A 56,804-nucleotide genomic window follows, 5' to 3' on the forward strand; every position below is an offset into this window, starting at 1 on the left:
CGGCGGGACCGGGACAAGGTGCTGCACGGGCGGGAGAGCGGCATCATCAAGCGGCTGCCGCACGGAGAGTTCGTCGAGGTGCACGAGCCGCTCTCGCAGGAGCAGCTGCACACGCTCACCCAGCATCACCAGTACGAGCCGCTCGAGCTCGGCCCGGAGGTCGACGAGAACGGTGTACGGCGCAAGATCAAGCGTTCCGAGAAGCTGCGGGCGCTGCTCTCGAAGGGCTTCTACGGGTCGGACAACCAGATCCCCAAGCCGACCGCCGAGGAGTACCAGGAGATCACCAGCGGCCACGGCCATCACTGATGCCCCTGCCCGGCTGATCAGCACTCCGAGGGCCCCGTCCGGACACCGGACGGGGCCCTCGGGCATGCGCGGCACTGGATAGGCTTGCAGCGGGCCCGGAGGACGAGGGACGACGACGAGGCCCGTCCCTGCCCAGCCCATCCCTGCCCACCCACGGACCAGGAGCGGACCATGGACGTTGTGACCCCCGGCGCGGACGACACCGGCGCGGCGGCCCGCACCTGGCCGGATGTCCTCGGCTCGCTCCTGGCGGGCAACGACCTGAGCGCCGACGACACGGCTTGGGCCATGGAGCGCATCATGCGGGGCGAGGCGACGGACGCGCAGGTCGCGGGCTTCGCGGTCGCGCTGCGTGCCAAGGGCGAGACGGTGGAGGAGGTCACGGGTCTCGTACGGACCATGTACGCCCACGCCAATGTCATCGAGGTGCCGGGGCCGAGCGTGGACATCGTCGGCACCGGAGGTGACCGGGCGAAGACCGTGAACATCTCCACGATGTCGGCGATCGTCGTCGCCGGGACGGGCGCGAAGGTCGTCAAGCACGGCAACCGCGCCGCCTCGTCGGCGAGCGGGGCCTCCGACGTACTGGAGAAGCTGGGCGTCAACCTGGACCTCTCGCCGCAGCGGGTGGTCGAGGTCGCCGAGGAGGCCGGCATCACCTTCTGCTTCGCGGTGAAGTTCCACCCCGCGCTGCGGCATGCGGCACCCGCGCGGCGCGAGCTGGGCATCGCCACCACCTTCAACTTCCTCGGGCCGCTGACCAACCCGGCGAGGGTGCGGGCCCAGGCCACCGGGGTCGCCGACGCGCGCATGGCGCCCATCATGGCGGGCGTGCTGGCCGAGCGCGGCTCCTCGGCGCTGATCTTCCGCGGGGACGACGGCCTGGACGAGCTGACGACCACCGCCACCTCGCAGGTGTGGGTGGTGCGGGACGGGACCGTACGGCAGGAGGCCTTCGACCCCCGGGACGTCGGGCTCGAGCTCGTGCCGGTCGAGGCCCTGCGCGGCGCCGACGCCTCGTACAACGCGGATGTCGCACGGCGGCTTCTGGCGGGCGAGACCGGGCCCGTACGGGATGCGGTGCTGCTCAACTCGGCGGCGGCTCTGGTGGCCCTCAGGCCCGCGGACGCGCCGCTGGCGGAGCAGATCGCCGCCGGCATGAAGCGAGCCGCCGAGTCGATCGACTCCGGTGCGGCCCGCCGCACGCTGGAGCGCTGGGTCGGCGCCAGCAACGGATAGACCGCTCTTCTCGGTGACGACCGGCGGGTGCGGGGACCGGCTTGGACCGTCCCCGCACCCGCCGGTCGTGTGCAGCCGTGCGTCCTGTCCCGCTATGCGGACACGGAGTTGCCCGTAAGTGATCAGCTGGCATACTGCTGCCAGGTCACGAGCGACAGCGATACGGCCCCGGCCCGCTGTCCGGCAACCCTCCGTCCGTGGCGGGGTGCCCCGGGTGATGACCAGGCCGTAGGCAGCGAGGTCTGCGGCAAGCGCGGATCCCTCGCCAGGGATCCTGGTCCTCGAGGGAGTTCTTCCGTGAATCAGCGAATGCGCTAGGGCCCACGGCCCGTTTCTCACAGCCTCCGTGCGGTGACGTCCGTACGTCGAGGCACATTCCGTGCGCTCCGCACTCGGTGTGAGGCGTGATGCGTGCGTTCTTCTCAGCCATTTCGCCGTCCCTTCGGGAGATTCCGTCATGTCCGTGCGCCCTGCTGCCGCTACCACCGCCACCCGTTCCGCCGCCGATGCCGCCCATGTCGCCGATGCCGACTGTGGCGCGCCCGGCGCGGGCGCTCCGCTGCCCGTGCTCGGGCGGGACGTCCTCGTCCCGCTGGTCACAGGCGGCGAAGTGACGTACGCCGCCCTCGACTACGCGGCGAGCGCGCCCGCCCTGCAGCGCGTCTGGGACGACGTGGCCGCATACGCGCCGTACTACGGCAGCGTCCACCGCGGTGCCGGATATCTCTCGCAGCTGTCCACCGACCTCTTCGAGAACAGCCGGGCCGCGGTCGCCGAGTTCCTCGGCTGCCGCGAGGGGGACCAGGTCGTCTTCACCCGCTCGACGACCGACTCCCTCAACCTGCTGGCCTCCGTACTCCCGAAGAACACCCGGGTGTTCGTCTTCGAGACCGAGCACCACGCCTCGCTCCTGCCCTGGCAGCAGGCCCCGGGCACCGAGGTCGGCTTCCTCGACGCGCCGCGCACACCCCGCGAGGCCGTGGAAACCCTCGAGCGGGCCCTCGCCGAGCGCGAGCCGTACGGCCCGGCGCTGGTGTGCGTCACGGGCGCGTCCAATGTCACCGGCGAGCTGTGGCCCGTACGGGAGCTGGCCGCCGCCGCTCATGCCCACGGTGCGCGCATCGTGCTCGACGCGGCGCAGCTGGCTCCCCATCACCCCGTGGACATCGCGGAGTTGGACGTGGACTGGGTGGCCTTCTCCGGGCACAAGCTGTACGCGCCCTTCGGCTCCGGTGTCCTCGCCGGGCGCGCCGACTGGCTGCAGGGCGCCGAGCCGTACCTTGCGGGCGGGGGCGCCAGCCGCAAGGTCACGCGGCGCACGGACGGCGGCGTCGACGTGGAGTGGCACACCACGGCGGCGCGGCACGAGGCCGGTTCGCCCAATGTCATCGGCGTCTATGCCATCGCCGCGGCCTGCAAGGCGCTCACGGAGGAGGGCTTCGAGGCGCTCGTCGCCCGCGAGCAGCGGCTCGTCGCCCGGGTGCGCGAGGGCCTGGCGGAAGTCCCCGAGGTGAAGGTCCTGTCGCTGTTCGGCGACGAAGCGCCCCGGGTCGGCGTCATCTCCTTCGTGGTCGAGGGCTGGAACAGTTCGCACTTCGCCGCCGCGCTCTCGGCCGAGTACGGCATCGGTGTGCGGGACGGGCTCTTCTGCGCCCACCCGCTCGTCAAGACCCTGCTGGGCGGCCGGTCCGACGAGCCGGGCGAGTGCGGCGCGCCGGAGGCCGCCCCGGGTGAGCCATCGCGGGGCGCCATCCGCGTCAGCTTCGGGGCGGGGACCCCGGACGAGCACATCGAGCGCTTCCTCCGCGCCGTGAAGGAGCTCGTCCGCGACGGCGCCCGGTGGAACTACCGCACTGAGGACGGCCGTTGCGTCCCGGACCGCAACGCGTAGCGCCTCCGGCGGTCTTCGCAGGAAAACGGTTGCGGCTGTTTCGGCACCGCCGGTCCGCGTCCCGGGTGTTCCTTGCCGCGGCGGCGGGAAGGAATGGCGCCGCCTGCGGCGCGACCGTTCGCATGCCGCGCCGCGCGCTCGGCGCATCCGCAGGCGGCGGCGCTGGGCCCGACTACGGCGAGAAGGAACAATCCGCCGCCGCGGCGGGTGACCACCCGGGCGCGGACCGGCGGTGCCGAAACAGCCGCAACCGTCGTTTCGAAGGCCGGCCGGGAGGGCGCTACGCGTCGAGGCCGATCGCGAAGGCCGCCTCCAGGTCGTGCTGGGAGTACGTACGGAAGGCCACATGCGTGTCGGTGGCCTCCACGCCCGGGATCTTGCTGATCTTCCCGGGGATGACGTCCGCGAGGTCGTCGTGCTGGGTCACCCGGACCATGGCCACCAGGTCGTACGTCCCCGTGACCGAGTAGACCTCGCTCACGCTCTCCAGGGCGGCGATCGTCTCGGCGATCTCGGGGATCCGGTCCACGCTGGTCTTGATGAGCACGATCGCGGTGATCACGGCTGGCTGTCTCCCTCGGTCGCCCTGGCTGCGCTGCTCACTCTAGCCCCAGGCCCCCCGGCCCCACGCCTCCAAGCCCCACGCCTCCACCGCCCACTCCGGCCGCCCCCGTCCCCGCCCCGATAGCGCGCCCACGCGTAGAAGAAGCCGAGACAGAAGCCGACCAGGTGCGCCAGATAGGCCACCCCGGGCCGGGTCGCGGGGGTGCGCGCGGCGAGCCACTGGAGCACGAACCAGAAGATCAGCACCATCCATGCGGGGAAGCGCAGCGGGAGGAAGAAGAGGAACGGGAAGAGACTGGTCACTCTGGCCGTCGGCAGCACGTAGAGGAAGGCGCCCAGCACCCCCGAGATCGCGCCGGAGGCTCCCACCAGGGTCTGAACGGAGCCCGGGTGGGCCGCCGCGAACGCGACCAGCGCCAGATACCCGGTCGCGAGGTAGAAGAGCGCGAACTCGACCCTCCCCATCCGCTCCTCCGCCATCCCGCCGAAGACGAACAGGAAGAGCAGGTTGCCCAGCAGGTGCAGCCAGCTGCCGTGGACGAAGAGCGCGGTCAGCGGGGTGAGGAAGGCCCGGGGCGAGCCCGCGAGCAGATCGTCCGGGATGACGCCCCACCGCTCGAAGTGGGCGGCCTGCGCCGCCAGCAGCTCGGTGCCTGTGCCGTACGCCGGACTGAGGCCGGAGGCCGGCCCCGCGGCGAAGATCAGGAAGCACAGGCCGATCAGGGTGTAGGTCACCAGCGGCCTGTACGAGGACACCCGGGACCCTCGACCTGCTCCCGTCCCCGTCCCCGTCTCCGTCCCTGCCCCCGGCCCTGCTCCCGCCGCCGTCCTTGGCCGCGTCCCCGGCCTTGCCCTCGCGATCACCTTACGGATCATGAACAGAGCATGGCGTAACCGGACCAACCTGCCCAGAGTGCCCCGCCGTGCCACCGTTGGCCGCCCGGCCCCGGCGCCGCCTCCCTGCCAGGTCGTAGGGTTACGGAAAACACCCGGAAACCAAGAACCCACAAGGACGGCACCATGGGCGTTCCCCAGACGACGGCCGAGACCCGATGGCGCTGCACCCTGTGCGGCAACCTGACGCGTTTCGACGTGACTCGTACGACCAAGGCTGTCGAGTACGTCCACCTCGACCTCGCCGGAGAGTCGAAGGTCGAGGAGCGCGACGTCGTCAGTGAGACCATCGAATCGGTGCGCTGCCGCTGGTGCAACGCGGTGGACCAGATCGAGCTGGTGGACCGCCCGGGCGCGAGCGCCTGAGAACGTCAGGGGTGACAGGTGGTGGAGCGTAGCGAAGGCCGCGCCGGAGAGGCCGCTGAGGCCGCCGGTGCCGCCGAGGTGCTCGACCACCCCCTGCCCGAGGGTGTGCGGCGGAGGGTGATCGCGCTCGTCGCGGATGCCTTCGGCGGCCTCACCATGGCGGAACTCCCGACCCAGTTGCGGCAGTACGCCCGCTTCACCCCCACCCGGCGGGCCAAGTTCGCGGGCAACGCGATGGCGGCGGCGCTGGAGAGTCACACCCTCTTCCGGCAGCGGATCGGCGAGCGGGTCCGCGAGGCGCAGCCGGAGCTCGCCGAGGCCCTGGACGCGGGTTCGCCGCCCGCCGCCGCTGATCCGCTGGACGTGGCGGCCGCGGCGTACGTGCTGCGCCCGGTCGGCTGGGTCAAGCTGGTCGCCGCCGCGGGCGAGGAGGCGCAGCGCGCGCAGGCCGAGCGGGCCGAGGAGGACGCGGCGCGCGAGTTGCAGCGGCTGCGCGCCGAGCTGGCCGAGGCGCGCTCGGCGGCCCGCGGCGAGACCGAGCGGATGCGTACGGAGCTGGAGGCGGCCCGCAAGGAGGCCGACCGGCTGCACCGCAAGCTGCGCAGCGCGGAGAACGACGTACGGCGCGGCGAGGCGGCACTGCGGAAGGCCGCGGCCCAGCTGGACGCCGTACGGGACGCCGCCGCGGCGGAGAAGGGCGCAGCCGAGACCGAGGCGCGGCGGCTGCGGGCGCGTCTCGCCGAGACGGAGGCGGCGCTCGAGGCGAGCCGCCGGGCCGCGCGGGAGGGCCGCAGCGTCGAGGACATGCGGGTGCGGCTGCTGCTGGACACGGTGCTGGACGCGGCGCAGGGGCTGCGGCGCGAGCTGGCGCTGCCGCCCGCCTCGATGCGCCCCGCCGACACCGTGGAGGCGGTCGAGCCGGGCCGGATGACGCCGAAGGACATCGCCAGCCGCGCACTGTCGGAGACCGACCCGGCGCTGCTCGACCAACTGCTCGCGCTGCCCCAGGCCCATCTGGTGGTGGACGGCTACAACGTCACCAAGACCGGCTATCCGACGATGCCGCTGGAGAAGCAGCGGCTGCGGCTGCTGGGCGGGCTCGCGGTGCTCGCGGCCCAGACCGGCGCCGAGATGACGTGTGTCTTCGACGGGGCGGAACTGGCGGCGCCAGTACTGCTCGCGCCACCGCGCGGAGTTCGGGTGCTGTTCAGCAAACCGGGGCAAACCGCCGATGAGTTGATCCGCAGGCTCGTACGGGCGGAGCCGCCCGGCCGTCCGGTCGTGGTGGTCTCCACCGACCGGGAGGTGGCGGACGGGGTGGCGCGTGCGGGCGCCCGCCCGGTCGCGTCCGCTCTGCTGCTGAAGCGGCTTTCGCGCACCTGAGTAACTCCTGAGCCCATTGCCCGAATTGACCCCAGCGGTGCGTCAGGTGCTCGCTACTGCCAGTGTGATCTGTGTAAAGAATGCACTGCGTGACGGACTTTTTTCCGATGAGGATTTGAACCGATCACAGGAAGGTCACTAAGGTCTGGGCTCGACCCTCCGCGCGGTTGATCGTCCATCCGGGATGTCAGCGGAGGAACCGCCGAGTCCGGGGCCGCTCAACCCCCCAACACCACCCGGCAGGCGGCTGAGGAAGAAGGAGCTCGCCCCCGTGGCGTCCCACCGTCGACCCAAGCAGCCAAGCCGCACCCGCGTGTCCGTGCTCACCGCGACCGCCGCCGCAGCTGTCGCGCTCACCTCCCAGGCCGCGCAGGCCGACCCGAAGCCGACCAAGAGCGAGGTCAAGGCCAAGGTCGACAAGCTCTACGAGGAGGCGGAGCACGCCACCGAGAAGTTCAACGGGGCCAAGGAGAAGCAGGACAAGCTCGAGGAGCAGGTCGGCGAGCTTCAGGACAAGGTGGCCCGCGGCCAGGACGAGCTCAACGAGCTGCGCAACGGCCTGGGTTCGATGGCCACGGCGCAGTACCGCACCGGCGGCATCGACCCGTCCGTGCAACTGCTCCTGTCCTCCGACCCGGACAGCTACCTCGACAAGGCGTCCACCCTCGACCAGCTGAGCGCCAAGCAGGCCGAGGCGCTTCGCAAGATCGCGGACAAGCAGCGCTCGCTCCAGCAGCAGCGCCAGGAGGCCGCCGAGAAGCTCGACGAGCTCGCCGAGACCCGTAAGGCACTCGGTGACAAGAAGAAGGAGATCCAGGGCAAGCTCTCCAAGGCCCAGTCTCTCCTCAACTCCCTGACGGCCAAGGAGCGCGCGGCTCTCGCAGCCGCGGAGGCCGAGCGCGCCAACCGCGCGAGCCAGCGCGCGGACCTCGGGAGCGACGCCTCCGCCTCGCAGCGCGCCGCCGCCGCCTTCAGTGCCGCCAAGTCCAAGATCGGCTCTCCGTACGTCTGGGGCGCCACGGGCCCGAACTCCTTCGACTGCTCCGGCCTCACCTCGTGGGCCTACTCGCAGGCCGGTGTCTCCATACCCCGGACCTCGCAGTCCCAGGCCAACATCGGCACCCGGCTCGGGCAGGGCGAGCTCTCCCCCGGCGACCTCGTGTTCTTCTACGGCGACCTGCACCACGTCGGCCTCTACGCGGGCAACGGCCAGATCCTGCACGCCCCCAAGCCCGGTGCCACCGTGCGCTACGAGTCGATCAACAACATGCCGTTCCAGTTCGGCGTCCGCGTCTGACGACCGGACACCGGGCCCCGTAAACCCCGGCATACCGCCCATCCGGGGGAATTGCGGAACCTCCCGCGCCTTCACGCCCCGCCAGTGACCTGCGTCTCCGGCGGGGCGTCACTTTTCGTACGCCCCAACCGGCTTTGGACGCTCCGCGATCATGCGGCTACTCTCTGCCCGCAGTCGTCGGTCCCAGTAGAAGCCCACCGGGCGGCGGGGACCACCAGCGGAAGGGAGTGCGGCCTCCAGTGGCGTCCCATCGCCGTCCCCCACGGTCCGGCTTCGACCGGACGACCCGGGTCTCCGTCCTGTCCGCCGCCGCGGCCACGGCCGCGGCCGCGCTCTCCGCGGCATCCGCCGACGCGGACCCGCGCGACACCCCGACCGACGTGAAGTCGAAGGCGGACCGGCTGTACGAGGAGGCGGAGCGGGCCACCGAGCGGTTCAACGCGGCGAACGAGCACCACGACCTGCTGCGCGGGCAGGTCGAGCGGCTCCGTGACCGGGTGGCCCGCGGCCAGGAGCGGGTCAACCGCATGCGCGACGGACTCGCCACCCTCGCCGGAGCCCAGTACCGCTCCGGCGGCCTCGACCCCGCCCTCGCCCTGCTCCTCTCCTCCGACCCGGAGGGCTATCTCGACAAGGCGTCCACGCTCGACCGGATCGGCAACCGCCAGGCCGGGCGGCTGCGCGCCCTCCAGGAGGCTCAGCGCTCCCTGCGGCAGCAGCAGGAGGAGGCCAGGCGGACCCTCGCCGAGCTCGCGCGCAGCCGCGCCGACCTCGCCCGCCGCAAGAAGACCGTGGAGCGCAGGCTCGCCGGCGCGCAAGACATGCTCAACTCCCTGACCCCCGAGCAGCGGGCGGCGTACACGAGGGCCTCGCGGTCCGGCGGGCGCGCCGACGCGGCCCTGGCCGGGCTCTGGGACGACCTGGCGCCCTCCTCCTCGCGGTCCGCGGCGGCGGTGGCGGCCGCCCGGCGCGCGGTCGGCTCCCCGTACGTCTGGGGCATGGCCGGGCCCGGCGGCTTCGACTGCTCGGGCCTGACCTACTGGTCGTACGCCCAGGCAGGGGTGGCCATCCCGCGCACCTCGCAGGGGCAGCGCCACGCCGGGAGGCAGGTGCCGCTGAGCCAGGCCCGGCCCGGGGACCTGGTCACCTACCGCTCCGACGCCAGCCATGTCGGGATGTACGTGGGCAACGGCCAGGTCGTGCACGCGCCTTACCCGGGCGCGCGGGTGCGCTACGACCCGGTGGGCATGATCCCCGGCGCCACGGTGACCCGCGTCTGACCGCTCCCGGCCCCGGTCCGTATCGAGTCCGGTCCGTATCGAGTCCGGTCCGTATGGCGCCCGGTCCGTATGGCGCCCGGTCCGTATCGCGTCCGGTCCGTATCGCGTCCGGTCCGTATCGCGTCCGATCCGTATCCGGTCCTGTCTGTATGCGGTCCGGCCCGTATCCGGTCCTGCCCCGCGGGGCTCGTACGATCGACGGCGTGGCTGGGCGTGCGGGCGGGGTGAGCGGAGTGAGCGGGGCGAGGCGGCGGGCCGTGCTGTGTCTGGCGCTGGTCCTCGCTCTGCTCTGCGGTACGGCAGCTCTCGCCGGCTGCGGCCGTACCGGCGGGCCCTCCACCGGCTCCGGCACCACCGGCCTGGCCATCCAGCGGATGCTGGACCGGCGGGCGGACGCGCTCCTGGACCGCGACGCGGAGGGCTTCCTCGCCGCCGCCGACCCCCGTGCGACCGGCTACCGCGAGCAGCAGCGCAGGGTCTTCCGGAACCTCGCCGACGTGCCGCTCGGCGGCTGGCACTACCGGCTGGTCCGCACCGGCGGATTCGAGCCCGCGGCGGGCGAGGGGCGCCGGATCGCCGCCGAAGTCCGGCTGCGCTACCGCCTCGAGGGCTACGACACCGCGCCCGTGGAGTCGGTCCAGCGGCTGACCGTCAGTCAGCGGGACGGCCGCTGGTACGTCGCCGCCGAGGATCCGCGCTCCCCTGACGGCACTGTCGCGGCCCGCCAGCTGTGGGACCAGGGCGAGGTCGCGGTCGTCCGCGGCAGCCGCAGCCTGGTGCTCGGAACCGGCCAGGACGCGCGGCGGCTGCGGGAGATCGCACGGACCGCGGACCGGGCCGTGCCGTCCGTGGACGACGCCTGGCGGGGCCGCTGGGCCGGCCGTGTGGTGGTGTTCGTACCAGGGTCGCTGGAGGGGATGGGCGAGCTGCTGGGCGCGCCCGCGGCCGGGTACCGGGGGATCGCGGCGGTCACCACGGGGGAGGCGGGCGGAGCCGGGCGCGCGCCCGCGGACCGCGTGATCGTCAATCCCGAGGCGTACGGCGTGCTCGGTGAGACGGGGCGGCGGGTGGTGCTGACGCACGAGACGGCGCACGTGGCGACGAGGGCCGCCACCTCGTCGGCCACCCCGCTGTGGCTGTCCGAGGGCTTCGCCGACTGGGCCGGATACCGCGGAACGGGCCGTACGGCTCGGGAGATCGCGTCCGAGCTGAGCCGCGAGGCGGCGGCGGGACGGCTGCCACGGGCACTGCCGCGTGACGCGGACTTCGGCTTCGGCGGCGGGAACCGGCTGGCGGTGGCGTACGAAGGGGGCTGGCTGGCCTGCCGTATGGTTGCCGATCGGTGGGGCGAGGCCCGGCTCAGGCAGCTCTACCGGGCCGCCGGCGCGCAGGAGGCGCGCGACGGCGCGGTGGATCGAGCTCTGCGCGAGGTGCTGGGCGTCGGCCTGGGCGAGTTCACGGCTCGGTGGCGTGCGTACGCCGCCGAGCAGCTGGGTTCTGTGAGCTGAACCCGGCCACCGGTTTGTGGGCACGCGTTCCGCGGGGCGGAACGGGTGGGCACAAACCGGCCACCGGCCTGAAGCCGCGTACGAAACGGGAACTTTGCGGGCCGTGCGCCCCCGAAGTGTTCGTTCTCCCCAGCTACTGCTGGGAGGTGCCCCCAGCCCTGCGGGGACGCCCCGGCAGGGTGAGGCGCCGTCGCCGGGTGCGGGTCGGGTGTGCCCACCCGTTCCGCCCCTGCGGAACGACTGCCCACACCTTTGAGGGGCGTCAATGGGGCAGCCGCTCCGAGGGCCCGCCCTGGGCCGGGCGTGGGACTTCCGCCTCCGCGGCGTCCGCGCGGCGCGGGGCCGTCACCGTGTCGTGCCAGAGGCGGCGGCAGGACACCAGGGTCGCGGCGGCCAGCAGCCCGTTGCGGAGCGCCAGCAGCGCGACGCCGAACGGGGTGCTCGCCACCACGTCCGCGAACCGGATGGGGAACTCCAGCAGCGTGGCGGCCGTCGCCGCGAGGACGAGTACGGCCGGAAGCACCTGCCGACTGCCCCGCAGCGTCAGGCACACCGCTGCGAGACACAGCAGCCAGACCATGTACTGCGGGCTGAGGACCCGGCTCGTCGTCGTGAAGAGCAGCACGGCAGCGAACGCCGCGTCGCAAGGCGTGCCCGGTCCGAACTCCGCGGCCCGCACCCGCCACAGCAGCAGCCAGCCGACGGCGAGGGCGCTCAGGGCGAGCGCGATCCGGCTCACCTCGGTCACGTACGGGCCGATGAACTCCATCGAGCCGTAGTTGAGGACCACCTGGCCCTCCCAGCCGAAGTGCCGCGCCCCGTGGAAGACCAGCGCGCCGAGGGACTCGACCTCCGTCCCGCGGTCGCGCTGCGCCGTGAGGAAGGCATGAGCGCCCGGCATCCCCGCGGCGAAGAGCGTGGCGGCGGTGGCGGCCGTGACCGCGCCGGCGGTCCAGCACGCGCGCGTGGAGCGGCCGCGCGGCGTGCCCACCAGAAGGAGGGCCGGCCAGACCTTCAGGAGCGCGCCGAAGGCCGCGAGCACCCCTGCCGCGCGCGGGCGGCGCCGCAGCACCAGCAGCGCGGCCACGGCCACCACGGCCACCATCACGTCGTAACGGGCGTACGCGGTGGGGCCCAGCAGGGGCACTCCGGCCACCCAGACCCAGGCGCCGGTGAGTTGCCGCCCCGGAGCCCGGCCCGCCCGCAGCAGCAGCACGAGGACCGCCGCGTCGGCCAGCCACGCCAGGACGTAGAAGGCCGAGGGGTAATCGAGAAAGGGCAGCAGACCGGGGGAGAGGACCGGCAGGGCAGCCGCGGGCGGGTACTGCCAGGCCACGTCGTCCACCGGAAAGGCGCCGGCGCTGAGCACCTCGTACCAGCCCTGGTAGATCACCGAGATGTCGCTGGTGACGTCGGGACCCGGCAGCACCAGCACCTTGAACACGCACAGCAGCAGCACCGCCCGGGTCACCGCCCAGACAGCGACCGCCAGGACGAGGGACCGCCGCGCGCCCGGAGCCACCGTCGTCCGCTCCATGGTGGCCTGGTCCATGGTGCCCTCGTCCCGTTCTGTCGCGATCTGCCGTGCTCGTGCTGCATCATGGCGTACGACCCGGCCCGCGGGCGGGCGACCCGCGGTGACCCGCTACTGTCGGCAGGCGATGGACAAGACCCTGATCGTGACGAACGACTTTCCGCCCCGGCCGGGCGGCATCCAGGCGTTCCTGCACAACATCGCGCTGCACCTCGACCCGGCGCAGATCGTCGTCTACGCCTCCACCTGGAAGCGGGACGAGGAGGGCCTCGAGGCCACCGCGCGCTTCGATGCCGAGCAGCCCTTCACGGTGGTGCGCGACCGCACGACCATGCTGCTGCCCACCCCGCGGGTGACCAGGCGCGCGACGGAGCTGCTGCGCGAGCACGGCTGCTCCGCGGTCTGGTTCGGGGCCGCGGCACCGCTCGGGCTGATGGCCCCGGCGCTGCGCAGGGCGGGGGCGCGGCGGCTGGTCGCGACCACGCACGGGCACGAGGCCGGGTGGGCGCAGCTGCCCGGCTCGCGGCAGCTGCTGCGGCGGATCGGCGAGGGCACGGACACCATCACGTATCTGGGCGAGTACACCCGCTCGCGGATCGCCGCGGCCCTCACGCCGCAGGCCGCCGGGCGGATGGTCCAACTCCCGCCCGGCGTCGACGAGAAGGCCTTCCACCCCGGGTCGGGCGGCGACGAGGTACGGGCCGGGCTCGGGCTCGCCGACCGCCCGGTCGTCGTCTGTGTCTCGCGGCTCGTGCCGCGCAAGGGACAGGACACCCTGATCCAGGCGATGCCACGCATTCTCGCGGCGGTTCCGGACGCCGTCCTGCTCATCGTCGGCGGCGGGCCGTACCGCCGGGACCTGGAGAAGCTGGCCGCCGCGACGGGCGTGGCCGGATCCGTACGCTTCACCGGCGCGGTCCCGTGGGAGGAGTTGCCCGCGCACTTCGGTGCGGGGGACGTCTTCGCGATGCCGTGCCGTACCCGCCGCGGCGGTCTCGACGTCGAGGGCCTGGGCATCGTTTACCTGGAGGCGTCGGCGACCGGGCTGCCGGTCGTGGCCGGTGACTCGGGAGGCGCGCCGGACGCGGTGCTCGACGGCGAGACGGGGTGGGTGGTGCCGGGCCGCTCGGCCGACGACGCGGCCGAGCGGATCGTCGCGCTCCTCCAGGACCCCGGACTGCGCCGCCGCATGGGCGAGCGCGGCCGCGCGTGGGTCGAGGAGCGCTGGCGCTGGGACCTGCTCGCGGACCGGCTCGCCGCGCTCCTGTAGTCCGTACCGCTCCTTCAGCCCGTACCGCCCCGCCTCTTCGGCGCGGAGATGTCCCATCCCTCCGCCCTTGAAAGGGCGGAGGGATGGGACATCTCCGGTCAGGACGCGTAGATCGCCTCGATCTCGTCCGCGTAGTCCTTCGCCACCACGTTCCGCTTGAGCTTCAGCGACGGCGTGATGTGGCCGGACTCCTCCGTGAACTGGGCGGGCAGGACACGGAACTTGCGCACCGACTCCGCCTTCGACACCGCCGCGTTGCCGTCGTCCACCGCCTGCTGCACCGCGGCCAGCAGATCCGGGTCGGTCCGCAGCTCGGCGGCCGTCGCACCGGCAGGCTTCCCGTGCTCCTCCGCCCAGCGCGGCAGGAACTCCTCGTCCAGCGTGACCAGCGCGCCCACGAACGGCCGCCCGTCGCCGACCACGATGCACTCGGCGATCAGCGCGTGCGCCCGGATCCGGTCCTCGATCACCGCCGGGGCGACGTTCTTGCCGCCCGCGGTCACGATGATCTCCTTCTTACGGCCGGTGATCGCGAGGTAGCCGTCCTCGTCGAGCGTGCCGATGTCGCCGGTGTGGAACCAGCCGTCGGACAGCGACTCGGCGGTCGCGGCCTCGTTGTTCCAGTAGCCCGTGAAGAGGTGCTCGCCGTGCAGCAGCACCTCGCCGTCATCGGCGATCCGTACCACCGAGCCCGGCAGCGGCTGGCCCACCGTGCCGATCTTCTGCCGGTCCCACGGGTTGAAGGCGGACGCGGCACAGGACTCGGTCAGGCCGTATCCCTCGAGCACCGTGAAGCCGATGCCCCGGTAGAAGTGGCCGAGGCGCTCGCCGAGCGGGGCACCGCCCGAGATGGCGTGCGCGGCCCGGCCGCCGAGCACCGCCCGCAGCTTGCTGTAGACCAGCCGGTCGAAGACCTTGTGCTTGAACTTCAGGCCGAGCGTTGGTCCGGCCGGGGTGTCCAGAGCGCGGCTGTACTCGATGGCGGTGTCCGCCGCCTTGTCGAAGATCTTGCCCTTGCCGTCGGCCTGCGCTTTGGCGCGGGCCGAGTTGTAGACCTTCTCGAAGACGCGCGGTACGCCGAGCACCATCGTCGGCCGGAAGGCGGCGAGTTCGTCGGTGAGGTTCTTGATGTCGGCGACGTGCCCGATCTTGATCGGCGCCAGGGCGCACGCCACCTCGACCAGCCGCCCGAAGACGTGCGCGACCGGGAGGAAGAGCAGTACGGACGAGTCGCCCGTGCGGAACAGCGGGCGCAGCCGCTCGACCACGTTGCCGCACTCGGCGAAGAAGTTGCGGTGGGTCAGCACGCAGCCCTTGGGGCGGCCTGTGGTGCCCGAGGTGTAGACGATCGTCGCGGGGGAGTCGGCGTTCGCCAGCGCGCTGCGCTCGTCGACCTCGGCGTCGGAGATGCCCGCGCCCTCGGTGCGCAGCCGCTCGACGCCACCGCTCTCGATCTGCCAGACGTTCTTCAGATCGGGCAGCCGGTCGCGCACCGACTCGATCGCCGCTTCGTGGCCCGCGGTCTCGGCCAGACAGCCGACTGCGCCCGAGTCGCCGAGAATCCAGGCGATCTGCTCCGGCGAACTGGTCTCGTACACCGGCACGGTGACCGCCCCGGCGCTCCACACGGCGAAGTCCAGCAGCGTCCACTCGTAGCGGGTGCGCGACATCAGGCCCACCCGGTCGCCGGGCTGCACACCGGCCGCGATCAGGCCTCTGGCGGCCTCGCGGACCTCGGCCAGGAAGGCGGTGGCAGTCACGTCCTCCCAGCGGTCGCCTCGCTTGCGGGCGACGACCGGGATGTCGGGATGCTGCGCGGCATTGCGGCGGATCAGGTCCGTCAGGTTGCCGTCCGCGGGGACCTCATACAGGGCCGGAAGGCTGAACTCGCGCAAGACTGCTGCTCCTCTTAGCCGCCGGCGCCACGTCGTTGTGGGGTGCTGCGCGCCGGCTGCGGTCCATGGTGGGCAGGGGGTGGACGGCCCGGACGTTACCCATCGGTATGTAGTTCCCGATAGGGGTTTCCGGCCAGATGTTTCATGCGTCACATACCGCGGTGGGTGGCTCGGGCAGGGTAGTCCAGGCCAATGGTGACGCGGAAGTAACCGCAGGTGGGGGCGGTCTCCCCGGCGCGTCTGCGCACAGCGTAGGGTCTGGCCATGCGAGTCCATGTGGTGAGTGACGTGCACGGGAACAGCCGTGACCTCGCCAGGGCGGGGGACGGCGCCGACGCCCTGGTCTGCCTCGGTGACCTGGTGCTCTTCCTCGACTATGCCGACCACTCGCGCGGCATCTTCCCCGCCCTCTTCGGGGTCGAGAACGCCGATCGCATCGTCGAGCTGCGCACCGCCCGGCGCTTCGAGGAGGCCCGCGAGTTCGGTGCCCGCCTGTGGGCCGGCATCGCCGCCCGTGCCTCGGGGGAGGGGGACTTCGACCGCGCGAAAGCCATCGAAACGGCGGTCCGCGAACAGTACGCAGAACTGTTCGCCGCCTTCCCGCAACCGACGTATGCCACCTACGGCAATGTCGATATCCCGCACCTGTGGCCCGAATACGCGCGCCCCGGGACCACCGTCCTCGACGGCGAGCGGGCGGAGATCGGCGGCCGCGTCTTCGGTTTCGTCGGCGGCGGGCTCCACTCGCCGATGCGCACCCCGTACGAGATCGACGACGACACGTACGCCGAGAAGATCGCCGCACTCGGGGCGGTGGACGTCCTCTGCACGCACATCCCGCCCGACGTCCCCGAGCTCTGCTACGACACGGTGGCGCGGCGCTTCGAACGCGGCAGCTCCGCGCTGCTGGACGCGATCCGCACGACCCGGCCGCGCTACGCCCTGTTCGGGCACGTCCACCAGCCGCTGGCCCGCCGGATGCGGATCGGGTCCACCGAGTGCGTGAACGTGGGTCACTTCGCCGCGACGGGAAGGCCGTGGGCCCTCGAGTGGTGAAGGCCGTGGGCGCTCGGGTGGGAACGGCCGGAATTGGTGACGGAGGGTGTGCTCCGTGCTCCGACCTGCGCGCGGTAGCCTTCACCGGCAGGCAACCGGCAGGCAGACAGGCCGCGGACCGGACCGTAGTGGAGGAGCCCCCGCGATGGCGGAACACACGAGCTCGAGCATCACGATCGACGCGGCACCCGCCGAGGTGATGTCGGTCATCGCCGACTTCGACCGCTATCCCGAGTGGACGGGCGAGGTCAAGGAGGCCGAGGTCCTGTCCAAGGACGAGCAGGGGCGGGCTGAGCAGGTCCGGCTGCTGCTCGACGCGGGTGCGATCAAGGACGACCACACGCTGGCGTACACCTGGACCGGCGAGAACGACGTGAGCTGGTCCCTGGTCAAGTCCCAGATGCTGCGCGCCCTCGACGGCTCCTACAGCCTGGCGCCGGTGGCGGGCGGCGCCGGTACCGAGGTCACGTACCAGCTGACCGTGGACGTCAAGATCCCGATGCTGGGCATGATCAAGCGCAAGGCGGAGAAGGTCATCATCGACCGGGCGCTGGCGGGTCTGAAGAAGCGGGTCGAGAGCGAGATCCAGGCCTGAGCGTGCGGACGGTCCTGGTCACCGGGGCGGGCGGTGCCGGGCGCACCACGGTCGCCGCGGCGACCGCCCTCGCCACGGCCCGCGGCGGCCGCCGCACGCTGCTGCTCACCACCGACCGCCTCGGCACGCTGGAGGCAGCCCTCGGCCTGCCTGCGCCGCGGCCGCGGCGCGGGGCCAGTGGCCGTATCCCCGCGCAGCCGCGCGACCTCGCGGACCGGCGCCCGGGTGCGGCCATACCGCCCGCGCCCTGGACCCCGCCGGTCGAGGCGGCGCCGGGGCTGTGGGCCGCCCGTATCGACTCCGGTGAGCACTTCCGCACCGAACTCCTCGCGCTCCAGCAGCGCTGCTCCGCCGCACTCGACCTGCTCGGCGCCCGCCCCCTGGACCGCGACGAGCTCACCGAGCTTCCCGGCGCCCCGCAACTCGCCCTGCTGTACGCCCTGAAGACCCTCCACGAGTCCGCCGCGGGCGCACCGGCCGGGCACACCGGCGAGCCGCACGCGCGCGTGGGCGCGGAGGCCGCCCCCTCGGCCTGGGATGTCGTGGTCGTCGACCTGCCGCCGGTCCCGGAGGCAGTCGCCCTGTTCGCGCTGCCGGAGCAGCTGCGCCGCTACCTCCGCCGGCTGCTGCCGCCCGAGCGGCAGGCCGCCCGCGCGCTGCGCCCCGTACTCGCGCAGCTCGCCGGGCTGCCCCTGCCGGCGCAGTGGCTGTACGAGACCGCGGACCGCTGCGAGCGCGAACTCGCCGCCGCGCAATCCCTGCTGGACTCGGACGCGACGGGCGTCCGGCTCGTCCTCGAACCCGGCCCGGCCGCGGCCGCCACGCTGCGCGCCGCCCGCGCCGGACTCGCGCTGCACGGCATGACCCCGGATGCCGTCGTCGCCAACCGGCTGCTGCCCACCGGCTCCACCGACCCCTGGCTGGCCGCCGTGTCCGGCCGCCAGCAGGGTGCGCTGAAGGCCCTGTACGAGGACGTGGCCACCGCGACCACCCTCTGTGAGCTGCCGCACATAGGCCGGGACCCACGGGGCCCCGACGACCTCGCAGAGCTGATCGAGCGGTCCGGTTCCACCATGCTCGACGACGACCGCGGCGCCGCAGGACTGGTCGAGGGCCACGGGCTCGCCGACGAGCTCGACCGGCCCGATGGCCCCCGGCACGACCCCCGTACCGTCGAGGACCGGCTCGCGGCCGAGGGCGTGCTCGTGTGGCGGCTGCCGCTGCCCTGCGCCGAGCGGGACGAGCTCGACCTCGTACGGCGCGGCGACGAACTCGTCCTCACCGTCGGCCCGTTCCGCCGCATCATGCCGCTGCCGTCCGCGCTGCGCCGCTGTTCCGTCTCCGGCGCGGCCCTGGCGGACGGCGAGCTGCGGATCCGCTTCACGCCCGATCCCGCCCTGTGGCCCCGCACGCCGCACGGCCGGTGAACGGCAGCCCCCTGTTCGGGTAACGTCGAGATACCTCCGAAGCCACTTGCAGGAGCCCGCCATGAGCGATGCCACCGAGCGCCCCGCAGCCGACACCGCCGACGCACCCGACGCCGACGCCTGGGCGAAGGCCTGCGCCGAGGACCTCGCCGCCGAGCGGGCGCGCCGCCGCGCGCAGCACGGACCGCACCCCGGCAGCGCCGCCGAGGAGCTGCGCAAGCTGGCGGACGCGGTCGCCGACAAGCTCTCCTCGATCCAGGTCCCGCTCGCCGGGTCCAGCGCCGCGGGAGCCGTACAGCAGCTGATCGCCCAGGCCAAGGCCGCCGTGGAGCCGGTCGTCGAGCGCAATCCGGAAGTCTTCGGCCACCTCGCCGCGGCGGGGTCGGAGCTGCTCGCCGCCTACCGGGCGGCCGTCGAGGGCCAGGAGCGCCGCTGGATCCGCGGCGCGGACGGTTTCCGCGACCCGTATGACCTCGGTGAACCCAAAGGCCCCAACGGCCCCAGCGGACCCGCCGGTTCCAAAGGCCCCGGCCGTTCCGACGGCCCGGACGGCCCGGACGGCCCCTCCGGCACCGAGCGCATCGATCTCGACTGATCCCCGGCCATCCCCGACTGATCCCGGTCCCCGGCCGATCCCCGACTGATCCGTCCAGGGACCGTGCACCGAGTGCCCTCCGGTACGGTTGGTCGCAGCGGGGTTCGACAGAATAACTGAGGGACACATGGGACTCACCATCGGCGTCGACATCGGCGGCACGAAGATCGCGGCCGGCGTGGTCGACGAAGAGGGCTCGATTCTCGAGACGTGCCAGGTACCGACTCCGCCCACGCCCGAAGGTGTCGTCGACGCCATCGCGGACGCGGTGCGCACGGTCAGCACCGGCCATCAGGTCGAGGCCGTCGGCATCGGCGCCGCGGGCTACGTGGACGACAAGCGCGCGACCGTGCTCTTCGCGCCCAACATCAACTGGCGTCACGAGGCGCTCAAGGACAAGGTCGAGCAGCGCGTCGGCCTCCCGGTCGTCGTCGAGAACGACGCCAACGCCGCCGCGTGGGGCGAGTACAAGTTCGGCGCCGGGCAGGGCCACGACGACGTCATCTGCATCACCCTCGGCACCGGCCTCGGCGGCGGGATCATCATCGGCAACAAGCTGCGCCGCGGACGCTTCGGCGTCGCGGGCGAGTTCGGCCACATCCGGGTCGTGCCCGACGGCCTGCTGTGCGGCTGCGGCAGCCAGGGCTGCTGGGAGCAGTACGCGTCCGGGCGGGCCCTCGTCCGGTACGCACGGCAGCGGGCCCAGGCGACCCCCGAGAACGCCACGATCCTGCTCGGCCTCGGCGACGGCACCGCCGCCGGTATCGAGGGCAAGCACGTCAGCGAGGCCGCCCGCAAGGGTGACCCGGTGGCCGTCGACTCCTTCCGCGAGCTGGCCCGCTGGGCCGGTGCGGGCCTGGCCGACCTGGCGTCCCTCTTCGACCCGTCCGCGTTCATCGTCGGCGGCGGCGTCTCCGACGAGGGCGACCTCGTCCTCGACCCGATCCGCAAGTCCTTCCGCCGCTGGCTGGTCGGCGGCCAGTACCGGCCGCACGCCCAGGTGCTCGCCGCCCAGCTCGGCGGCAAGGCCGGACTGGTGGGCGCCGCGGACCTGGCGCGCCAGGGATAACGCGGCCGCATGGGCGCCACCGTGCTGCCGGACCTGCCGGCGTCCCGTACCGAGCCGGACGGCTCCGCGGTGGTGCGCGTGCTCAGCTACAACATCCGCTCCATGCGCGACGATCGGGCGGCGCTGGCCCGGGTGATCCGGGCCTGCGCCCCCGATCTCGTGTGCGTTCAGGAGGCGCCGCGGTTCTTCCGCTGGCGCAAGCACGCCGCCTGGCTCGCCCGCGAGTCCGGCCTCGTGTACCTCACGGGCGGGGCGACCGCGTCCGGGCCGATGATCCTGGCTTCCCTGCGCGCCCATGTGGAGCGAGCGGAGGACGTCCTGCTGCCCCGCACACCCGGGCTGCACCAGCGCGGCTTCGCGACCGCCGTCGTACGGATCGGGGGCGCCGGGCTCGGCGTCCTCAGCTGCCATCTGAGCATGCGGGCCGACGAGCGCTACGTACAGGCCGGCCTGCTGCTCGAGCGCCTCGCCGGCCTGGGCCTGCCGTACGCGATCGCGGCCGGGGACCTGAACGACCGGCCCGGCGGCCGTACGTTCCGCAGGCTCGCCGCCGAGCTGCAGGACGGGTGGGCGGTCACGCCGTGGGGCGACGAGCACACCACGCGGCCGGGTGACCCGCCGCAGCGCATCGACGCGATCTTCGCCACGCCGGGCGTGGAGGTCCTGGGGTGCGGGGTGCCCAGGGGCCTGCCCGGTGTCACGGAGGCGGACCTCAGGGCCGCAACGGACCACCTGCCGGTGCTGGCCGCGGTCCGCGTTCCCGCCGCCGGTCCTCGGTGACTGTCAGAACTCCCCCGGATTGTCCCGAGATTTCGAACCGTCCGGCCCTCGAACCGTGCGAAGACCCTTGGACCGTCAGACCACCGCGCCGCGCCCCGGGTCGTCGTCCTCGTCGTCGTCGCCGTCCCTCATGCGGATGACCAGGGTGGCGAAGCCACCGAGGAAGCCGCCGACGCCGAGGGTGGTGATCCACCAGGTCATGTTCCACTGCAGCAGCACCGCGAGCAGGAGCAGCAGCGGGCCGCCGATGACCGCGAGCCAGGCGAACTTCGCCGTGGTGTCGGCCTGGGGGAGCGGCGGCGGCTCAGGGGGTACGAAGTGCCCCTCGTCCGTCTCGTCGAAGTCGTCCTCCGAGGGCTCGGGAGCCGACCAGTCGCGAGGGCCCATGGCGACCGCGTAGCCCGTGATGCTCGAGCCGAGGGGCCGGTCCGCGCCCTCGGGCGGCTCCTCGGCCCCGGACTCGTCCCCGTCCCCGTCCTCGGACCCCTCTCCGTCCCTGGACTCGGCCCCATCCTCGGACCCGTCTCCATCTCTGGACTCGGCCCCATCCCCGGACCCGTCTCCGGCGTCCGCTCCCTCGCCGCCCCGGCCCGCGTCCCCACTCCGGCCCGCGTCACTCCGGCCCACGTCCCCGCCCCGGCGCCTCTCGCCGTCCTCGCGCCCGTCTCCGTCCGCGGCCTCGTCCCCGCCTTCGCCCCCGTCCTCCGAGGACAGGTCCGGGTCCGCCGGCTCCTCGCCGTACGCGGCCACGATCGCCGCCCAGGCGGCGTCCTCGTCGACCGGGTCGCCGCCGTCCTCGCGCCCCGGTCCGGCGTCCCGCTCAGCCACCGCTCGCCGTCTCCTTGCTCTCCTCGCCGGCGCCGGGTCCGGCGCTTCCGGGCGCGAGCCGCCCGATGAAGTCGTACGAGTCCTGGAAGATCCGCTCCGCGTCGTAGTCCAGCGTCGCCACGTGATAACTCCGCTCGAGGACCGTCTCGGTGACGTCCGTCGACGAGACCCGGCTGAGGATGCGGGCCGAGTCGACGGGCGGTACGACATGGTCCTGCGGGCTGCGCAGCAGCAGCAAGGGCTGGGTGACCTGCGGCAGCTCGGTGTCCACCAGGCGGAAGAACTGGCGGAGCGAGTGCGCGGCGTGCAGCGGCACGCGGTCGTAGCCGATCTCGTCCACGCCGGGCTTCGCGACGTCGTTCGCCAGGCCCTTGGTGGTCCGCACCAGATACCGCACCACCGGCAGCGCGTGCGCCGCCAGGCCGTGCACCCTGTTGCCCGGGTTGACGACCACGACGCCGCTGACCGCGTCGCCGTGCTTGGCGGCCAGCCGGAGCGCTAGCGCCCCGCCCATCGACAGGCCGAACACGAAGACCCGGTCGCACCGGTCGATCAGTGCCCGCAGCTCCCGGTCCACCTCGGCGTACCAGTCCTGCCAGCCCGTGAGCTGCATGTCCTGCCAGCGCGTGCCGTGCCCGGGCAGCAGCGGCAGCGCCACGGTCAGCCCGCGCTCGGCCAGGAACGCGGCCCAGGGGCGCAGCGACTGGGGCGAGCCGGTGAAGCCGTGGCAGAGGAGGACGCCGACCTCTCCGCCTTCGTGGCGGAACGGCTCGGCTCCGGGGAGGAGCGGCACCTGAGGTCTCCTGTTCTACGTGGTGGGTTGGGGGTACTCCCCAGCGGTAGTCCCCTGGGCCTGACGGCCCGGGAGGTGCCCCCAGGGGGAGGACGTCCGGTATGAGCCCGGTGTGGACTTCACCGTACGCGACTGGACTGACACCGGGTAGATCCGACGGTGGCCTCGGGGGCGGGGCCTGCGTCGCAGCAGGTTAAGGTCTGTTCGTCAGACACAGGAGGTCCTCGGTTGCTGTACGGCGCAATGAAGCTGTCCGTGGGAGGGGCGCTGAAGCTCGCCTTCCGCCCCTGGGTGGAGGGGCTCGAGAACGTTCCCGCCGACGGTCCGGCGATCCTCGCGAGCAACCACCTGTCCTTCTCGGACTCCTTCTTCCTGCCCGCGGTGCTCGACCGCAAGGTCACCTTCATCGCCAAGTCCGAGTACTTCACCTCGCCCGGAGTGAAGGGCAAGCTCACCGCGGCCTTCTTCAAGGGCGTCGGCCAGCTCCCGGTGGACCGCTCGGGTGCGCGCGGTGCCGGTGAGGCGGCGATCAAGAGCGGTGTCGCGGTGCTGGAGAGCGGCGAGCTGTTCGGCATCTACCCGGAGGGCACCCGCTCGCCCGACGGCCGGCTATACCGCGGCAAGCCCGGCGGCCTCGCGCGCGTGGCGCTTGCCAGCGGCGCCCCGGTGATCCCGGTCGCGATGATCGACACCGAGAAGGTCCAGCCGCCCGGCAAGGTCGTGCCGAAGATGGTCAGGCCCGGCATCCGTATCGGCAAGCCGCTGGACTTCAGCCGCTACAAGGGCATGGACCACGACCGGTTCATCCTCCGTTCGGTGACCGACGAGGTCATGTACGAAATCATGAAGCTCTCCGGGCAGGAGTACGTCGACATCTACGCGACCGCAGCCAAGCGGCAGATCGCGGAGGCGGCGAAGCGGCAGGCGGAGGACGAGAAGGCGGCCAGGGCGGAGAAGCCGACCGGGGCGTAGCCGCGCCGGGGAGGGGAGTCGGGGGGAGATGGCGCAGCGCAAGCGCGCACCGCGGGAGCCCGGGAGGGCCATGCGCATGTCGGTCGAGCTGCCGCTGTGGCGCGCCCTGACCGGCTACCGGATCCTGACGTTCTGCTACGCGGTCGTGCTCTTCGCGCTCGCCTACGAGCAGTACGCCCACCCGCTCGGCGCCGCCGCCTATTTCGCCGTGCTGACCGTGTGGATGGGCCTGACCTGGAACCGGGTGCTCTCGCCCGAGCGCTGCACGAAGCGCTTCCTGGCCACCGATCTCGCCATCGCGCTGACCGGCATACTCCTCACCCCGGTCATCGACACCCACGCTCATGTCGTCGGCGGCCACCCCACCCTGCCGTCCATCTGGACGGCCGGCGCCGTGCTCGGCTTCGCGATCAAGGGCGGCTGGCGGTGGGCGGCCATGGCCTCCGCGCTCGTCGCGGTCGCCAATGTCGTCGAGCGCGGCAGCTTCGCCCGGGACACCGTCCACAACGTCCTCCTGGTGTGGGTGGCGAGCGTGGCCATCGGCTACGTCGTCGAGGTGGCCCGCGCCAGTGAGCGCACCCTCGCCCGAGCCCTCCGGATCGACGCCGCCACCCGCGAGCGGGAGCGGCTCGCCCGGGACATCCACGACAGCGTGCTCCAGGTGCTCGCGATGGTGCAGCGGCGCGGTGCGGAGATCGGCGGCGAGGCGGCGGAGCTCGGCCGGTTGGCCGGGGAGCAGGAGGTCGCGCTGCGCACGCTGGTCGCGGGAGGCGTGGTCCCCGCGGCTCGTACGGCCTCCGGGGCCGGGGCCGGGGACGAGGAGAAGCCGGACCCGGTGCACGCGCGCGTGGCGGAGAAGGGCGGCGACGAAGGTCCGGAGAGCGGTGGCCTCTGCGATCTGCGCGCGCTTCTCGCCCCGTACGCCGGAGCCCGGGTGTCGCTGGCCGAGCCGGGGTCGCCGGTGCTCCTGGAGGCCACCGCGGCAGGGGAGCTGACGGCGGCTGTCGGTGCCGTCCTGGACAATGTGCGCAAGCACGCGGGCGTGGACGCGCAGGCGTGGATCCTGCTGGAGGACGAGCCGGACGCGGTGCTCGTGACCGTACGGGACGACGGCCCCGGCATCCCGGAGGGCCGGCTGTCGGCAGCCGAGCGCGAGGGCCGGCTCGGGGTCGCGCTGTCGATCCGCGGCAGGCTGCGGGACCTGGGCGGGAGCGCCGAGCTGCTGTCGGTCCCCGGGCAGGGCACGGAAGTCGAGTTGAGGGTTCCGAGGGAGCCGGAGGCTTCCCGGGGGAGCGAGGCGAAGCGGTGAGCGAGCAGGGAACGGCGGCCGGGCCGGGGGCCGGGACCGGGACGGCGGTCAAGGTGATGGTCGTCGACGACCATCCGATGTGGCGCGACGCGGTGGCCCGCGACCTGGGCGCGGCCGGGTTCGACGTGGTGGCGACCGCGGGGGACGGCGGGCAGGCGGTGCGCAGGGCCCGGGCCGCGGACCCCGACGTGCTGGTCCTCGACCTCAACCTCCCCGGAATGCCGGGAGTCCAGGTCTGCAAGGAGCTCGTCGGCTCCAACCCGGCCCTGCGCGTCCTGGTCCTCTCGGCGAGCGGCGAGCACGCGGACGTTCTGGAGGCGGTCAAGTCCGGGGCCACGGGCTATCTGCTGAAGTCGGCCAGCACGGAGGAGCTGGTGGACGCGGTGCACAGGACGGCCGCCGGGGACCCCGTCTTCACGCCGGGCCTGGCGGGCCTGGTGCTCGGCGAGTACCGGCGGCTGGCCTCCGACCCGGCCCCCGCGGCGGCCGACGAACCGGACGCGCCCCGGCTCACCGAGCGCGAGACCGAGGTGCTGCGCCTCGTCGCCAAGGGGCTCTCGTACAAGCAGATAGCGGAGCGGCTGGTGATCTCGCACCGCACGGTCCAGAACCACGTCCAGAACACCCTGGGCAAGCTGCAGCTGCACAACCGCGTCGAGCTGGTGCGATACGCGATCGAGCGCGGCCTCGACGAGGAGTAGCCGGGCAGCAGCCGGGGAGCAGAGAGGAGCGGCCGACGACAGCAGCCGCCTCCACGGGAGATCCTCCGGTCAACGAAGTCCCCTCGATTTCACCGGATTCAACGGTTTGCCCCATCCCCCTGTGACCTGGATCACCGTTAGCGTGAGCGCCGACCGGGTCAACGAGGGAGAAGGGAAGGATCCATGAGGGTCGGAGTTCTGACCGGAGGCGGCGACTGCCCCGGGCTCAATGCGGTCATTCGGGCCATCGTCCGCAAAGGCGTCCAGGAGTATCGCTACGACTTCATCGGCTTCCGCGACGGCTGGCGCGGTCCTCTCGATGCCGACACCGTCCAGCTCGACATCCCGGCCGTACGCGGCATCCTGCCCCGCGGCGGCACCATCCTCGGCTCGTCGCGCACCAACCCGCTCAAGGTGGAGAACGGCATCCGCCGCATCAAGGAGAACCTCGCCAAGTACGAGGTCGACGCGCTGATCGCGATTGGCGGCGAGGACACCCTCGGGGTCGCGGCAGAGCTCGCCGACGAGTACGGCATCAACTGCGTCGGCGTCCCCAAGACCATCGACAACGACCTGTCGGCCACCGACTACACCTTCGGCTTCGACACCGCGGTCAACATCGCGACTGAGGCCATCGACCGCCTCCACACCACCGCCGAGTCGCACATGCGCGTACTCGTCGTCGAGGTGATGGGCCGTCATGCGGGCTGGATCGCCGTGCACTCGGGCCTGGCCGGAGGCGCCAACGCCATCCTCATTCCCGAGCAGCGCTTCGACCTCGACCAGGTCTGCGCCTGGGTCGAGTCCCGCTTCAAGATCCGTTACGCGCCGATCGTGGTCGTCGCCGAGGGCGCCATGCCCAAGGACGGCGACATGGTCCTCAAGGACGGCTCCCTGGACTCCTTCGGTCACGTCAGGCTCTCCGGCATCGGCGAGTGGCTGGCCAAGCAGATCGAGAGCAGGACCGGCAAGGAGGCCCGTACGACCGTGCTCGGCCACGTCCAGCGCGGCGGTACCCCGAGCGCCTTCGACCGCTGGCTCGCCACCCGCTTCGGGCTGCACGCCATCGACGCCGTGCGCGACCGGGACTTCGGGAAGATGGTCGCCCTGCGCGGCACGGACATCGTCAGGGTCCCGATCGCCGAGGCCACGGCGAAGCTGAAGACGGTCGACCCGAAGCTGTACGAGGAGATCGGCGTCTTCTTCGGCTAGCCGTCCGGCCGCCTCGCGCCCCCGGCGTGAGAGTTCCCACCCACCCGCCCGCCCTCGTGAAGGGCGGGCGGGTGGGAACACACCAGCGCGGAGCACTGGGCGCGCGGCTCAGACCAGCACGGCCGCCAGCAGCGCCGCCGTGATCGACGCGCCGTCGAGCGTCAGCACCGACTCCGGGTGGAACTGCACGCCCGCGAACCCCGGCCCGCGCAGCGCGTACACATCCCCCGTCCCCGGATCGCGGCTCAGCTCGACGCGGTGCATCGCCAACTCCGCTTCCGCAGCGGCATCGCAGCGCGCCGTGAAGGTGTTGTAGAACCCCACGACCTCCTCCCGCCCGAAGAAGTCGATGCGCTCCTGCGCCCCCTGGTGGGGCACGTCCTTCCGTACGATCTCCAGGCCCAGTTCCGCCGCGATCAGCTCGTGGCCCAGGCACACCCCCAACAAGAAGGTGCGGCCCGAAGGGCCTCGGTGAGGGGTGGTGGTCGGGCGACGGGCGGGGCCCTGCCGGTGCTCGCGCACCAGCTCGCCGGTCAGCCTCCGCAGAAACCGCATCTTCGGGTCGGCCGTGTTCCCCGGGTCGCCGGGGCCCGGCCCGAGGACCACGGGCCCCGGGTGCGACAGCGCCGCCTCCCGCAGACCCGGCTCGTCGTAGCGCCGGACGGTCACGTCAAGACCGGTGGAGCGCAGCAGGTGCGCGAGCATGGCCGTGAAGGTGTCCTCGGCGTCGATCACCAGGGCGTGCCCCGCCTCCCCCATTGCCTCAAGGGCATGGGGGGCGGCACCCCCAGCGGTAGCTGGGGTGGGGGCACCCCCAGCGGTAGTCCCCCTAGGCCTGGCGGCCTGGGTGGGGGTCCCCCCGGCGAAGCCAGGGGGAGTGCCCCCAGGGGGAGTACCCCCATCGGCCGGGCGCTGCTGCATCCGCAGCCAGAAGGGTGCGAGGTCGGCCCGCCGGGCGTCCAGCGCGGCCCGTACGCGGGGGTCGTCCGCCAGCCGCGGAGGCGGGCCGTCCGCCTCGCGCGCGGGCGCGGGCCGGACGCCGAGCGCGGTCAGTACCCCCGCCGCCTTGGCGTGCGTCTCCGCCACCTCGCCGTACGGATCCGAGTGGCGTACGAGCGTCGCGCCGACCGGCACGCGCAGCCACCCGCCCGCGTCGATGTCGGCCGTGCGGATGAGGATCGGCGAGTCGAGGGTCTGGGTCCCGCCCGCGTCCCGCCCGATGAGGGCCAGCGCCCCCGCGTAGTAGCCGCGGCCCCCGACCTCATGGCGCTCGATGACGCGGCAGGCGTTCTGCACCGGCGACCCGGTGACCGTCGCCGCGAACATCGTCTCCCTCAGCACCTCCCGCACGTCCAGCGAACTGCGGCCGCGCAGCTCGTACTCGGTGTGCGCCAGGTGCGCCATCTCCTTCAGCCGCGGCCCGACGACGACCCCGCCCTTGTCCCCGACGGTGCACATCATCTTCAGCTCCTCGTCCACGACCATGGACAGTTCCTCGACCTCCTTGCGGTCGTTCAGGAACGCCAGCAGGCCCTCGGCGCACGGCCCCTCCGGCGGGTAGCGGTAGGTCCCGCTGATCGGATTCATGACCACCGTCCCGCCCGACATCCGCACGTGCACCTCCGGACTGGCCCCGACGAGCGTCCTCCCGTCCGTGTGCACGACGTACGTCCAGTACGCGCCGCGCTCGCCCTCCAGCAGCCGCCGGAAGAGGGCCAGCGCGTCGGCGGGGCCGTACCCCGGGATCTCGCCCTGGAAGGTGCGGCGGATCACGAAGTTCGCGCCCTCGCCCCGCCCGATCTCGTCCTCGATCACCCGCCCGACGATCGCCGCGTACTCCTCGTCTTCGACGTCGAAGGCCCCGCCCTCGACGCGCACGCCGTGCCCCGGCAGCGCCTCCCGTACGGCGGGCAGCGGCAGCTCGTACGACTCCTCGGGCCGCAGCACGGTCAGCGGCGTGCCGTCGTCGCGGACGTCGAAGCCGCGCTCGCGGACCTGCCGGAAGGGGACGAGGACCAACGCGTCGGTGACGGCCCGGCCCGGCGCGCCCTCGCCCAGCGGGACGTCGGCGAGCCGCGGAACGTCCCGCACCGTGCCGACAAGGACCTCGACGAGGTCCTCGGGGCGCCCGGGGGTGCGGCGGTGGATCAGGGCGAAGGGCGGGCCGCCTTCGGCGGCCAGGCGGCGCAGGAGCGCGGGGATACCGGGGACGCCGATGCCGGGGATGCCGGGGGTATCGGGGACGTCTGGACTGTCGGGATGCATCTGAGGTGTTCCTTCCGGATTCGGAGGAACGGCCCGCGGAAACGCCGAAGGCCGCCCCTCGGGGCGGCCTTCGCGGTGGTCTTCAGGTACGCGCGATCAGTGGGCCGCCTCGGAAGCGGTCCACCACCAGTCCATGGTCGTCTGCGCGAACATGCTGCGCACCCTAACCCAGCGTCCGCGGCGAGAGGAGCTCATCTCACCCATCGGACGGCCGCCGAGAGGCCGGGCGGGCCACCCCGGGTGGCCGTCCTCCTGCGCGGATCCTCACGGCCTGTCTCAACTTGTGGGCAGTGGATTGGGCACCCGAAAAGACCCCGTAATGTTGACAAGGTGACCGTGAACGCTGAAACCCGTGCCGGTGGCAACACCTGGCGAGACCTGCCCGCGGCGCAGCAGCCCGAGTGGCCTGACTCCGAGGCTCTGCGTGGTGTGATCGCGGACCTCGAGTCGTATCCGCCGCTCGTCTTCGCGGGCGAGTGCGACCAGTTGCGTGCCCGGCTGGGGGCCGTCGCCAGGGGCGAGGCGTTTCTGCTGCAGGGCGGCGACTGCGCCGAGGCGTTCGACGCCGTGGGCGCCGACCAGATCCGCAACAAGCTGAAGACCCTGCTGCAGATGGGTGCGGTGCTGACCTACGCCGGTTCGGTGCCGGTGGTGAAGGTCGGCCGGATCGCCGGCCAGTACAGCAAGCCGCGCTCGAAGCCGACGGAGACCCGCGACGGGGTGACCCTGCCCTCGTACCGCGGCGACTCGGTGAACGGCTTCGAGTTCACTCCTGAGGCCCGCATGCCGGACCCGGAGCGGCTGAAGCGGATGTACCACGCCTCCTCGGCCACGCTGAACCTCGTACGGGCCTTCACCACCGGTGGTTACGCGGACCTGCGCCTGGTGCACGCCTGGAACCAGGATTTCGTGAAGTCCTCCCCGTCCGGGCAGCGCTACGAGGCCCTGGCCCGTGAGATCGACCGGGCGCTGAACTTCATGAACGCCTGCGGGGTGGACCCGGAGGAGTTCAAGACGGTCGAGTTCTACTCGTCCCACGAGGCGCTGATCCTCGACTACGAGTCGGCCCTGACCCGTACGGACTCGCGCACCGGCAACCTGTACGACGTGTCGGGCCACATGGTCTGGATCGGTGAGCGGACCCGGCAGCTGGACGGGGCGCACATCGAGTTCGCGTCCCGGATCCGCAACCCGATCGGGGTGAAGCTCGGCCCGACGACCTCGCCGGAGGACGCGCTGACGCTGATCGAGCGGCTCGACCCGGACCGCGAGCCGGGCCGGCTGACCTTCATCACCAGGATGGGCGCGGACAAGATCCGCGACCGGCTGCCGGAGCTGGTGGAGAAGGTCACCGCCTCGGGGGCGCAGGTGGCGTGGGTGTGCGACCCGATGCACGGCAACACCTTCGAGGCCGCCTCCGGCCACAAGACCCGGCGCTTCGACGACGTCCTCGACGAGGTCAAGGGCTTCTTCGAGGTCCACAAGGGCCTGGGCACCCACCCGGGCGGCATCCACGTCGAGCTGACCGGCGATGACGTCACCGAGTGCGTGGGCGGTGGCGACGAGATCTTCGTCGACGACCTGCACCAGCGCTACGAGACGGCCTGCGACCCGCGGCTCAACCGCAGTCAGTCGCTGGACCTGGCCTTCCTGGTCGCGGAGATGTACCGGGACCAGTGATCGCGGCACAGCACTGTGGGGCGTGGATCACTTCAGATCCGCGCCCCACGGCATTGTGAGACCCTTCGATGGCGGGTAAGGTAAGGGTAACCTCACTGATCATTTGGGAGTCCGCGTGTACGTCTGCTCTTGCTTCGGCATCACCGAGAAGCAGGTTCGCGAGCATGCGGAAACCGGCTCCTGCACCACACCGCGCCAGATAGCCGGCGCCTGCAAGGCCGGCACCGACTGCGGCTCCTGCGTGCGCCGCATCCAGGCTCTGCTGGGCCGCGGCGCGTGCCCGCGGCGCGAGCTGATCGACCAGGGTGAGCCCGCTCTGCTGGCGGGCGATGCGGGACTGGCGGCCAACGGGTCGCTCGCGGCCGACGCCGCCTGACCGGCCTGATCGGCCGCCGTTCGCCCGATCAACTGCGAACGATCAGCTGCGAACCGCCGGATCAGCTGCGAATCGCCTGGTCAGCTGCCCTCCGGCTGCTCGATCTGCTGGGAGATGTAGAGCGCCTCTCCGAGCTTCTCCACCAGGTCCAGCTGGGTGTCGAGGTAGTCGATGTGGTGCTCCTCGTCGGCGAGGATCGACTCGAAGATGTTCGCCGAGGTGACATCCCCCTTCGCCCGCATCACATCGATCCCGCGCCTGAGGCGGTCGATCGCCTCCACCTCGACCTGCCGGTCGGCCTGGAACATCTCGGTGACCGTCTGGCCCACCCGGACGTGGAACAGCCGCTGGTAGTTGGGCAGCCCCTCGAGGAAGATGATCCGGTCGGTCAGCACCTCGGCATGCCGCATCTCGTCGAACGACTCGGCGCGGGTGTACTTCGCGAGCTTCGTCCAGCCGTAGTTCTCCTGCAGCTTGGCGTGCAGGAAGTACTGATTGATCGCGGTCAGCTCGGCGGTCAGTTGCTCATTGAGGAACTCGATGACCTCGGGGTCGCCCTGCATCGCAGCGGCTCCTTCCAGAGAAGAACGGCAGGATGCGCGCATCCTCGCACCGCCCGCGGCCGCGTTCCAGTAAGTGCATGCTTAGTACGAGTTGCCCGCATCGGCATTGCCCTGGTCACGACCACCCTTCCCAGTCTGTCACCATGGAGTCATGGGTCAGCCGGAAAGCCGCGAAGGGGCACAGGTCACGCTTCCTCCGGGGCAGCGGCTGCAGCGCGGCTGGCCGGTCACGCACTACGGGCCGGTCCCCAAGTTCAAGCCGGACCGCTGGGAGTTCCGGGTCTTCGGCGCGACCGCCGACGGGGACAAGCACTGCTGGACGCACGAGGAGTTCACGGCCCTGCCGTACGCGACGGTCGTCGCGGATCTTCACTGCGTCACGAAATTCAGCATGCTGGGGGCCGAATGGGGTGGCATCGCGGCCCGTACGATCCTCGATCTCGCGCCGCCCGCGGCGGACGTCACCCATGTGATGGTGTGGGCCGAGTACGGCTTCAGCTCGAACCTGCGGCTCTCCGACTTCGCCGCCGAGCGGACGATCTTCGCCACGCACAAGGGCGGTGAGTTGCTCACCGCCGAGCACGGCTTCCCGGTCCGGCTGGTCGTACCGCATCTGTACGCCTGGAAGGGACCCAAGTGGGTCCGCGGCGTCGAGTACATGACCGCGGACCGCCGTGGCTTCTGGGAGGAGCGCGGCTACCACAACATCGGTGACCCGTGGCGCGAGCAGCGCTACTCGTACCAGGAGGAGCCGGGCGAGGGGCCGGAGCTCTGACGCCTGCGGCGGGCTTCTCAGTGGTACTGGCGCGCCACCGCGTGGCCCTCGCCACGGCCGATCATCCACGAGTAGCCGAAGACGAACGCCGGCACGATGGCGAGGATCATCGTCGGTGCGTTGTGCCGGCCGAGGGCGGTGCCGACGGCCATACCGGCCACTTCGCCGAACACGCAGCCGGTGAGGCAGTGCAGCGTCGTCTTCGCCGCCGTGGGCCAGTCGGCCGGACCGTGGCCCGCGTGCTCGTGGGTGGCGCTCTCGTCAGCCGTCCCGCAGCTCCTTGAGCCGGGCCACGTCCGTCGTATGGCCGACCTTGCCGCCAGGGGTCTCGATCATCAGCGGCACGCCCTCGGTCGCCGGGTGCCTGAAGAGGTCGCCGAAGGGGTCGGTACCGATGTGACCCGCGCCGATGTTCTCGTGCCTGTCCTTGCGGGCGCCCGCCACGTCCTTGGAGTCGTTCGCGTGGATCAACTTCAGACGGCCCTCGCCGACCGTCTCCACCAACTCGTCGAGCAGGGTCTTCGCGCCGCCCGGCGCGGCCATGTCGTGCCCGGCGGCGAACGCGTGGCAGGTGTCCAGGCAGACTCCGAGCCGCGGGTGCCGGTCCAGCGCGTCGAAGTACGGACCGAGGTCCGCCACGAGGGAGCACAGGGAGGCCCCCTGGCCGGCCGTCGGCTCCAGCAGCAGCCAGGGGTCCTCGTCGTGGGTCAGCTCGTCCAGTAGCGGCAGTACGCGCTCCCGCACCTGCGCGAGGGCCACCTCCCGCGGTCGCCCGCCGGTCGCCGAGCCGGTGTGGACCACGACCCCGAGCGCGCCGATGGCCCGCCCGCGGCGCAGCGAGTGCCGCAGTGACGCGACCGACAGATCGGCCGTGGCCTCGGTGTGCGAGCCGAAGTTGATCAGATAAGGGGCGTGGACGTACGCGGGGACGCCCTCCTCGGCGCAGGCGGCACGGAACGCCTCGTCCTGGCGCGGACTGCCCGCCGGTGTGGCCCAGCCGCGCGGGTTCGCCACGAAGACCTGCACGGTCTCGGCTCCGATGTCGCGGGCGTACGACAGGCCGGTGGCGGCGAGGCCGCCGGCTACCGGGACGTGGCTGCCGACGGGGTTACGAGGACGGGGTGCTGCGATGCTCACACCGCCAGGATCCCATGGGGTAACGGCCCTTCGCGCCGGTACCCCATGGGATCCTGGCCCTTCGCGCCGGGTCTCATGGTGTGCGGCCGCAGCGGGGGCTCAGCGGACGCGGATGGTGATCGTGCTGCCCTTCGGCGCCTCGTCCCCGCCATCCACCGACTGGTCGAAAACGGTGTTGCCGAAGAAGAACCGGGTGACGTTGACCTTGAAGCCCCGCTGCTCCAGCTTGCGCTTGGCGTCGCGGGCGTTGTCGCCCTCGACGTCGGGCACCTCGACCATCTGCTGGCCCTTGGAGACCGTCAGCGTGACCGTGTCGCCCTTCGCCAGCTGGTCGCCCCCGGCCGGGGACTGGGCGGCGATCTCGCCCTTGTCCTCCTCGGAGAAGACCTCCTCGGGCGCCACCCTGACGTTCAGCCCGTCCTCGCGCAGTTCCCTCGTCGCGTCCTCGAGCGAGTCGCCGACCACGTCCGGCGCCTCGACGCGCTCGCCCTTGCTGACGGTGATCGCGACCGCCGAGCCGGGCCTGCGCTTGAGGCCGGCGTCCGGCTCTGTGCGGATGACCGCCCCCTGCGCCACCTGATCGTTGAACTCCCGCCGGATGATGCCCGGGACCAGGCCGAGGTCCTTGAGCTCCTGCGTGGCCTTCTCCAGCGGCGTGCCTTCCAGGTCGGGGATCTTCACGACCTCGGGCCCCTTGGAGACGATGATCGTGACGGTGCCGTTGCCGCGGATGCGCTTGCCGGGCGCCGGTTCCGTGTCGATCACCTTTCCCCGGTCCACGGTGCCGCTGAAGTCCTCCTTGGCCCGTACGTCGAAACCGGCGTCGCGGAGCTTCTTCTCGGCCTCCTTCTGCGGCAGCGCGAGGACGCCGGGCACCCTGGTGAACTGGCCGGAATTGATGTACCAGACGCCCGCGCCCACCCCGAGCACCAGCAGCACCGCCGCCACCAGCGCGAGCACGCCCTGCCTGGGCGCGCGCCGCCCCGCGCGCGTGGCCGGCGGGGCGGGGGGCGGGCCGGCCGGCGGACCGGCCGGCGGCATCTCGAGGCGGCTGGTGCGGTTCAGCCCGTCAGCGGCGGTCCCCGCAGCCGCGTCCGCGACAGCCCGCGGGAGGACGCTCGTACGGTCCTCGGAGCCGAAGAGTCCGGCGTCGTCGGTCACGGCCTGCGGCGGTACGGCGTCGAGCTGCTCGTCGGTGAGCGTGGCGCGGGCCTCGCGGGCGGCCGACAGCAGCGCCACGGCGTCCCCGGGCCGCAGCTCGGGGCTGCGGGCCGTGGCCGCCGCGACCAGGCCGTCCAGCTGCGGAGCCAGGCCCGGCACGGCTTCGGACGGCGGTGCGATGTCCTCGTGCAGGTGCTGGTAGAGCACCTGCACGGGGGTGTCGCCGCTGTGCGGCTTGGCGCCGGTCAGCATCTCGTACAACACCACGCCGCAGGCGTAGACGTCCGCGCGCGTGTCCGTGATGCCGTGCTCGATCTGCTCCGGTGCCAGGTAGGAGACGGTACCCAGAAGCGACCCGGAGGAGGCGGTGGTGTTGGTGTCCACGGCCCGGACGAGCCCGAAGTCCGCGACCTTGACCCGGCCGTCGTCGCCGATGAGGACGTTCTCCGGCTTCATGTCGCGGTGGATGAGACCGGCGCGGTGGGCGGCGCCGAGCGCGGCGAGGACCGGCTCCAGGATGTCGAGTGCGGCGCGGGGCTGCAGGGCACCGCGCTCGCGCAGCACGTCACGCAGGGTGCACCCGGCGACGTACTCCATGGCCAGATAGACGTACGTGCCGTCGGCGCCCTGGTCGTAGACGCCCACGACGTTGGGGTGGGCGAGCCGGGCGACGGACTTGGCCTCGCGGATGAAGCGGTCGGTGAACGCGCTGTCGGAGGCGAGGCCAGGGTGCATCACCTTGAGGGCCAGCACCCGGTCGAGACGGGTGTCCACGGCCCGGTAGACCGTGGCCATGCCGCCGATGGCGATCCGCGCCTCGACGCGATAGCGGCCGTCGAGCACCTGCCCGACGAGCGGGTCCTGGAGGGTCGTATCCACGGTCACGCAGTCTACGAGCCGTCACGGACACACCTGCCCACAAGGGCCGATCCGGCGCCCGACTGCAGCCGAACGGTGACCGCGGGCCTTACGGGGCGCGGGGGATGCGGTACGGGGACGTGGGCGTGAGCCCGGACGGACGGCGGGGCCGGGGCCCGGATCAGACGTGCTGGGCGGCGCCCGGAGGCGGCGGGTCGGCGTGCGTGGCGGCGGCGATGGCGCACAGCTCCTCGAGGGCGGCGGTCCACGCCAGGCGCGCGTACTCGGCGTGCCGGCCCTTCTCCTCGTCCGGGGCGTCGAGCCCGGCGATGCCCGACTCCTCCACCGTGACGCGAGTGCCCTCGCCCTCCGAGGACAGCCGGAAGTCGACCAGGGTGGAGTCGCCGCGGACGGGCTGTGTGTCGGGTTTCACGGCCATGCGGAAGCAGAGCCGGGACGGTGGGTCGACGACCTCCACCCGGCCGTGGAACTCGCCGTGCTCGTCCCAGCGGAAGCGCAGGGCGCCATCGGGCCGCATATCCACTTCGGCTCCGCCGAAGGCATACCAGGCGTGGATGTGCTCGGCGACGGTGAGCACCCGCCATACGCGGTCGACGGGGGCCGGGACGTACACCTCGCGCTCGATGCGGTCGACAACCTCTGCCACCACGGGGACCACCTCCGTCTCCACGCTATGCCCTGCTGGGCCGCGGCGACGGGGAAGCGGGGGGAGGCCCGCGCCTCAAGAGGCCGGTGCTCCGGTCGGCCGCAGCACCGGGCGTGCCCGCGCTGCGCCTGCCCGCGCCGGCGTGCCCGCGCTACCGGAACGCCGGACGCTCCGGGTCGAGGGCGGCCACGCCCTCCGTGGGCGAGGACGCCTCCGCGAAGTGCCGCCGCGGGATCCGGCCCGCGCGGTGGGCCAGCCGCCCCGCCTCGACGGCGTGCCGCATCGCCTCCGCCATCAGTACGGGCTCCTGGGCCCGGGTGACGGCAGACGCGAGCATGACGGCCGCGCAGCCCAGCTCCATGGCCAGCGCCGCGTCCGATGCGGTGCCGGCCCCCGCGTCGAGGATCACGGGCACGCGCGCGTGCTCGGTGATCAGCTGGAAGTTGTGCGGGTTGCGGATGCCGAGGCCGGAGCCGATGGGGGAGCCCAGCGGCATGATCGCGGCGCAGCCGGCGTCCTCCAGCTTCCTGGCCAGCACCGGGTCGTCGTTGGTGTACGGAAGCACCGTGAAGCCGTCGTCGACCAGGGTCTCCGCCGCGTCGAGCAGCTCGACCGGGTCGGGCAGCAGGGTGCGCTCGTCTGCCACCACCTCCAGCTTGATCCAGTCGGTGCCGAGGGCCTCCCGGGCGAGCCGGGCGGTGAGCACCGCCTCGCCCGCGGTGAAGCACCCCGCGGTGTTCGGCAGGGCGCGGATGCCGAGCCCGGCCAGCACGGTCAGCACGGAGCCCTGCACGGTCGGGTCGAGGCGGCGCATGGCCACCGTGGTCAGCTCGGTGCCGGAGGCGACCAGCGCGCGCTCCAGGACGTCGAGGCTCGGCGCACCGCCGGTCCCCATGATCAGCCGGGAGCCGAAGGTGGTGCCGCCAATGGTGAGGAGATCGTCGGCCATGTCGCGGGGTCAGCCTCCCTGGACCGCGGTGAGGACCTCGACGCGGTCGCCGTCGCCGAGCGGGGTGGTGGGCCACCGGCGGCGCGGTACCACGGTCTCGTTGAGCGCGGCGGCGACGCCCGAGGGGGCGGTGGTGAGGGTGGCGACGACCCGGTCGAGTGTGGTGCCGTCGGGGAGTTCCCTGGGTTCCCCGTTCACGGAGACGGTCATACGGGCTGCTCCTGGAGTACGCGGGGTGCGCGGGGTGCGGACGTGAAGCGGCGAGGGGAGAAGGGCCGGGCCTCACCGGGGAGTTCGCCGGTGGTCAGCGCCTCGGCCATCGCGTCGCCCGTGACCGGCGTCAGCAGCACGCCGTTGCGGTAGTGGCCGGTTGCCAGGTGCAGCCCCGGCAGTGCCGTCGGGCCCAGCAGGGGCGCGTTGTCGGGCGACCCCGGCCGCAGCCCGGCGCGGGTCTCGACAAGCGGCAGTTCGGTGATTCCGGGCACCAACTCGTGGGCATCGCGCAGGAGTTCGTACACCCCGCCCGCGGTGACGGTGGTGTCCCAGCCCAGTTCCTCGCTGGTCGCGCCGACCACCAGCTCGCCGCTCTCGCGCGGCACGAGGTAGACCTGCCCGCCGCGCACCACCGCCCGTACGGTCCGGGACAGGAACGGCGCGTACGCCCCGGGAACGCGCAGCCGCAGCACCTGCCCCTTGACCGGCCGGACCGGCGGCAGCACCTCGTCCGGCACCCCGGCGAGCTGCCCGCTGCGGCTGCCCGCGGCGAGGACGACCTGCCCGGCGCCCAGCTCCGTGCCGTCCTCGAGGACCGCTCCGGCGGCCCGGTCCCGTACGACGGACAGCCGCCGGACCCAGGCGCGGCGCAGCTCCACCCCGGCCCGCTCGCAGGCCGTGACGAGCGCGGCGGCGAGCCGGCGGGGGTCGGTCTGGTGGTCGCCGTCCACGCGCAGGCCGCCGCGCACGCCCGGCGCAAGCAGGGGCTCGAGGCGGCGGCACTCGCGCCCCGTCAGCCACTGCGAGTCGAGACCGTGGCGGAGCTGCAAGGCATGGAGCTCGCGCAGGTGTGCCCGGTCGTCGGTGTCCAGCGCGACGGCGAGGGTGCCGCAGGCGCGGTAGCCGATGTCCTGCCCGCTCGCCTCCTCGAGCTCGGCCGCGAACGCCGGATAGCGCGCTGCGGAGGCGAGGTTGAGGCCGAGCAGGGTCTCCTCGCCGTAGTGGAGCTCGGTGACGGCCGCCAGCATCCCGGCGGCGACCTGTGCGGCACCACCGCCGGGCGACGGGTCGGCGACCGCGGTGCGCAGGCCCCGCTGCGCCGCCCGCCAGGCCGTGACCAGACCGATGATCCCGCCCCCGATGACGAGGACGTCGTACGACGTGCGCGGACCGCGCGCGCCGCTGCCTTCAGTGCCTTCAGGCGCGTGCATGGGTATCAGGACCCTCCCTTCGCCGGCATGACCCGGATCAGGTTCGTACGGTCGGAGGCCGGCCAGCCTCCCTCTCAGCCCGGTGCGTCCGGGCTCCCGCGAGTGCTCTTGGCTCGCCACCATAACGCCTGCCCCTGGAGGGCAGTAGAGGAGCGGCGCCCCAAGGCCACCCACGCTCCCACCCCTGGCACGCCCCGGCCGGACCGCACCGATCAACTTGATGCTGTGTCAGAGATCTCGATGCGCGCGTCTCCGGCAGCGCCCCGCGGCCGTCCTACAGTGATCGTGTGAGCGAGGACAGGCAGCCAGTGCAGCGGGTCGTGATCGTCGGCGCGGGCATGGCCGGGGTGCAGACCGCGGTCGCCCTGCGGGAGCAGGGCTGGAAGGGCACGATCACGCTGCTGGGCGCCGAGTCGCACCAGCCCTACGACCGGCCGCCGCTGTCCAAGGCCGTGCTCCTCGGCAAGGCCGACGGCTCGGCCTTCGAGGTCGACTTCCCGGCCCTGAGCATCGAACTGCTGCTGGGTCGCCAGGTCACGGCGCTCCGCCCCGACCGCCACCTCCTGGAGACCGCCGCCGGGCCCGTCCCGTACGACCGGCTGGTCATCGCCACCGGCGCCGAGCCGATCACGCTGCCCGGCACCGATGCAGGTCCCGGCATCTACGTGCTGCGCACCCTCGACGACGCCGAGCGGCTGCGGCCCGTCCTGGAGGGCAGGCAGGAGGTCGTCGTGGTCGGCGCGGGCTGGATCGGCGCGGAGTTCGCGACCGCGGCGCGCGAGGCGGGCTGCCCCGTCACCGTCGTCGAGGCCGCTGACCGCCCGCTCGCCGGTGCCCTTCCCGCCGAGGTCACCGAGCACATGGCCGCCTGGTACGCCGACAGCGGCGCCCGGCTGATCACCGGCGCGAAGGTGGCGGCGGTCGAGCCGGGCTCGGTGCTCCTGGAGGACGGAACCCGGCTGCGCGCGGACGCGGTGCTGGTCGGGGTCGGCGCCCGGCCCACGACCGCCTGGCTCGCGGGCTCGGGCGTCGAGCTGTGCTCCGACGGCTCGGTACGCGCCGACGAGCGGCTGCGCACCTCCCAGCCGGACGTCTACGCGGTCGGCGACTGCGCGTCGTTCCCGTCCGCCCGGTACGGCGAGCGGCTCCTCGTCCACCACTGGGACAACGCCCTCCAGGGGCCCCGCGCGGTCGCCGCCAACATCGCCGGGGGAGCGGCCGAGGAGACCGTCTACGATCCGGTGCCCTACTTCTGGTCCGAGCAGTTCGGCCGGTTCGTGCAGTACACGGGCCACCACGCCGCGGCCGACGCCACGGTCTGGCGCGGCGACCCGGCCGGGGCCTCCTGGTCGGTCTGCTGGCTGCGCGGCGGGGCGCTGGTAGCGCTGCTCGCGGTGGGCAGGCCGCGGGATCTGGCGCAGGGACGCAGGCTCATCGAGCGCGGCGCGCGCATCGACCCGGACCGGGCCGCCGACCCGTCCGTGCCGCTCAAGTCGGCAGTGCTCCGCTGAGACCGTGAGCCCGTACGTACGTACGGGCCGGAGGGCGGGGCCGGGCCGAACGGGCGGAACCGGGCCGTCAGCCCGGCGGGAACAGGTGCCCCCGTTCCGCCGGAACCGGTGAGCCCGCCCGGCCGCGCTCCGCTACCGGCTGTCAGTCCGGGATGGCAGGCTTGGTCCCGTGACCGAGATTGACACGAAGACCGATGCGCTCGTTCCCGCCTGGCTCACCCTCCCCGACGTCGCAGAACGGCTCGGGGTCGAGGTGACCCGCGTCAGGCAGCTGGTCAAGGAGGGCCAGCTGATCGCGGTCCGCCGCGGCGAGAACCGGGTGCTGCAGGTGCCGGCCGCCTTCGTCGGCGACGGCAAGGTCGTCAAGGGCCTCGCCGGGACGCTGACGCTCCTGAAGGACGATGGCTTCACCGACGAAGAGATGCTGGAGTGGCTCTTCACGCCGGACCCGAGCCTGCCGGGCACGCCCGCGCAGGCCCTGCGCGAGAATCGCGGCACGGAAGTGAAGCGCCGCGCCCAGGCGCTCGCCGTCTGACGCTGCCGAGCGCTTGCCGTCCGGGGGCTCGCCGCTGAGCGCTTGCCGTCCGAGCGCCTGACGGCCGCCGTCCGATCCAGTGAACCCGTACGGCGTGCGGGCCGGGACGCCCCGGCCAGCACGCTGCCGACCCGTACGCCGCCGATCCGGGGGGAACCCATGGCCACCGCCGCCGCAGCAGCCGCCACCGCGCGCGTGCAGCTCGCCGACGCCCTGCTCTACCTCTGCACCGACGCGCGCAAGCGCCAGGGCGACCTCGCCGAGTTCCTGGACACGGTCCTCGCCTCCGGCGTCGACATCGTGCAGCTGCGCGACAAGGGCATGGAGGCGGGCGAGGAGCTGGAGCATCTGGCGGTGTTCGCGGACGCCTGCAGGCGGCACGGCAAGCTGCTCGCGGTCAACGACCGGGCCGATGTGGCACACGCGACCGGCTCCGACGTGCTGCACCTGGGCCAGGGTGACCTGCCGGTGCCCGCCGCCCGCGCGATCCTCGGCGAGTCCGTGCTCATCGGGCGGTCCACGCACGCCGAGGCGGAGGTGGACGCGGCGGTCGCCGAGCCAGGCGTCGACTACTTCTGCACCGGCCCCTGCTGGCCCACCCCCACCAAGCCGGGACGGCACGCCCCCGGCCTGCCGCTGGTGCGCTACGCGGCCTCGCTGGAGCCCGTACGGCCCTGGTTCGCGATCGGCGGCATCGACGCGTCCAACCTCGACCAGGTGCTGGACGCCGCGGCCCGGCGGGTCGTGGTGGTCCGGGCGATCACGGACGCGGACGACCCGGGGGCGGCGACCGCGGACCTCGCGAAGCGGCTGCGCGAGCGCAGTGCGTAACGGCCCTGCTGCAGCTCGTCATCGCGTCCGACCGCGGTGCGTAACCGGACAAGTTGTCCGAGTGGTGGACGAGGTTCCGGGCTAACCGGGCATATCGTCAGCCTTTTGTTGGGGCTGGAGCGAGCCGCTGGTTAACCTGCCTTTATGGCCCTTGGCACCGCGTCCACTAGGACGGACCGCGCGCACACCGTCCGTGACCTCCTCGCCTCCGGCAGGCGGTCCTATTCGTTCGAGTTCTTCGCCCCGAAGACCGAGAAGGGTGAGCGGACCCTGTGGAACGCCATCCGCCGGATCGAGGCGGTCGCGCCGACCTTCGTCTCCGTGACGTACGGCGCGGGCGGCTCGTCCCGCGACGGGACCGTACGGGCCACCGAGCGCATCGCGACCGACACCACCCTCACCCCGGTGGCCCACCTCACCGCCGTCAACCACTCCCTCGCCGACCTGCGCAACATCATCGGCCGCTACGCCGATGCGGGAATCCGGAACATGCTGGCGCTGCGCGGGGACCCGCCGGGCGACCCGATGGGCGAGTGGGTGCCGCACCCGCAGGGCGTGCACTACGCGGCCGAGCTCGTTCAGCTCATCAAGGAGTCGGGCGACTTCTGCGTCGGCGTCGCCGCCTTCCCCGAGATGCACCCGCGCTCCACGGACTGGGATGCGGACATCCGGCACTTCGTGGACAAATGCCGCGCTGGTGCGGACTTCGCGATCACCCAGATGTTCTTCCTCGCCGACGACTACCTCCGGCTGCGGGACCGGGTCGCGGCGGCCGGCTGCGACACCCCGATCATCCCGGAGATCATGCCGGTCACGAACGTGAAGCAGATCGAGCGATTCGCCCAGCTCAGCAACGCGGCCTTCCCGCCGGAGCTCGCGGACCGGATCCTCTCGGTCAAAGATGACCCAGCGGCTGTACGCTCCATTGGGATCGAGTACGCCACGGAGCTGTGCGCGCGGCTGATGTCCGAGGACATCCCCGGGTTGCACTTCATTACCCTGAACCACTCCACGGCGACTCTGGAAATCTACGAGAATCTGGGACTGTCGCAGCAGTCCTGACGGCTAGGCCGGAAAGCGGCGGAAGAGGGGCGGACATGGGCTGGACGGTCCTCTACATCGCGTTTGGCATCGTCGCGCTGTGGCTGCTCGGCGAGGTCCTGCTGCAGTACAAGGCCCGGCTGCGCTGGCGGCTGCTGGCCTTCACGGGCTTTCTGGGCGTGGTCCTCGGCGTGCTGATGCCGTCGGTGGTGGTCATCGGGATCGGCGCGGCCGCCTTCGCGGTCGGGCAGACCTACGTCACGCTCTCCTTCCGGCGCGGCTTCGCAGCCGGCTGGGCGCTCCGCGGCGGCGGCTTCGGCTTGGGCCGGGAGCGCGAGGAGGACGAGGCCGAGGAGTACAGGGAGTACCTGGACCCGAGGCTGCAGGCCCCCGACCCCGCCGAGCCGCTTCCGGACGGATACGGGCAGGCCGAGGTGCCGGATGGATACGGGCAGGCCGAGGTACCGGGTGGCGGGGCGGGCCCTGAGGTCTACCAGCCGCAGCCGATACCGGACGACACCGGCCAGTACGGGGTCTACAACGACGCGGCGTACGCCACCACGGGCGCGGCCACGGACGGGCAGAGCCCGTACGCCTCCACGTACGGCGGCTACGGGCAGGACGACCTGGCGGGCCAGGGCGGCTACGCGGACCAGAACAGCTACGCGGACCAGAACAGCTACGCGGGCCAGGGCGGCTACGCGGACCAGAGCAACTACGCGGGCCAGGGCGGCTACGCGGATGAGAACAGCTACGCGGACCAGAACACCTACGCGGCCGCGGGACAGTACGACTACGGAACCGCGCAGTACGCCGGGTACTCCGACCCGTACGCCGGCACCGGGAGCGCGCAGCAGTACGACCAGCCCGCCTCCTACGACGGGCAGCAGTACGACTACGGCACCGGCCAGTACGTGACGCCCGACCCCTACGCGACGGGCGCACCGCAGCAGTACGGCGAGACTCCGCCCGGCGGCGTGTGGATGCCGCAGCAGCGCGAAGGCGAAGAGCAGCAGTCCGGCCAGCCGCTGCCGGACGAGCAGCCGTACCCGTACCAGCAGGGCTACAACGCGGGCTACGGCGAGCAGTACCGCTACTGATCTGAGCGGCGCGTCCGGCGGCCCGCCCCGGTCGCTCCCGGCTCACTGCGAGCCGCGCCAGTCGTCTCCCTCGACGATCAGCCCGGCGACGAGCGCGCCCGACATCCCGGCGTGCGCGAGTCCACCGCCGGGGTGGAACCAGCCGCCGACCGTGTAAAGCCCCGGCAGCCGCGTCAGGTTGGCGGCCCGCAGCTGCTCGCCGCGGACCCCGGCCAGGGCCGGTCCCGGCACCGCGCCACCCGCCGTCCCCGTCTCGTCCGCGTTGTCCGCGGGCGTACGGGCCTCCCGCCAGAGCAGCCGCTCGCGCAGATCCGGGATCGCGGCCCCGGCCACCGAGATCACCCGCTCCGCGAAGTCCTCCGCCACGCCGTCCGCTGCCCAGTCGACGGAGTCCGGCGCTTCCTCGGCGTGGCCTGGCACCGTCGCGGTCAGAGTGACCGCCTCGTGCCCGTCGTCGGGGCGCTGCGCGGGGTCGTCGGGGCGCAGCACCGTGACGGTCGGCTGCTCGCACGGCACGGGCCGCGGTCCCGCGGGACCGCGGCCCGTGCCGAAGACCGACGCCAACTCCGCCTCCCGGTCGGCCGCGTGCACCACGGTGCGGTGGGCCGTGCCCTCGGGGCGCGCGCCCCTGAGGGCGAGGAGCACCGTGAACCGGGCGCGGGGGCGGCGCAGCCGGGGCAGGACGTCGTCGGCGTCCCACAGCCGGTTGTACGCGACGGGCGAGTCACCCGCCATCATGGCCAGCGCCCAGGGGTCCACGCCCGCGACGACCAGATCGGCGTCCACCCGGGTCCCGTCCATCAGCACGAGGCCCGCCACCCGCCCGTCCTTCTCGGCGATGACATCCACCTCTGCGCCGAAGGTGAACTCCACCTTCCGGGACAGGCAGCGCTCGTAGAGGGCATGCGCGAGCGCGCGCATGCCCCCGCGGACGTACCAGTTGCCGAATGTCTGCTCCACGTAGGGCAGTACCACCGCGCTCGGCGGGGCACTGCGCGGATCGAAGCCGTACGCCAGGGCATGGCCCTCCAGCAGCGCACCCAGCCGCGGGTCGTGCAGCTCGCGCTCCGCGACCTCGGCGAGCGTCGTGGCGCCGCGCCGGAACAGGCCGCGCCGCACCGCCGGGTACGGGTCCTTGCCGAGCGCCTTCCAGTCCGCGCGGAGCGGCTCCTCGAGCAGCGGCCTGCGGGTCGCGTCCCAGACGTCCCGCGCCCGGCTGATCAGGTCGCTCCAGCGCTCGCCCGCGCCCGCGCCCAGGGCGGCGTCCAGCGCCGCGACGACGCCCGCGCGCGAGGCGTTCGGCAGCGAGACGTCCGTGCCGTCCGGGAAGACGTGCCGGCTCGCGGGGTCGACCTGGGAGAGCTCGACGCGCTGCTCCAGGGGCTCCTTGCCGGTCTTGACGAACAAGTCGCGGTAGACGGCGGGCAGATGCAGGAGACCCGGGCCCGTGTCGAAGCCGAAGCCGTCCCGCTCGAAGCGGCGTACGGCACCTCCGTACGTCTCCCCGCGCTCGTACACCGCCACCTGGTGGCCCGCCACGGCCAGCCGGGCCGCAGCCGCCATCGCGCCCATCCCGGCGCCGATCACCGCAATCCGTGCCATGGACGAGACCTTATCCGCCGTCCCCACGCGCGCGTGGGGACGGGAGCGGACGTCTGAGTAGGTATACCTATCCGCCGGGATGAGTAGCCGCGCGGATGGGTTCCGACCTGCGCAGACGGAAGAGTGGAGACCACGGAAGGGGCGCGGCGCCGGAACCGCCGGCACGGGGCGGCGGAAACGGCGCGGCACCCCGGACGGAACGGGGGAGCGACGGGGAAACGGAGAACGGGGGCTCCGTCGGGGGGTGGGGGACGGGGGAAAGCACGGGGGAGACGGGGGCCCTACGGGGCCTACGGGGGACGTGGGGGAAAGCGCTGCCCTGTCGCGGCTCGGGGGGATCGAGCCGCGCCGGGGCAGCGCGCTTTTCGTACGCGCGCCGCCCCGCGGCCCTGACCGGCCGACGAGCCCGGCTTACCCGGCCGACCAGCGCGGCTTATCCGCACGGCCGATCAGCGCAGCCGACCAGCCGAGTTGCTCCGGCCGCCTCCGGACTATCCGCCGCTGACCCGGCCCTGGAGGAGCCGGGAGAGCGCCGCGTGCACATCGTCCAGGGACCGCTCCGGCTGGAACGCCTTCCAGTCCAGGGCTGCGACCAGCACCATGCCGACCAGCGCCGCCGCCGTCAGCGGCACGTCGATCTCGTCGTTCAGCTCCCCGCGCTCGACGGCCTCGCTCAGCACCGTCTCCACCACCGCGACGGCCTGCTGCCGCACCACCAGCAGCGTGGACTGCCAGGCGCGGTTGGTACGCCACAGCTCGGCCACGTAGAGCTGGGTGAAGGCCGGATAGCGGTCTATGAAGACGAGCCCGGCCCGCATCATCGCGTCCAGCGCGTCCACCCGGCTGCCGCCGCGCTCCGCGGTCTCGTCCGCGGCCCGCTGCAGCGAGGCGGTGAGCAGTCCGACGCCGTGCCGCAGCAGCTCCTCGAAGAGCTCGTTCTTGCTGGCGAAGTTGTAGTAGACCGTGCCCTTCGCGACCCCGGCCCGGTCGGCGATCTCGTCCACCGTGGTGGAGGAGAAGCCCTTCTCGGCGATGAGGGTGACGGCGGCCTCGTAGAGCCTGGTGCGGGTCGCCTGACGGCGCCGGGTGCTGCTGTCCATGCGGCTGATTCTGCCCGCTGCGGGACGCGTTCTGATCACAGGCGTCACAGGCTCAGCTCCGGATGCAGCCGGTCGAGCGTCCAGACCTGCTTCCGGCGGGCCGACCACGCGGTGAGGGCGAGCGCGCCCAGCGTGTACGCGACCAGCACCGCGGAGCCCTCCCAGACGGGGCCCAGGCCGCCGCCCGTGATGAGCCGGCGCAGGCCGTCGACGACGTGGGTCATCGGCAGGAAGGGGTGGATGGCGTTGAAGAAGCCCGGACTCGTCTGCACCGGGTACGTGCCGCCCGCCGAGGTCAGCTGCAGCATCAGCAGCGCCAGGACGAGGATCCGGCCCGCGGGCCCGAAGCGCGCGTTGAGCCACTGCACGATGGCCGCGAAGCACGCCGTGGTCAGCAGCAGGAAGCCGACCGTACCGGCCGCCCGTACCATCTCCAGTCCAAGTCCCCAGTGCAGTACGGACATCAGCGCCGCCGTCTGCAGCACGCCGAGAGCGGCGACCGGCAGCCAGCCGGCCAGCGCGATCCGCCAGGACGAGGAACCCGCGGCCAGCGCCCGGCGGTTGAGCGGCTGGATGATCATGTACGCCACCATCGAGCCGACCCAGAGGGACAGCGGGATGAAGTACGGGGCGAAGCCCGTGCCGTAGTTGGGCGCGTTGTGCATCGACTGGGAGGCGAGCTGCACCGGGTCGGACATCACGGCGGTACGGGCGTCCCGGTCCTGCTTGTCGTAGTCGGGGATCTTCGCGGCGCCGTCGTGCAGTCCGCCGGCCAGCTTGCCGGAGCCGTCGGCGAGTTTGAACATGCCGCCGTTGAGGGTGTGCGCGCCGCCGGACAGCCGGTTGATGCCGCTGTCGAGGTCGGCCGAGCCCTGCTGAGCGGAGCCCAGACCCGTGTGCAGGGTGCTCGCGCCCTTGGCGACGGCCTGTGCGCCCTTGTTGAGCGCGTTGATCTTCGCCACGGCGGACTCGAGGTCGCTGCCCAGGGTCGGGGCCCGGTCGGCCAGGTCGAGCGCCATGCGGTTCAGGGCGTCGAGGTGGGAACCCAACTCGTCGAGGTTCTTGTGGTCCTGGACGAGGTTGTTGAAGTCCTCGGCCGTGTCCGCCGCGCTGTCGGCCGCGTCCACGAGCTTCTTCAGGTCGGAGCAGTCGGCGGTGATCTCGAGCTTGACCGGGCCCTCGCACTTGCGGGCGTAACTCTCCGCCAGCCGGTCGGAGATCTCGCGGGTGTCCTTGGCGGCCTGGGCGGCCCGGGTCGGCAGGTTGGCGAGGTCCTGCTTGAGCTTCCTGCTCGCCTCGGCGACGTGCCGGGCGCTGCTGGCGATTTCGTCGCCGTGGTCCTTCAGGAAGGGACCGGCCTCGTCGTAGGCGGCGTTGACCTTGTCCGCCAGCTCCTTGGTGCCGTCCGCGACCCGCCGCGAGCCGTCCTTGAGGTCGCGCGCCCCGGAGTGCAGCTTCGTGACACCGTCCTTCAGGTCACGGCTGCCGTCCTTCGCGTCGGTCAGGCCGTTCGCGAGTTCGCCGGCGCCCTTCTTCGCCTTGCCGATACCGCCGTCGAGGTCGTCGGCGCCCTTGGCCGCCTTCTCGGTCGCGCCGTGGATGTCGGAGAAGGAGATGAAGATCTTGTCGAGGAACGAGCGCGCGGATTTCGTGGACGCCGCGGACCGCACCTCGGAGAACACGCTCCGGGAGATCTGCCCGACGATGTAGTTGTTCGCGTCGTTGGTGCGGACCTTGAGTGCCCCGGTCTCCGGGCTGTCGCCGGAGCTCGACGCGATGCGCTTGCTGAAGTCGGACGGCATGGTGAGGGAGAGGTAGTACGTGCCCTCCGCCACGCCCTTACGGGCCTCCGCGGGGCTCACCTCGTGCCAGTCGAAGGTCTTGCTCTCGCGCAGGCCCTCGACGATGTCGTCGCCCGCGGTGATCTTCTTTCCCTTTGTGGTGGCGCCCGTGTCGGTGTTGACGAGCGCGACCGGGATCCGGTCCAGGTGGCCGTACGGGTCCCAGAAGGACCACAGGTACAGCGCCCCGTAGAGCAGGGGCAGGAGCAGCAGCGCCACGAGCGCCGCGCGCGGCAGCTTCCCCCTGCCGAACCGCTTCAGTTCAAGTGCGGCCAGTCTCGGCGAGCGCATCGGCCGCCCCCTCCTCGGTCTCGTCGGTCTCGGTCTTGCCGGTCTTGCCCGTCTTGTCGGGCGAGGTCGCGTCAGTCTCGGACTTGCCGGTCTCGGTTGTGCCGGTCTCGGTTGTGCCGGTCTCGGTTGTGCCGGTCTTGCCGGTCTCATCTGTCCCGGACTTGCCGGGCTTCGTGGTGGGGACGACCACCGCGCCATCCGGCGGCTGGCTGCACACGGCCAGCACCGTCGTCCCGCCGTCCGCCACGCCGCGCAGCAGCGCCCACGCCTGCTCGCGCTCGGCATCCGAGAGCTTGAGGTCGGCGTCGTCCACGGCCAGCAGCCGCGGTCGCGCCATCAGCGCGAGCGCCACCGACAGTCGCAGCGACTCCAGCCGCTCCAGGTCCCGTACGGCCGTGCGCGGCCCCTTGGGCAGGGACTTCAGGTCCAGCCCCGCCGCCTCCAGGGCGCCGTCGATCCGGCGTCTGGCGTCCTGCACGCGCTCGCGCCTGGGCCGCAGCAGGGCGCGCAGCGAGCTGTTGAACCGGCGCTGCAGCAGGGCCCGTTCGCGCAGATGCTCGGTGACGGTCAGCGCCGGATCGAGCTCGGCGACGCCCGGCACCGGGCCCAGCGCGCTGATCCGGCGTACGGCGGCCATCTTCCTGGGCAGCCGCAGCCCGGCGATCTCGGCGTGGCCCGCGCCCGGGCGCATACGGCCGGTGAGCGCGAGCAGCAGGCTGGTGCGGCCCGAGCCCGAAGGGCCCGTCACGGCGATCAGCGCGCCGGGCTCGGCACTGATGTCGATGTCCCGGAACGCCCAGCCGCGCGGGCCTTCGACGCCGAACTTCACGGCCGTGACCGCTGCCCCCTGTGGGGTGCTGTCCACGAACCCTCCCCTTTGAACTGACTGGTCAGTGCAAAAGTATGCCTCATGGTGGGCGGTTGTCTCAAACGCGTCCCGTCAACGGCGGGCAAGGGGCGGGGTCAGGAGGGCCCAGGAGCGGGCCAGACGCGGGGAAACTGCAGGTCAGGGCCGATTGTCAGTGGTGTGCCCCACGATGTCGGCATACGGCAAGAGCCGTCCGCGACGACAGGAGGTTCGTCATGGCCACAACGTCCGCCGCTGCGCGCCGACGCCGCACCACCCGTCCCGACCCTTCCCTGAGCGGCCCGGCGAGCGATGTGCACCCCGTAGTGCGCCGGGCCACCGCACCGCCCGAAGCGCTCGGCCTGCTCGCCCAGGCCCATCAGGGCCTCGACGAGGCGGCCGAACTGGAGACCCCGAACGAGCGCTTCGCCATCGCGCATCTCGCCGCGCTGCGCACCGCGGCCGCGGTGCTCGCCGTCCGCGGCAGGCCCGAGCCGACACCGCGCCGCAGGCAGCGCATCCGCAGCGCCTGGGAGGTGCTGCCCGAGGTGGCACCCGAACTCGCCGAGTGGAGCATGCTGTTCGCGTCCGGCGCGACCCGCCGCGCCCGCGCGGAAGCGGGTATACGCGATGCGGTCAGCTGCCGCGATGCCGACGACCTGTTGCGGGACGCCGGGATGTTCCTGCGCATCGTGGAGCGGATGCTCGTGCTGCAACCGGTGCTGCCGCAGCCGCGGATCGACGCCAGGCCGGACGCGGGATGAGTGCCTCAAGGCAGCGGGACGGGCGCATGAGGGCACTGGAATGAGCGCCTGAGGGGCAGCGGGATGAGCGCCTGATCGCAAGGGGCTGAGGGCAATGGGCTCCGGAGGCCATAGGGTGGGAACCACCCGCACCAGTTCGTTCCCGCCGTCCGCGGCGGTCCCGCGCCGAGGAGCCACTCGCTGTGTCCGACCCGATGCGCCCCCGCGCCTCTCTCCGTACCGCCGTGGTCTGGGAGGTGCTCCAGGACGCCCTGGACCGCCGGGTGAAGGCCGCGGGCCGGGAGAGCCTGGATGTCCTCGACACCGGCGGCGGCACCGGCAACTTCGCGGTGCCCGCCGCCCGGCTCGGCCACCGCGTGACCGTCGTCGACCCGAGCCCCAACGCGCTGTTCGCCCTCGAGCGGCGGGCCGCCGAGGCCGGGGTCGCCGACCGGGTGCGCGGCGTCCAGGGCGACGCCCACGGCCTGTTCGACGTCGCGGAGCGCGGCGGGTACGACGTCGTGCTGTGCCACGGGGTGCTGGAGTACGTGGACGACCCGGCCGAGGGCGTGCGTAACGCCGTCGAGGCGCTCCGGCCCGCCGGGACCCTGAGTCTGCTCGCGGCGGGCCTCGGCGGTGCCGTGCTCTCCCGGGCGCTCGCCGGCCACTTCACGGAGGCGCGGCACGCGCTCACCGACCCCGACGGGCGCTGGGGCGAGGCCGACCCGGTGCCCCGCCGGTTCACTCCGGAGCAGTTGACCGGCCTGGTCGCGGCGACCGGCCTGTCCGTCGGAGCCGTGCACGGCGTCCGGGTCTTCTCGGACCTCGTTCCCGGAGCGCTGGTCGACACCGAGCCGGGCGCGGTGGAGGCCCTGCTCAAGCTGGAGGCCGCCGCGGCCGAGCTGCCGGCCTTCCACGCCGTGGCCACTCAGCTGCACGTGCTCGCCGAGCGGGACGCGGACTGATCCCGTACAAGCAGGCCAAGTCCCGTACGAGCAGGCCCAGCACAGCGCGGTCCGTACGAGCGGGACGGGCCGGTACGGGTCCGTGGGGCATGGCCCTACGCGGTCCTGCCGGTCCCCCTCCCGGACGACCCACGGTCCGCCGCCAAGGCCTCTGATCGGCAGCGATCGGCGGATGCAGTAACCCACACGCCACCCGATCAGCCGCATCGCCCCGTATGATCGGGGAACACGGTCCGGCATGACGGACGGGAGGCCGGGGAATGCACTGCCCACCACCTGCGCTGCCATGGCGGTCCGGAATGGCGAATTGGCGCAGAGGGGCGGGTTTCACGGGGGCGATTCCCTGCCTATCCTGAAAGGGTCGCACCCCGGTCGCCCCCCGCGACCGACGAGTAGGAGGACTCCGTGCCGCTCTCGGAGCACGAGCAGCGAATGCTCGAGCAGATGGAGCGAGCGCTGTACGCCGAAGATCCCAAGTTCGCGACAGCGCTTGAGGGAAGCGGGCTGCGCACGTACACCCGGCGACGGGTCTACCAGGCGGTGGCGGGCTTTCTGGTGGGTATCGCGCTCCTCATGGCCGGAATGGTGGCCCAGCAGATCTGGATCAGCGTGGTGGGCTTCCTCGTCATGCTGGGGTGCGCCGTGCTCGCGGTGACCGGCTGGCGCAAGGCGCCGAAGCCCGGCGAGCAGACACCGGCGCAGACACCAGCAGCGGACGGCGGAGGCCACGGAGGCCACGGAGGCCACTTCCGCCGCCACCATCCTCGGCAGCGCCGATCGCTGATGAACCGTATCGAGGAGCGGTGGCAGCGCCGCCGCGACGAACAGGGTCACTGACCCTCACCGAACTCATGTGAAGGGCGGCCACCATGCGGTGGCCGTCCTTCACAAGTTCACATGCTCTGTCCTTCGCAGGCACGGCCCTTCACGTGGATGGCGCTTCACACGCGCAGCTCACGTGCGCGGCCTCAGCCGCACGCCCGCAAGACGCACGTTCACAGTCGTACGGTCGCTCGCACCGGCCGCGCCGCTCCCAACGGCCGCTTCCAACCGCCTCTCCCAACGGCCGGTACCAGCGGTCCGGCCTCAGCCCTGCTGCTTGCTGGGCCGGGCCCGGCGCAGCGTCTGTGCCCAGCGCTCCACGCCCCAGCGGGCGACCAGCGCGGCCCACCAGCGGGAGAAGGCCCACACCACCCGCACCGCCGAGCGCGGCGCGAGCAGCGCCCGCAGCCGGGCGCCCCGGCTCGCCGTGGCGTGCAGCCCTGCCCGCACTCGCCGCACGTCGCCCGCGAGACCCGGCACCGGATGCGGCTCGGGCGCGTACAACACCTGCTCGACCGCGGCCGCCACCCGCCGCGCCGACGCTGCCGCCGCCGAGTCCAGCCTGCCGCTGCCGACGAGCCGGTCGGCGGCCTGCCGCGGTGTCTGGGTGTCGTCCGGCAGGATGCCGTAGTCCCATCCGGAGTCGATGAGCTCACGCCAGGCCGCGAGCGTCTGTCCGGCCGCCGCGTCTTCGCCGGCCTTTTCCACGTCCTCCATCCGTACGGCCGCGTCCCCTGCCATGGCTCCGGCGCCGCTCAGCCGTCTGCTGCGGGTACGTACCCGCCACAGCAGGGGCAGCACGGGGACCGCCACGAGCAGCAGCCCGAGTGTCGTCCAGGTCAGGATCCTGGCCCAGGGCGGCCCCTGGTCCGTGGGACCGCCGCTCGCCTGCTCGGCTGGGATCCCGCAGTCGCCGCGGCGGCGCTCGTCGGCGCCGCAGCTCTGCGAGGGGGTCGGCTGCGCGGACGGCTCGGCCGAGCTGGACGGCCGGGGGAGGCCGGGGTCGGTGGCGCCGCCCGTGGGCGTCTCCTCGATCGCGTAGTCCGGTACCGTGCCACGGGTCGGGGTCGGCTCGAAGCGGGTCCAGCCCACGCCTTCGAAGTACAGCTCGGGCCAGGCGTGGGCGTCCTTCAGCCCGACCGACATCGAGCCGTCCGCCCGCGCCGAGCCGGGTGTGAAGCCCACCGCCACCCGCGCCGGGATGCCCAGAGTCCGCGCCATGGCGGCCATCGAGAAGGAGAAGTGGACGCAGAAGCCCTCCTTCTCCTTCAGGAAGCGGGCTATGGCCTGCGTCCCGCTGCCCGCCTGCACCTCGGTGTCATAAGTGAAGCCGCCGTCGGAGGCGAACCAGTCCTGGAGCCTGACGGCCCTCTCGTACGCGTCGGATGCGCCGGCGGTCACGTCGCGGGCGGTTCTGGCAACCACGTCGGGCAGCGCGTCGGGTACCCGCGTGTACTCCTTCAGCAGACCGGCCGACGGCGGCGCCGCGCCGGCCAGCTGATCCGCCGTCGGCTCCACGAGCAGGCTCGACACCTGATACTGCGCGCTGCGCGTCGTCTGTCCGCGGTCGCCGACCAGAGTGCGGCCCTCCGGTTCGAACCGCCACCGCCCGCCTATCTCGACCCGGGTGGCCGGGTAGGGAAGCGGCAGCCAGTTCTGGCGGTACCAGCCGGCCGCCGAGATCGTCGTCTCCACAGGGCTCGTCCGCACCGAGGGGCTCAGCCCGGGGGGCGCGGGCAGCGTCGGCGGTACGTCGCTGACTCTCCGCTCCGACGGCTTCCAGGAGCTTCCGTCGAACTGGTCGAGCGCGACGATCCGCAGATACATGTTCTGCGTGCTCTGAGCGTTCGTCCGGTAGGTCAGGACCTCCTGGTTCTCCGGCTGGTTGAGGCTGTTCTGCAGCGACACCAGCGGGTTCACGGCGGAGATCGTGCCGCCGCCGGGCCCGGCGCCCGGGCCACCCGTCCGCGCCTCCAGCAGCCCGCCGCCCAGGGAGGGCAGGGCCGCGGGCACCACCAGGGCGATGCCGAGCGCCACCGCGCCGATCCGCCGCCCGGTGCGTACCGGAGCGACCGCCGGGCCTCCGCTCTGTTCGAGCCCCGCCCCGAGGCGGCTCGGAGCCCTGGGAGCACCGCCGAACACCCGCCCCCACCGCGACAGCCGGTCCCGCCCCTCGGCGAGGAGCAGCAGCAGATATCCGCAGGCCGCGAGCAGGAACCACAGCCAGCCCGCGCCGCCGGGGGAAAGACCGGCTGCGACGGAGTACAGCGCGAGCAGCGGCAGCCCCGCGGGCGCGGCGCTGCGGTACGTCACGGCCAGCGTGTCCACCGTCAGGCCGATCAGCAGCACGCCGCCGACCAGCAGCAGCCGTATGCCCGAGGTGACCGGCGCCGGGATCGCGTACTGACTGACGTCGTCGGCGCCCTCGGCCAGCAGCTGGCCGAACTCACGGAACACATCGGGTCCTGGCAGCACCCCGCCGAGTGCCTGCTCGCGCGCGAACACCAGCGTCAGCAGCAGCAGCGTCACCAGCGCCTGCACCGCCACGGTCAGCGGTCTGGCCACGGGCACTCTGCGGGTCAGGGTGCCCGCCACGGACACGATCCCCAGCAGGAACGCCGCCTGCACGATCCACGTGGCCGGTTCGACCAGCGGCAGCAGCGCGCACGCCGCCATCAGCGTGGCCAGCACCGCACAGACCGTCAGCCGTCCCCGCCCGCTCATCCCGCACCCCCGCTCGTGCCCTGCCCCCGCTTCATCGCGCGCCGCCCGCCTGCGCGCCGGTGCCCGTGCCCGTGCTCGTGCTCGCGCCCGTGCCCGGGCTCGTATGCTGTCCGTCCGCCTGCCGCCACAGGTGTGGCAGGGACTCGCCGGGCCCGACGGGCAGCGCGGTCCAGCCGGCCTCCCGCAGCAACCTCAGCCGTTCCTCGAACGCCTCCTGGCCGTCGCCCCTGGCCTCCCTGGACCAGGCGGCGCCGTTCAGTACGAACGCCACCGCCGCCCCGCTGCGCTGCCGCATCCGGGCCACCACCGCCGTCTGCTCCTCGTCGAGGCCGCCGAGGAAGGCCACCAGCAGGCCTTCCCTGCCGCCGCGCAGCACCTCGTAGGCCCGGGAGAGATCCGAGCTCGCGGAGTGCTCGACCACGGCGAGCGTGTCCAGCAGCAGCCCCGCAACGTCCGACGAGTCCCCACCGGAGCCGCCCCCGTCGGGGCCGGGCACCGAGCTGCCGGTGTCGGTCAGCAGCCGCACCGAGAAGCCGCGCTCCAGCAGGTGCACCGCCACCGAGGCCGCGCCCGACACCGCCCATTCGAAGGCCGAGTCCGGCCCGGCCCCCTGGTGAGCGATCCGGCGGGTGTCCAGCAGCACCGTGCAGCCCGTGCGCTGCGGCTGCTCCTCGCGGCGCACCATCAGCTCGCCGTACCGCGCCGTGGACCGCCAGTGCACCCGGCGCAGGTCGTCGCCGTGCCGGTAGCCGCGCGGGATCACGTCGTCATCGCCCGCCAGCGCCAGCGAGCGCTGCCGCCCGTCGCCGTACCCGGAAGCCTCTCCGGAGAGCCGGATCGCGGGCAGCGGCTCGACGCGGGGGACCACGGTCAGCGTGTCGTACGAGCTGAAGGCCCGGGTCAGCTCGCACATCCCGAAGGGGTCGGTGAGACGCAGCTGCAGCGGCCCGAGCGGATAGCGGCCGCGCAGATCGGACCGGACGCGGTAGGAGACCTCGCGCCGTCCGCCCGGCTCCACCCGGTCCAGCACGAAGCGCGGCCGGGGCCCCAGCACATATGGCACCCGGTCCTGGAGCATCAGCAGCCCGGTGGGCAGCCGGGAGACGTTGTCGACCCGCAGGTGCACGCGCGAGTCCGAGGCCGCGGGCACGCGCGCGGGGGAGAGCCGCCGGCTGCCCGCCACCCGGTAGCGGGTGCGGAGCAGCACGGCCACGCAGACCAGCGGCAGCGCGGCCAGCAGCAGCCCCACCCGCAGCAGATCGGACTGCCCCAGCACGTAGGCGCACACGGCTGCGGCGACACCCGCCGCGAGGAAGGACCGGCCGCGCGTCGTCAGCCCGGCGAGCGCGGCCCGCAGGCCGCCCCGGTCCTCCTCACCGGCGTCCGGTGCCGGCGCCGGTGCCCCGGACATCACAGCCTCCGCGCGCCGGGCGGCTGATGACCGTGTGGCTCGGGTCCGTGCGGCTGGCGAGCCGGTGGCCGGTGCCCGTGCGGCTGCCGCCACTGCTGCGCCGACGGGTCGGGCACCGGGGTGAGCTGCAGGATCTCGGTGACGACCTGCTCGGACGTCCGCCGGTTCAGCTGCGCCTGCGCGGTGGGCAGCAGCCTGTGCGCCAGCACCGCCACGGCCAGGGCCTGCACGTCGTCGGGCAGCGCGTACTCCCGGCCGCCCAGGGCGGCCGCGGCCTTCGCCGCCCGCAGCAGGTGCAGCGTCGCGCGCGGCGAGGCGCCGAGCCGCAGCTCCGGGTGGTTGCGGGTGGCCGCGACCAGGTCCACCGCGTAGCGCCGCACGGAGTCGGCCACATGGACCGTGCGGACCGCCTCGACCAGCTTCACGATCTCGTGGGCGTGCGCCACCGGCTGCAGGTCGTCCAGCGGCGAGGCGCCGCCGTGCACGTCCAGCATCTCGAGCTCGGCCTCGGGGCTCGGGTAGCCGATCGAGACCCGGGCCATGAAGCGGTCCCGCTGGGCCTCGGGCAGCGGGTACGTGCCCTCCATCTCCACCGGGTTCTGGGTGGCCACCACCATGAAGGGGCTGGGCAGCTCGTACGTCTGCCCGTCGACCGTGACCTGCCGTTCCTCCATCGACTCCAGCAGCGCCGACTGGGTCTTCGGCGAGGCGCGGTTGATCTCGTCCCCGATGACGATCTGCGAGAAGATCGCCCCCGGCTTGAACTCGAAGTCCCGCCGCTGCTGGTCGAAGACGCTGACCCCCGTGATGTCGGAGGG

The 56,804-nt window shown here is 72.8% G+C and carries 50 protein-coding genes, 2 pseudogenes and 2 riboswitches (1 of these 54 running past the window's edge); of the genes and pseudogenes, 30 read left to right on the plus strand and 22 right to left on the minus strand.

Going from position 1 to position 56,804, the window contains the following annotated elements; translation table 11 throughout:
• The 3 genes and pseudogenes from ACTWQC_RS00005 to ACTWQC_RS00015 all read left to right on the plus strand — a co-directional run.
• Window positions 1-309, plus strand: a pseudogene (locus ACTWQC_RS00005) (ubiquinol-cytochrome c reductase cytochrome b subunit); the annotation flags it as partial.
• Between the two features lie 171 nt (window positions 310-480).
• Window positions 481-1,548 carry an anthranilate phosphoribosyltransferase gene (gene trpD, locus ACTWQC_RS00010; protein ID WP_443313343.1) on the plus strand — a complete coding sequence of 356 codons (1,068 nt, stop codon included), beginning with the start codon at window positions 481-483 and terminating at the stop codon, window positions 1,546-1,548.
• A gap of 143 nt (window positions 1,549-1,691) precedes the next feature.
• Window positions 1,692-1,808: riboswitch (SAM riboswitch) on the plus strand.
• Window positions 1,809-2,005: 197 nt separating this feature from the next.
• Window positions 2,006-3,439: an aminotransferase class V-fold PLP-dependent enzyme gene (locus ACTWQC_RS00015; RefSeq protein ID WP_443313344.1), complete on the plus strand. Its 1,434-nt coding sequence runs from the start codon at window positions 2,006-2,008 to the stop codon at window positions 3,437-3,439.
• Between the two features lie 280 nt (window positions 3,440-3,719).
• On the opposite strand, the gene ACTWQC_RS00020 is transcribed toward ACTWQC_RS00015, so the two are convergent.
• Together ACTWQC_RS00020 and ACTWQC_RS00025 are read right to left on the minus strand one after the other, a co-directional pair.
• A complete protein-coding gene (locus tag ACTWQC_RS00020; protein WP_443313345.1) occupies window positions 3,720-4,001 on the minus strand; it encodes an Lrp/AsnC family transcriptional regulator in 282 nt (93 codons plus the stop codon).
• Complete coding sequence (locus ACTWQC_RS00025) at window positions 3,998-4,738, minus strand: rhomboid family intramembrane serine protease (protein WP_443313346.1); 741 nt, start codon at window positions 4,736-4,738, stop codon at window positions 3,998-4,000. Before ACTWQC_RS00025 ends, ACTWQC_RS00020 begins: the two co-directional genes overlap by 4 nt.
• Before the next feature lie 285 nt (window positions 4,739-5,023).
• Between ACTWQC_RS00025 and ACTWQC_RS00030 the strand changes: the two genes are divergently transcribed.
• The 5 genes from ACTWQC_RS00030 (at window position 5,024) to ACTWQC_RS00050 (ending at window position 10,731) form a co-directional block, all read left to right on the plus strand.
• Entirely contained in the window at window positions 5,024-5,263 is a 240-nt protein-coding gene (locus ACTWQC_RS00030) for a hypothetical protein (RefSeq protein WP_443313347.1), read from the plus strand.
• A gap of 18 nt (window positions 5,264-5,281) precedes the next feature.
• The gene (locus ACTWQC_RS00035) at window positions 5,282-6,646 is read left to right on the plus strand and encodes an NYN domain-containing protein (protein ID WP_443313348.1); all 1,365 of its coding nucleotides are present in this window, start codon (window positions 5,282-5,284) and stop codon (window positions 6,644-6,646) included.
• Window positions 6,647-6,917: 271 nt separating this feature from the next.
• Window positions 6,918-7,943: an NlpC/P60 family protein gene (locus tag ACTWQC_RS00040; RefSeq protein WP_443313349.1), complete on the plus strand. Its 1,026-nt coding sequence runs from the start codon at window positions 6,918-6,920 to the stop codon at window positions 7,941-7,943.
• 239 nt (window positions 7,944-8,182) lie between these two features.
• Window positions 8,183-9,223 (plus strand): NlpC/P60 family protein, encoded by a 1,041-nt coding sequence (locus ACTWQC_RS00045; RefSeq protein WP_443313350.1) that lies wholly within the window; start codon window positions 8,183-8,185, stop codon window positions 9,221-9,223.
• 203 nt (window positions 9,224-9,426) lie between these two features.
• Window positions 9,427-10,731 (plus strand): hypothetical protein, encoded by a 1,305-nt coding sequence (locus tag ACTWQC_RS00050; RefSeq protein WP_443313351.1) that lies wholly within the window; start codon window positions 9,427-9,429, stop codon window positions 10,729-10,731.
• 262 nt (window positions 10,732-10,993) lie between these two features.
• Here the strand turns inward: ACTWQC_RS00050 and ACTWQC_RS00055 are convergent, their stop codons facing one another.
• On the minus strand, window positions 10,994-12,268 hold the full coding sequence (locus tag ACTWQC_RS00055; protein ID WP_443313634.1) for a glycosyltransferase 87 family protein: 1,275 nt from the start codon (window positions 12,266-12,268) through the stop codon (window positions 10,994-10,996).
• Between the two features lie 124 nt (window positions 12,269-12,392).
• Between ACTWQC_RS00055 and ACTWQC_RS00060 the strand changes: the two genes are divergently transcribed.
• Window positions 12,393-13,535, plus strand: coding sequence for a glycosyltransferase family 4 protein (locus tag ACTWQC_RS00060; protein ID WP_443313352.1), 1,143 nt, complete (start codon window positions 12,393-12,395; stop codon window positions 13,533-13,535).
• A gap of 98 nt (window positions 13,536-13,633) precedes the next feature.
• Here ACTWQC_RS00060 and ACTWQC_RS00065 read toward each other — a convergent pair whose 3' ends face one another.
• The gene (locus ACTWQC_RS00065; protein WP_443313353.1) at window positions 13,634-15,430 is read right to left on the minus strand and encodes an AMP-dependent synthetase/ligase; all 1,797 of its coding nucleotides are present in this window, start codon (window positions 15,428-15,430) and stop codon (window positions 13,634-13,636) included.
• Window positions 15,431-15,694: 264 nt separating this feature from the next.
• On the opposite strand from ACTWQC_RS00065, the gene ACTWQC_RS00070 reads away from it, so the two are divergent.
• The 6 genes from ACTWQC_RS00070 (at window position 15,695) to ACTWQC_RS00095 (ending at window position 20,952) form a co-directional block, all read left to right on the plus strand.
• A complete protein-coding gene (locus tag ACTWQC_RS00070) occupies window positions 15,695-16,486 on the plus strand; it encodes a metallophosphoesterase family protein (protein ID WP_443313354.1) in 792 nt (263 codons plus the stop codon).
• A gap of 145 nt (window positions 16,487-16,631) precedes the next feature.
• Window positions 16,632-17,081 (plus strand): SRPBCC family protein, encoded by a 450-nt coding sequence (locus tag ACTWQC_RS00075; protein ID WP_443313355.1) that lies wholly within the window; start codon window positions 16,632-16,634, stop codon window positions 17,079-17,081.
• 2 nt (window positions 17,082-17,083) lie between these two features.
• Window positions 17,084-18,508, plus strand: coding sequence for an ArsA-related P-loop ATPase (locus tag ACTWQC_RS00080; RefSeq protein WP_443313356.1), 1,425 nt, complete (start codon window positions 17,084-17,086; stop codon window positions 18,506-18,508).
• Window positions 18,509-18,569: 61 nt separating this feature from the next.
• A complete protein-coding gene (locus tag ACTWQC_RS00085; RefSeq protein WP_443313357.1) occupies window positions 18,570-19,103 on the plus strand; it encodes a DUF5304 domain-containing protein in 534 nt (177 codons plus the stop codon).
• Between the two features lie 127 nt (window positions 19,104-19,230).
• On the plus strand, window positions 19,231-20,172 hold the full coding sequence (locus tag ACTWQC_RS00090; protein WP_443313358.1) for an ROK family glucokinase: 942 nt from the start codon (window positions 19,231-19,233) through the stop codon (window positions 20,170-20,172).
• A 9-nt stretch (window positions 20,173-20,181) separates the two neighbouring features.
• Window positions 20,182-20,952, plus strand: a complete 771-nt coding sequence (locus ACTWQC_RS00095) for an endonuclease/exonuclease/phosphatase family protein (protein ID WP_443313359.1) — start codon at window positions 20,182-20,184, stop codon at window positions 20,950-20,952.
• Window positions 20,953-21,027: 75 nt separating this feature from the next.
• Here the strand turns inward: ACTWQC_RS00095 and ACTWQC_RS00100 are convergent, their stop codons facing one another.
• Complete coding sequence (locus ACTWQC_RS00100) at window positions 21,028-21,780, minus strand: hypothetical protein (protein ID WP_443313360.1); 753 nt, start codon at window positions 21,778-21,780, stop codon at window positions 21,028-21,030.
• On the minus strand, window positions 21,773-22,573 hold the full coding sequence (locus tag ACTWQC_RS00105; RefSeq protein WP_443313361.1) for an alpha/beta hydrolase: 801 nt from the start codon (window positions 22,571-22,573) through the stop codon (window positions 21,773-21,775). The genes ACTWQC_RS00100 and ACTWQC_RS00105 overlap by 8 nt, the downstream gene beginning before the upstream one ends.
• A 228-nt stretch (window positions 22,574-22,801) precedes the next feature.
• On the opposite strand from ACTWQC_RS00105, the gene ACTWQC_RS00110 reads away from it, so the two are divergent.
• From ACTWQC_RS00110 to ACTWQC_RS00125, 4 genes are all read left to right on the plus strand, one after another.
• Entirely contained in the window at window positions 22,802-23,545 is a 744-nt protein-coding gene (locus ACTWQC_RS00110; protein WP_443313362.1) for a lysophospholipid acyltransferase family protein, read from the plus strand.
• A gap of 28 nt (window positions 23,546-23,573) precedes the next feature.
• The gene (macS, locus tag ACTWQC_RS00115) at window positions 23,574-24,854 is read left to right on the plus strand and encodes a MacS family sensor histidine kinase (RefSeq protein ID WP_443313363.1); all 1,281 of its coding nucleotides are present in this window, start codon (window positions 23,574-23,576) and stop codon (window positions 24,852-24,854) included.
• Window positions 24,855-24,910: 56 nt separating this feature from the next.
• A complete protein-coding gene (locus tag ACTWQC_RS00120) occupies window positions 24,911-25,555 on the plus strand; it encodes a response regulator (protein WP_443313635.1) in 645 nt (214 codons plus the stop codon).
• Window positions 25,556-25,738: 183 nt separating this feature from the next.
• A complete protein-coding gene (locus ACTWQC_RS00125; RefSeq protein WP_443313364.1) occupies window positions 25,739-26,767 on the plus strand; it encodes a 6-phosphofructokinase in 1,029 nt (342 codons plus the stop codon).
• Window positions 26,768-26,875: 108 nt separating this feature from the next.
• Here ACTWQC_RS00125 and ACTWQC_RS00130 read toward each other — a convergent pair whose 3' ends face one another.
• On the minus strand, window positions 26,876-29,032 hold the full coding sequence (locus ACTWQC_RS00130) for an anthranilate synthase family protein (protein WP_443313365.1): 2,157 nt from the start codon (window positions 29,030-29,032) through the stop codon (window positions 26,876-26,878).
• 336 nt (window positions 29,033-29,368) lie between these two features.
• On the opposite strand from ACTWQC_RS00130, the gene ACTWQC_RS00135 reads away from it, so the two are divergent.
• Both ACTWQC_RS00135 and ACTWQC_RS00140 read left to right on the plus strand, forming a co-directional pair.
• A complete protein-coding gene (locus tag ACTWQC_RS00135; protein ID WP_443313366.1) occupies window positions 29,369-30,712 on the plus strand; it encodes a class II 3-deoxy-7-phosphoheptulonate synthase in 1,344 nt (447 codons plus the stop codon).
• A 115-nt stretch (window positions 30,713-30,827) separates the two neighbouring features.
• Window positions 30,828-31,088: a (2Fe-2S)-binding protein gene (locus ACTWQC_RS00140; RefSeq protein WP_443313367.1), complete on the plus strand. Its 261-nt coding sequence runs from the start codon at window positions 30,828-30,830 to the stop codon at window positions 31,086-31,088.
• Window positions 31,089-31,168: 80 nt separating this feature from the next.
• Here ACTWQC_RS00140 and bfr read toward each other — a convergent pair whose 3' ends face one another.
• A complete protein-coding gene (gene bfr / locus ACTWQC_RS00145) occupies window positions 31,169-31,651 on the minus strand; it encodes a bacterioferritin (protein WP_443313368.1) in 483 nt (160 codons plus the stop codon).
• A 151-nt stretch (window positions 31,652-31,802) separates the two neighbouring features.
• Here bfr and ACTWQC_RS00150 point away from each other — a divergent pair, with 151 nt between their 5' ends.
• Window positions 31,803-32,426: a sulfite oxidase-like oxidoreductase gene (locus ACTWQC_RS00150; protein WP_443313369.1), complete on the plus strand. Its 624-nt coding sequence runs from the start codon at window positions 31,803-31,805 to the stop codon at window positions 32,424-32,426.
• 68 nt (window positions 32,427-32,494) lie between these two features.
• On the opposite strand, the pseudogene ACTWQC_RS00155 reads toward ACTWQC_RS00150, so the two are convergent.
• The 7 genes and pseudogenes from ACTWQC_RS00155 to thiO all read right to left on the minus strand — a co-directional run.
• Window positions 32,495-32,731 (minus strand): annotated as a pseudogene (locus tag ACTWQC_RS00155) (DUF4396 domain-containing protein); the annotation flags it as partial.
• A complete protein-coding gene (locus ACTWQC_RS00160; protein ID WP_443313370.1) occupies window positions 32,688-33,563 on the minus strand; it encodes a deoxyribonuclease IV in 876 nt (291 codons plus the stop codon). The pseudogene ACTWQC_RS00155 and the gene ACTWQC_RS00160, both read right to left, overlap by 44 nt.
• Window positions 33,564-33,662: 99 nt before the next feature.
• Window positions 33,663-35,603, minus strand: a complete 1,941-nt coding sequence (gene pknB, locus ACTWQC_RS00165; RefSeq protein ID WP_443313371.1) for a Stk1 family PASTA domain-containing Ser/Thr kinase — start codon at window positions 35,601-35,603, stop codon at window positions 33,663-33,665.
• A 160-nt stretch (window positions 35,604-35,763) separates the two neighbouring features.
• Entirely contained in the window at window positions 35,764-36,252 is a 489-nt protein-coding gene (locus tag ACTWQC_RS00170) for an SRPBCC domain-containing protein (protein ID WP_443313372.1), read from the minus strand.
• Between the two features lie 148 nt (window positions 36,253-36,400).
• Window positions 36,401-37,198, minus strand: a complete 798-nt coding sequence (locus ACTWQC_RS00175; protein WP_443313373.1) for a thiazole synthase — start codon at window positions 37,196-37,198, stop codon at window positions 36,401-36,403.
• Between the two features lie 9 nt (window positions 37,199-37,207).
• On the minus strand, window positions 37,208-37,408 hold the full coding sequence (thiS, locus tag ACTWQC_RS00180; RefSeq protein WP_443313374.1) for a sulfur carrier protein ThiS: 201 nt from the start codon (window positions 37,406-37,408) through the stop codon (window positions 37,208-37,210).
• Window positions 37,405-38,622 (minus strand): glycine oxidase ThiO, encoded by a 1,218-nt coding sequence (gene thiO, locus ACTWQC_RS00185; protein ID WP_443313375.1) that lies wholly within the window; start codon window positions 38,620-38,622, stop codon window positions 37,405-37,407. The genes thiS and thiO overlap by 4 nt, the downstream gene beginning before the upstream one ends.
• Window positions 38,620-38,732, minus strand: a riboswitch (TPP riboswitch). Its footprint overlaps the gene before it by 3 nt.
• A 228-nt stretch (window positions 38,733-38,960) precedes the next feature.
• On the opposite strand from thiO, the gene ACTWQC_RS00190 reads away from it, so the two are divergent.
• From ACTWQC_RS00190 to ACTWQC_RS00210, 5 genes are all read left to right on the plus strand, one after another.
• Window positions 38,961-40,133 (plus strand): NAD(P)/FAD-dependent oxidoreductase, encoded by a 1,173-nt coding sequence (locus ACTWQC_RS00190; protein ID WP_443313636.1) that lies wholly within the window; start codon window positions 38,961-38,963, stop codon window positions 40,131-40,133.
• Between the two features lie 169 nt (window positions 40,134-40,302).
• A complete protein-coding gene (locus ACTWQC_RS00195) occupies window positions 40,303-40,668 on the plus strand; it encodes an Rv2175c family DNA-binding protein (RefSeq protein WP_443313376.1) in 366 nt (121 codons plus the stop codon).
• A 159-nt stretch (window positions 40,669-40,827) separates the two neighbouring features.
• The gene (gene thiE, locus ACTWQC_RS00200) at window positions 40,828-41,499 is read left to right on the plus strand and encodes a thiamine phosphate synthase (RefSeq protein WP_443313377.1); all 672 of its coding nucleotides are present in this window, start codon (window positions 40,828-40,830) and stop codon (window positions 41,497-41,499) included.
• A 144-nt stretch (window positions 41,500-41,643) separates the two neighbouring features.
• On the plus strand, window positions 41,644-42,561 hold the full coding sequence (gene metF / locus ACTWQC_RS00205) for a methylenetetrahydrofolate reductase [NAD(P)H] (protein ID WP_443313378.1): 918 nt from the start codon (window positions 41,644-41,646) through the stop codon (window positions 42,559-42,561).
• Between the two features lie 35 nt (window positions 42,562-42,596).
• A complete protein-coding gene (locus tag ACTWQC_RS00210; protein ID WP_443313379.1) occupies window positions 42,597-43,640 on the plus strand; it encodes a hypothetical protein in 1,044 nt (347 codons plus the stop codon).
• Between the two features lie 42 nt (window positions 43,641-43,682).
• Here the strand turns inward: ACTWQC_RS00210 and ACTWQC_RS00215 are convergent, their stop codons facing one another.
• The 4 genes from ACTWQC_RS00215 to ACTWQC_RS00230 form a co-directional block, all read right to left on the minus strand.
• Window positions 43,683-45,242 carry a phytoene desaturase family protein gene (locus tag ACTWQC_RS00215; RefSeq protein WP_443313380.1) on the minus strand — a complete coding sequence of 520 codons (1,560 nt, stop codon included), beginning with the start codon at window positions 45,240-45,242 and terminating at the stop codon, window positions 43,683-43,685.
• A gap of 491 nt (window positions 45,243-45,733) precedes the next feature.
• Window positions 45,734-46,342: a TetR/AcrR family transcriptional regulator gene (locus tag ACTWQC_RS00220; RefSeq protein WP_443313381.1), complete on the minus strand. Its 609-nt coding sequence runs from the start codon at window positions 46,340-46,342 to the stop codon at window positions 45,734-45,736.
• A 44-nt stretch (window positions 46,343-46,386) separates the two neighbouring features.
• Complete coding sequence (locus tag ACTWQC_RS00225; RefSeq protein ID WP_443313382.1) at window positions 46,387-48,474, minus strand: YhgE/Pip family protein; 2,088 nt, start codon at window positions 48,472-48,474, stop codon at window positions 46,387-46,389.
• On the minus strand, window positions 48,446-49,339 hold the full coding sequence (locus tag ACTWQC_RS00230; RefSeq protein WP_443313383.1) for an ATP-binding cassette domain-containing protein: 894 nt from the start codon (window positions 49,337-49,339) through the stop codon (window positions 48,446-48,448). Before ACTWQC_RS00230 ends, ACTWQC_RS00225 begins: the two co-directional genes overlap by 29 nt.
• Before the next feature lie 218 nt (window positions 49,340-49,557).
• On the opposite strand from ACTWQC_RS00230, the gene ACTWQC_RS00235 reads away from it, so the two are divergent.
• The 3 genes from ACTWQC_RS00235 to ACTWQC_RS00245 all read left to right on the plus strand — a co-directional run bounded on the left by ACTWQC_RS00235 (window position 49,558) and on the right by ACTWQC_RS00245 (window position 51,866).
• On the plus strand, window positions 49,558-50,085 hold the full coding sequence (locus tag ACTWQC_RS00235) for an SAV_6107 family HEPN domain-containing protein (protein WP_443313384.1): 528 nt from the start codon (window positions 49,558-49,560) through the stop codon (window positions 50,083-50,085).
• Between the two features lie 182 nt (window positions 50,086-50,267).
• Window positions 50,268-51,029, plus strand: coding sequence for a methyltransferase (locus ACTWQC_RS00240; protein WP_443313385.1), 762 nt, complete (start codon window positions 50,268-50,270; stop codon window positions 51,027-51,029).
• A 405-nt stretch (window positions 51,030-51,434) separates the two neighbouring features.
• Complete coding sequence (locus ACTWQC_RS00245; protein WP_443313386.1) at window positions 51,435-51,866, plus strand: DUF3040 domain-containing protein; 432 nt, start codon at window positions 51,435-51,437, stop codon at window positions 51,864-51,866.
• A 249-nt stretch (window positions 51,867-52,115) separates the two neighbouring features.
• Here the strand turns inward: ACTWQC_RS00245 and ACTWQC_RS00250 are convergent, their stop codons facing one another.
• The 3 genes in view from ACTWQC_RS00250 to ACTWQC_RS00260 are tightly spaced (at most 31 nt apart) and all read right to left on the minus strand, a layout consistent with a single transcriptional unit that may run on beyond the window.
• A complete protein-coding gene (locus ACTWQC_RS00250) occupies window positions 52,116-54,575 on the minus strand; it encodes a transglutaminase family protein (RefSeq protein WP_443313387.1) in 2,460 nt (819 codons plus the stop codon).
• 31 nt (window positions 54,576-54,606) lie between these two features.
• On the minus strand, window positions 54,607-55,986 hold the full coding sequence (locus ACTWQC_RS00255) for a DUF58 domain-containing protein (protein WP_443313388.1): 1,380 nt from the start codon (window positions 55,984-55,986) through the stop codon (window positions 54,607-54,609).
• On the minus strand, window positions 55,986-56,804 hold the 3' portion of the coding sequence (locus tag ACTWQC_RS00260; protein ID WP_443313389.1) for an AAA family ATPase. The gene runs 249 nt beyond the window's last position; only the last 819 of its 1,068 coding nucleotides appear in the window; its start codon lies beyond the right edge, outside the window; the stop codon is at window positions 55,986-55,988. Before ACTWQC_RS00260 ends, ACTWQC_RS00255 begins: the two co-directional genes overlap by 1 nt.

The sequence above is a fragment of the Streptomyces sp. 8N616 genome (assembly GCF_052246385.1).
In the GTDB taxonomy this organism is placed as follows: Bacteria; Actinomycetota; Actinomycetes; order Streptomycetales; family Streptomycetaceae; genus Streptomyces.

Bases quoted from the DNA above. Each gene is read 5' to 3' on its own strand.
- ACTWQC_RS00130 (WP_443313365.1), bottom strand. From the start codon at position 29,032: ATGCATCCCGACAGTCCAGACGTCCCCGATACCCCCGGCATCCCCGGC.
- ACTWQC_RS00220 (WP_443313381.1), bottom strand. From the start codon at position 46,342: ATGGACAGCAGCACCCGGCGCCGTCAGGCGACCCGCACCAGGCTCTAC.
- ACTWQC_RS00030 (WP_443313347.1), top strand. From the start codon at position 5,024: ATGGGCGTTCCCCAGACGACGGCCGAGACCCGATGGCGCTGCACCCTG.
- bfr (WP_443313368.1), bottom strand. From the start codon at position 31,651: ATGCAGGGCGACCCCGAGGTCATCGAGTTCCTCAATGAGCAACTGACC.
- ACTWQC_RS00070 (WP_443313354.1), top strand. From the start codon at position 15,695: ATGCGAGTCCATGTGGTGAGTGACGTGCACGGGAACAGCCGTGACCTC.
- trpD (WP_443313343.1), top strand. From the start codon at position 481: ATGGACGTTGTGACCCCCGGCGCGGACGACACCGGCGCGGCGGCCCGC.
- metF (WP_443313378.1), top strand. From the start codon at position 41,644: ATGGCCCTTGGCACCGCGTCCACTAGGACGGACCGCGCGCACACCGTC.
- ACTWQC_RS00215 (WP_443313380.1), bottom strand. From the start codon at position 45,242: ATGGCACGGATTGCGGTGATCGGCGCCGGGATGGGCGCGATGGCGGCT.
- ACTWQC_RS00255 (WP_443313388.1), bottom strand. From the start codon at position 55,986: ATGTCCGGGGCACCGGCGCCGGCACCGGACGCCGGTGAGGAGGACCGG.
- ACTWQC_RS00095 (WP_443313359.1), top strand. From the start codon at position 20,182: ATGGGCGCCACCGTGCTGCCGGACCTGCCGGCGTCCCGTACCGAGCCG.
- ACTWQC_RS00015 (WP_443313344.1), top strand. From the start codon at position 2,006: ATGTCCGTGCGCCCTGCTGCCGCTACCACCGCCACCCGTTCCGCCGCC.
- ACTWQC_RS00125 (WP_443313364.1), top strand. From the start codon at position 25,739: ATGAGGGTCGGAGTTCTGACCGGAGGCGGCGACTGCCCCGGGCTCAAT.
- thiO (WP_443313375.1), bottom strand. From the start codon at position 38,622: ATGCACGCGCCTGAAGGCACTGAAGGCAGCGGCGCGCGCGGTCCGCGC.
- ACTWQC_RS00120 (WP_443313635.1), top strand. From the start codon at position 24,911: ATGGTCGTCGACGACCATCCGATGTGGCGCGACGCGGTGGCCCGCGAC.
- ACTWQC_RS00175 (WP_443313373.1), bottom strand. From the start codon at position 37,198: ATGGCCGACGATCTCCTCACCATTGGCGGCACCACCTTCGGCTCCCGG.
- ACTWQC_RS00225 (WP_443313382.1), bottom strand. From the start codon at position 48,474: ATGCGCTCGCCGAGACTGGCCGCACTTGAACTGAAGCGGTTCGGCAGG.
- ACTWQC_RS00190 (WP_443313636.1), top strand. From the start codon at position 38,961: ATGGCCGGGGTGCAGACCGCGGTCGCCCTGCGGGAGCAGGGCTGGAAG.
- ACTWQC_RS00250 (WP_443313387.1), bottom strand. From the start codon at position 54,575: ATGAGCGGGCGGGGACGGCTGACGGTCTGTGCGGTGCTGGCCACGCTG.
- ACTWQC_RS00150 (WP_443313369.1), top strand. From the start codon at position 31,803: ATGGGTCAGCCGGAAAGCCGCGAAGGGGCACAGGTCACGCTTCCTCCG.
- ACTWQC_RS00075 (WP_443313355.1), top strand. From the start codon at position 16,632: ATGGCGGAACACACGAGCTCGAGCATCACGATCGACGCGGCACCCGCC.
- ACTWQC_RS00235 (WP_443313384.1), top strand. From the start codon at position 49,558: ATGGCCACAACGTCCGCCGCTGCGCGCCGACGCCGCACCACCCGTCCC.
- ACTWQC_RS00210 (WP_443313379.1), top strand. From the start codon at position 42,597: ATGGGCTGGACGGTCCTCTACATCGCGTTTGGCATCGTCGCGCTGTGG.
- macS (WP_443313363.1), top strand. From the start codon at position 23,574: ATGGCGCAGCGCAAGCGCGCACCGCGGGAGCCCGGGAGGGCCATGCGC.
- ACTWQC_RS00085 (WP_443313357.1), top strand. From the start codon at position 18,570: ATGAGCGATGCCACCGAGCGCCCCGCAGCCGACACCGCCGACGCACCC.
- ACTWQC_RS00090 (WP_443313358.1), top strand. From the start codon at position 19,231: ATGGGACTCACCATCGGCGTCGACATCGGCGGCACGAAGATCGCGGCC.
- ACTWQC_RS00060 (WP_443313352.1), top strand. From the start codon at position 12,393: ATGGACAAGACCCTGATCGTGACGAACGACTTTCCGCCCCGGCCGGGC.
- thiS (WP_443313374.1), bottom strand. From the start codon at position 37,408: ATGACCGTCTCCGTGAACGGGGAACCCAGGGAACTCCCCGACGGCACC.
- ACTWQC_RS00055 (WP_443313634.1), bottom strand. From the start codon at position 12,268: ATGGAGCGGACGACGGTGGCTCCGGGCGCGCGGCGGTCCCTCGTCCTG.
- thiE (WP_443313377.1), top strand. From the start codon at position 40,828: ATGGCCACCGCCGCCGCAGCAGCCGCCACCGCGCGCGTGCAGCTCGCC.